The sequence below is a fragment of the Bacteroidota bacterium genome (genome assembly GCA_023957335.1).
Taxonomy (GTDB): Bacteria; Bacteroidota; Bacteroidia; order NS11-12g; family UBA955; genus JALOAG01.
The window spans coordinates 57,672-115,342 of sequence record JAMLHC010000004.1 but is presented as its reverse complement, the minus strand read 5'-3'; the positions used below and the strand labels follow the sequence as shown (position 1 = coordinate 115,342).

The following is a 57,671-nucleotide window of genomic DNA, read 5'->3' as shown; positions in this document are numbered from 1 at the left end:
TCCCTGTGGATATGGCTGCTATATATATTATTCTCATTTCTATATTTTTCTATTCTGTGTATTTATTGTTTTCTTGTTCAAAAAAGGCAATGGATTTGCTCAGAAATATTACTGATTGCTCATGTTTTGCAAGGCTGATAAATTGCTTAGGATTGGCTTTGTTAAATTGTGTCTTGTAGTCCAAAATTTGCTTGTGAATCTCAATTTCATTCTTCCATAAGCTGATGAAAGAATGTATTTTGCGTGAAATATAACCCGGAGACATAGTAAAATAGCGTTTGCGATCACCGCTTTTCGTAAAATAGGACACATCTCCTTGTGCAATCAAACTTTGCAAGTGGGTTGAAACAGTGCTTTTGCTTGCACCCAAATCACTCATAATCTCATCAAAAGTGGTACCCTGTTCTCCATTAATAATTAAGATAGATTTGATTCGCCCTGCCAGAGGTGGTGTTTGTCTGTCATGTTCAAAATAAACACCCAACAACTCGACAAGTCTTTTCTTCTCTTCTTGCAATTTTTTGTTGTCCAATTTAATATAGGGTTAAAACTGCTGCAAAACTACATTTGGTTTTGTTAATTCCGAACCAATCGGATGTTTGTATGGCGAGAATAAAGGTAAGAATATCCAAAGGTTTGATAGAGTATTGAGTTCGCCATTCTTGCATCTTGATTCTTATTGAATGATAAACATCGCTGAATGACAGTACATTAAGACACCCTCCATTCGTCACTCATAACGCCTATATTTGCACCTCTTTCCAAGACAAGCAAGTTGCATAAATGGCAATTATTTCCAGAAAAACGATTGATGAAGTGTTTGCAACCGCTCAGGTTGACGAAGTGATTTCGGATTTTATGACCTTAAAAAAGAAGGGAGCTAACTATGAAGGTTTATGTCCTTTTCACAACGAAAAAACACCTTCGTTTAAAGTCAATCCGGTCAAAGGACTCTACAAATGTTTCGGATGTGGGAAGGCTGGCGGTGCAATTCAGTTTGTGATGGAACATGAAGGGATGACTTACCCCGATGCTATTAGTTATTTAGCCAAGAAATACGGTATTCCTGTCATAGAAGACAAATCACAAAAGAGTGAAGAGTATGATGAAATCAGCCGAAGAAAAGAATCTTTGTATGCTGCCATTGAATTTGCGCAACAGTTTTTCAAAGACAACCTGCAAACAGAAGAAGGTAAAATTATAGGATTAAGCTACCTTAAAGAAAGAGGTTTTACCACTGAAACCATTGAAAAATTTGGACTTGGATATGCACCCAAAGGATTTAATACCTTTTGTAACTTGGCACTTAAAATGGGCTTCAAAGAAGATGTGTTAAAGGATGTGGGTTTGCTAAAAACCTCCGACAAAGGCGGTCATTATGACTTTTTCAGAGAACGTGTCATGTTTCCTTTTCATAATGTGGCGGGCAAAACCATTGCATTTGGTGGCAGGGTGCTGTCAAGTGAACAAAAACCCAAATACCTGAACAGTCCCGAATCTTTGGTTTACATCAAATCCAATATTCTCTATGGGATATTTCAGGCAAAAAATGCTATCAAACGAACAGATTCTTGCATATTGGTGGAAGGATATGCAGATGTGATTTCCATGAGTCAAGCCGGAATAGAAAACGTAGTTGCATCATCCGGAACTTCACTTACTCTCGAGCAAGCAAGGTTAATTGCAAGATTTACGCAAAATGTGATTATACTGTATGACGGTGATTCAGCCGGCATTAAGGCTTCATTGCGTGGAATCAATATTCTGCTTGAACAAGGGTTAAATGTACGAGTAGTAACACTGGACGAGGGAGAAGACCCGGATTCATTTGCACGCAAACATGATTTTGACACCATCAATGCGTATTTAAAAGACAACACCAAGGACTTTATCAAGTTCAAAGCACAACTGCTTTATCAGGATGCCGGAGAAGACCCCATTCGCAAAGCTGAAGCAAATGCTGAGATTATCAGGTCTATAGCCATAGTGCCCGACCCACTCAAACGTGCACAATTTGTACAAGAGTTTGCCAAAATTTCCGGCTTGCACGATGACATTATTCAAGCTGAGGTAATCAAAGCCCGCAATCAGGAAGTAGGCAAAGAACTCAAAGACATCAGTGAGGAACTAGCGATGTTGCAAAAGCAGGTGCCTCATATTCAGCAAGGCAAAATCCAATTAAGTACTGAGTTCAAAGAAGAGGGTGTTGCCCAAATGCTGATAAAATATGGTGCTTTGCCATACAAAGACACAAAAACGGTTGCAGAATTTATCATTGAACAATTAGAAAAAGACGAATTTCCCTTTCAGATTCCCAAGTACAAATCCATCTATGACTATGTGTTAGATTGTATCGAAACAGGAGAAGCATTTAATTTTGGCGAACTCATGCACAAATCAACTCCGGATTTGTCCGGCTTTATTGCGGACAGTATGCAAGACCGATATACGCTGAGTGTAAAATGGGCAGAAGAGGAAATATATGTGCCGAAAGAAGATGAAAAGTATAAGCTGGCAGCTTTTGAATCTGCGATGCACCTAAAAATCATGCGACTCAAAATTCTCTCACAACAATGTCTGGAAAGTATGAAGGAAACTGATGATGCAGACGACAAACGGCTGATTGTGCAACAAATCATTGAACTCAACAGGCTCAGAGATACCTTTGGCAGTATCTTGAAAATTGCGGTGTTATAGATGCTACACCGTCCTCGATTGTAAAAAACTTTCCCGTTTTTTTAAACTACCAAAACCGGACATTTGACACGATGCCTGACAGTGCTAATAGTTTCACCATAAATGAAATCAAAGAATGTATTATGACCGTGGCTTCCCATTATCAAAAGATCTAACTCTAACTCTTTTACTAATTCAGGAACAGCTTTTTTGGGAGAACCAAAGCCAATTTTCCATTCAGCTTTTATGTTTTGTTTTAGCAGTTGATTAGTGTATTCGGTTAATTGAGTTTCATCGTGTTGTACCTCTATATCACTGCTTGCTTTTCCCGAAATTTTTGCTCCTGTACTTTCAGTAATATGCAGTAAATAAAACACCGTATTTGCTGAACCATGTGTAATACCATGTTCTATTGCCTTAAGATCCGAAGTGCTGAAATCAACGCAGATGCCAATTTTCTGATACATTTTGTGATTCAGCTCGGGCAAGGTAATAGCAGCACCGTGTGGAATAAGTTTGGGCGTTTTTTCTTTTGTTTTTAAAAGAGGGTAAATCGAAATCTGTAGTAACAATGCCAATGCTGCAATTAAGAGCAAACCTACTGTTGCGAATGCAATATTGTTTGATTGTGTTTTCCATTCAATTAAAAAGTCAATGACTAATTTCAAGTTAAGGAGTACTATAAAAAGGGCACTTAACCAACCGGCAAACTTTTGCCATGTGGGTATAGCAAATAGTCCCATCTGTTTTCTTTTGCTTACAAAATGTATCAATGGAATAACAGCAAACCCTAATTGCAAACTCAGCACCACTTGAGAAAAGACAAGCATATCGCCAACTTCACCATCCCCCCAAATATAGATTACAATCATTGCCGGAACTACTGCGAGCAATCGGGTTATTAATCTGCGTGCCCATGCTGACATACGCAAGTTGAGGTATCCCTCCATAACAATTTGCCCCGCCAAAGTTCCTGTTACGGTTGAACTCTGACCTGCGGCAATTAGCGCCACAGCAAAAAGAATAGGAGCCAATTTTTCGCCCAAAACTGGTTCGAGCATGTAAAATGCATCTTGAATTTCAACAATTTCACGATAACCGTTCTTGTGAAATACCGAGGCTGCCAAAATCAATATACCTGCATTCACGAAAAATGCTGCATTGAGTGCAATAGAAGAGTCAATAAAGTTAAAACGCAAGGCTTGGCGTATGCCACTTTCGTCCTTTCTGTTCTTGCGCGTTTGTACCAGCGCAGAGTGGAGATAAAGGTTGTGTGGCATCACTGTTGCGCCTATGATTCCAATGGCAATATACAACGCACCGGTATCTTTCAGTTGAGGGATAAAGCCGGTAGCCACTTCGTGCCAAGCCGGTTGAGCAAACCAAATTTCAATAAAAAATGAAATACCGATGATGGCAACCAGCGCGAAAATAAAAGCTTCCAAATAGCGCATACCTTTACTTTGTAAGAATAAAATAATCACAGTATCCAATACCGCCAGGCAAACACCCCAAATCATGGGTATGCCAAACAACAAGTTTAAACCTATTGCCATTCCTAACACTTCTGCTAAGTCACAAGCCACAATGGCAATTTCTGCCAATCCGAATAGGGCAATATTAACATTGTGAGGGTAGGTTTCTCTGCTTACTTGTGCTAAATCTTTGCCCCGCACAACACCCAGTCGTGCAGCAAAACTTTGTAATAAAAGCGCAATCAAATTACTGAGCAAAAGCACCCATAAAAGTGAATAGCCGTATTTGCTCCCACCCGCAATATCAGTTGCCCAATTACCCGGGTCCATATAACCCACTGCGACCATAAATGCAGGACCAATAAATAAGAAGAGTCTGCGTCTCCATGTCTTTGCCTGTGTGGTGTCTATGCTGCCGTGTACCTCTTCTAAGGACTCTTTATCCATAAATCAGGCAAACCTAAGCATGTATTTTAAACAATACTATAAAAATACATTTTAAATTACCTAAATAGCTATGTCAAATATAGGGGTGCAATCGAACCACACTTTTAAAATCTTAGACTAAACTATTAAGCCTATTCTTTTTTATTCTGTAAACCCAATAGACTTGCTGACAGACACTGTTGTCAAAAAGACCTTAACAACGTATCTTTGCAGTCTCAAAATTAAAAAGAAAATATTATGTCATTAGTAGGAAAAAAAGCACCGGTTTTCAAAGCACCGGCAGTACTTAACGGAAACGAAATTGTAAAAGAATTTTCACTAAGTCAATACGAAGGAAAGAACTATGTTGTCTTTTTCTTCTATCCCAAAGATTTCACCTTTGTTTGTCCTACCGAGCTCCATGCTTTCCAAGCAAAATTAGATGAGTTCAAAAAACGTGGATGCGAAGTTGTTGCATGCAGCACAGACACCGAAGAAAGCCATTGGAGCTGGTTGCAAATGCCCAAAAATAAAGGCGGAATAGAAGGAGTTAAATATCCGGTTGTGGCAGACACTGCCAAAACAATCTCTACAAACTACGGAGTTCTTGCAGGAGATTATGAATATGACGACAACGGTAACTTAGTTGCCAAAGGTCCAATGGTTGCATATAGAGGTCTATTTTTGATTGATAAAAAAGGAATGATTCACCACGAAACCGTGAACAATATGCCTTTGGGAAGAAACGTAGATGAAACATTGAGAATGTTGGATTCTTTGATTCACTTTGAGCAATACGGAGAAGTTTGTCCCGCCAACTGGTCAGAAGGTAAAAGCGCCATGAAAGCTTCTTTTGACGGAGTGGCTGACTACCTTTCAAACAATTAAAATTAATAATTACATACATAAGTCGATGTATGAGATGCATCGACTTTTTTGTCTATATGAACTTCACCTTGCGACACATCCTGATTTTTCAGATTCTCTTTCTCATGAGTTGTGTGGCATTAGGTCAAAAACAAACCCATATTTGGTATTTTGGAAATGGTGCGGGGATAGATTTCAATACTGCCCCCCCCACTACACTTACCAACGGTGCAATGTTTACTTTGGAGGGTTGTTCAAGTATTGCAGATTCTAACGGCAATCTTGTATTCTATACTGACGGCATCAAAGCTTGGAATAAAAACCACAAGGTGATGAACAACAGCCTCGGATTAATGGGAGGCTATGATGTTACTCAGTCTGCGCTTATAGTCCCCATGCCTAAGAATCCCCGAAAGTATTTTTTGTTTACAGTAGAAGGAAGTGAGTACTCCAAAGGTTTTAGATACTCTGTGGTAAATATGGATTTGAATGGTGGTCTTGGTGATATTGAAACGGATAACAAAAATGTATTGGTGCAAACTCCTGTGAGCGAAAAAATAACCGCTACTCACCATGCCAATGGCAGAGATATTTGGGTAATTGTTCATGGTCAAGAGGATGCGTCTTTCTATGCATATTTGATTACTCCGGCAGGGATTGACCCAACTCCGGTTGTTTCAAACATCGGGACAAAATACAACCGATATGATAGATTTAAAGGGCAGTTGAAGGTGTCGCCCGAAGGCAAAAAGCTCGTTTGCTGCAATTCTTTGTCTAACTTTTCAGAACTTTTTGACTTTGACAATCAAAGCGGCAAGGTTTCTAATTTAATTAGGGTTCCTGTCTCTATAGCCTTTGGTTGTGAGTTCTCACCTGACGAAACCAAACTATATATTTCCCAATTCAATACTTTTAACATCAGCAGTTATGAACTCTTGCAGTTTGATATCACCGCTACTGACAGCTCAAGCATCGCAAATAGCAAAATGCAAATAGACTTACAATCACCGCGTGGATTCGGCTCGCTTCAATTAGGTGCGGACAAAAAAATCTATGTGGCAAGACATAATAGCTTGTATTTGGGAGTTATTCAATCACCCAATCAGCCGGGAGCACTTGCAAATTATGATGCATTTGGTATGAACCTGATGAGTAATGTAAGCTGGTACGGACTACCAAACTTTGTTACAGGATTTTTCAGAACCTTGTATGAAGTTACTTTTGAACAAAAAAATAATTGTCTTGCCGACAGTAATCTCTTTGAGTTTACCGGCACTGCCAACTATGACAGTCTTGTTTGGGATTTTGGCGATGGCACAAGCTCTCAGTGCATATACACAAATGAAATTAAACATCATTTTGAAACGGAAGGAACTTATGAAATTACCATTGCACGGTGGTCGGGCGGAAAACGATATGCTGCAAAACAATCTGTGGTGTTAAATAAAGCGAATGTAACTACGAATGTATATTCGGGATGTGAAGGATATAGCGTGCAAGTTGGTTCCAACACCTATGACAAAACCGGTGTTTACAAGGATTTGCTCAGTGAATGTGATACCATCATAAGCATTTTGACTATTTATCCCAAACCACAATTCTCATTTTCCTTGGTTCATGACAGTTGCGGAAAAAATACAGGTATTGCCTCCGTCATAAATACAGTTGGAAGCTTTCCTTTTACATACCAATGGAGTAACGGTTCAACGGATTCTATGATAACCGGACTCCAAAATGGTCAATACAATATTAAGGTTAGCGACAGTCACGGTTGCGAGAGTGATAACACAGCAACCATACAAGATTTGCGCGATCAATGTAGTTTTTATCTATACGTGCCGGACGCATTTTCGCCCAACGATGACGGGCTGAATGATACCTATAAAGTCAGTGCATTTTATTTGGAACCTTTCGATTTGCAAATCTTTAATCAATGGGGGGAATTAGTATTCCGAACCGACAAGCCCAATACACAATGGGATGGCACGTATGAAAATCGCAAGTGCAAGACCGGAGTTTATATGGTAATTATAAATTACGGAACTAAAGCCGAACCCGGTAAATCCTTCCAATACAAAACTACCTTGCAATTAATTAGGTAGGAAAATTTACATAATTCCAATAAGGCACCGGAACACATAATACGCAGAATTTCGTATTGTCAACATGTATGCGCTGACTAATCTTTGCCAACGTGTATTTATAATTAGTTGTAGTCTCAAAAAATCTCAATCGTCAGTTGTCAGATTTTTTAGCCTTTGGGATAATGCTCAAAGGCTTTTTTTATGAATTAAAATCAAGGCAAATTCTGGCATCTACTGCTATCAAGTGCTGTGCATTTCCCAGAAAAGGGTTGATATCCATTTCGCTGATTTCCGGAGCAATTTCAACCAAAGCAGAAATATTGAGCATGGTATCCAATATTAAATTCTCATTTATACCTTGTTTTCCTCTCACACCTTGAATGATAGGGTAAGATTTTAGATGTTTAAGCATCGCGTGTGCTTCTTCTCTGCTCAAAGGAGATAGACCGGAAGCAATGTCTTTGAGTACTTCTACAAAAATTCCTCCCAAACCAACCAAAATCTGATGACCAAATGCGGGTTCACGTTTGACACCCATATAGATTTCTATTCCGGTTAACTGCTGTTGCATCAAAACTCCGTCCGCACCCTCAATTTGCATGAGTTTATTAAAAGTGTAAATTGCTTCATCAATTCCGTTAATACCTAAAACTACCCCTCCGATGTCGGATTTATGAACAGGACCGGATACTTTCATTACCAATGGAAACCCTATCTCTTTGACTGACTTTTCTACGCCCTCTTTTGTATTTAGTGTAGATTGTTTAACCCTGCTGATTCCTGCAGCATCAAACAGTTCAAAAACCTTATCGGCAGGCATATAACCGTCTTTTGAGCTGTCGATGATAGCCCTGATTTTTGTATGGTCAATTTTGGGGAGAGCCGCATCAGGATAGGGGTCTGCAGTTCGGATAACTCTTGACAATACATAGCCGAAACTCGTTTCATCCAAAAAATTCACGTGCCCTTTTGCATGGAAATGACTGACTTCCTCCGAAGCCTGCATTACTGAGGGTAGAATAGGAAAGATGGGTTTTTTACACGTTTTAATTTTTTTGTGCAATACCTCATAGACATCATCTACACGCCACATTCCGGTGGTGCCAAACACCACTACAGCACCGTCAATTTCGTCAAATTCATTTTCAACATAATCAAGAATAGTCTCTAATTGTTCTGCAGTTCCGGTAGCCAAAAAGTCAATAGGATTGGAAACAGAAGAACCTGGGTGCAGTTTGCTCAAAAGCTCATCCGCTTTGGGTCCCGTGATGGGAGGAACCGACATTCCATTTCGGGTAAGCACGTCCGTAAGCATCACACCGGGTCCACCTGCATGTGTGATAATGGCTATACGGTTTCCCACTAATTTTGTAATGGTAAAAATAGCGGCCACATACACCAATTCAACCCTACTGTAACAACGTATTATACCTGCTTTCCTGAACAATGCATTGACCGCACTATTAGAACCTGCCAATGCTCCGGTGTGTGAAGAAACCGCACGAGAGCCGGCTTCGGTAGAACCTGCTTTGATGGCTGCAATCCTGCAGCCCTTTTGCGTCAATGAACGGGTGTGTTTCAAAAACCTCTCAGGGTCAGCAATCTGTTCCATATACAGAAGCTTAATTTTGGAACTTGTTTTTGGGTCAAAAGTATTGTCCCAATATTCGAGTACATCTTCAACTCCAATCTGTGCACTGTTACCTATGGAATAAATATTTCTGAACTTTAAACCCCTTGGGATGGCTATCTCCAAAATGTAAACCATGGTAGCACCTGATGCAGACACGCAATCACATCCCATAGGGTCGTATTCGGGAATAGGTCCTGCAAAAACCCCTTTATAATATCCGGTAATTACGCCAATACAGTTGGGTCCTATTAAGGAGGCTCCGGCTTTGCTTGCAATGGCAGCACACCTTTCTTCCAAGACCTTGCCTTCTGCTCCGGTTTCACTAAAACCTGCCGAAAACAGTATAAATGCCTTGCAGTTTTTGTGTTCAGCCAATACTTGCATGGTAGCTTCAACATATTGGGCGGCAACGGCAATAATTGCTAAGTCAACCTCCGGCATTTGTTCAACTGTTTCAAAACAAGTTACACCTTGAACTATTTGTTCTTTGGGGTTGACAGCATACAAATTACCTTGATAGCTGTGTTTGATGATATTTTGTAAAACCTTTCCCCCCGGTTTGGAAGTGTCATTGGATGCTCCCACAACCACTATACTCCCAGGGTCAAGCAGTTGATTTGTTATCATTTTTGTATGATATTAAACTTGGGTGCAAGTTAGGTAAGTTGTAACAATGAGACGGATTATTATTGTTAAATATTTAAAGGTCATAAGGGTAGAAAGCATCCTCAAAATGTTCTATTTCCCAGTTGTTCGGCAGTCGTGTAACAGCAACTATATCAAAACGCAGGCGATTGTCGGGTGCAAATTGTTCTAAATAAGCAATAGCCGCCTTTGTCAAAGCCTTTTGTTTGGCAGTATTTACAGCAGCTTCGGGAAATCCAAATTGATTGCTCATCCTTGTTTTTACCTCAACAAAAACCACATAATTACCGTGACTCATGATCAAATCCACCTCGTGATAGCTATGACGCCAGTTTTTGTGCAGCAAAACAAAACCCTTCTTTTGCAAAAATGCAAGAGCCTGCATTTCTCCCTCAAGTCCCGTCTGCTGATTGGGTGATTTCACATAGGCAAATTAATATTAAATCTCATATTAAATCCAATTTGCATGGTGCTTAAAATATTTAATCGTAGATTACCATGTTAAGCAGTGTTGTTATCAGGCTTGGGTAAAAACAGAAATACCGTTTTGACAGACTTCCAACTTTGGGACAATGGAAACAGTTGATTCTTGTAAACATAATGCTAAATCTTCATGGTTTCCTTTTTTGAGAAGACGTTGATAGTGATTGGCTCTTTGCAAAAAGGCAAGGGGATTGGGATGATGATTTTGGTAAACAGCAGCAGCTAAATCTACACTGTCATTAGCAGCGAAAAAATTATTTAGTTTGGCAATCAGACAGCCTGCCATGTATGTATCTTCTATGTTTTCGTGGTCTTTCCAACCGGCACAAAACAGCACGACATCGCGGTGTCCACGGTTTAGATAATCCGCCAGAGATTGCACATTCACCAAAGCACCGCAAAGGACTTCTGCCGCATTTTTATGAACGGCTATTTCCACACATTTTGTTCCATTGGTGCTGGTCAAAACCAAATTTTGCGGGATGGATTCTAGACGACTGATTTCGTGTGGAGAGTTGCCCAAATCAAATCCGGACACCTTGTCTCCGTTTCTTTCTCCTGCCACAAGCGAGTACTCATCTTTGAGACTTCGTGCCAGTTCCACATTCCCACATGTTTTGACAGACCGAAATCCTGTATTGAGTGCAATGGCAATGGTGGATGTTGCCCGCAATACATCAATAATAACAACTGCTTTGTTTTCAAATGAGAATTGAGATGAAATAACAGGAGTTAAAATAACTTCAAGATGCTTTGACATTGCTGCAATATTATTTTAAAAAACTGAAGCGTTGAGGATGGTTTTTAGTTTTTGTTTATTCAAGTATTGTTTCCCGCATTTCTTCAAATTAATTCATAAGAATTGCCATAGATGTCATTGACTTATCTAATTTTGTGCACCTATGCCAAAGATCTCTGAACGCGGTCAAGCCATGCCGCCATCACCCATTCGCAAATTGACACCTTATGCCAATGTCGCTAAGGCAAAAGGAATTAAAGTATATCATCTGAACATTGGTCAACCCGATATTGAAACACCACAAACAATCTTAGATGCAGTGAAGCATACAGATTTGAAGGTGCTTGCATACAGCCCCAGTGAAGGTTTCCAAAGCTATAGGGAAGCCTTGGCAAAGTACTATCAAAAAAATGCAATTAGTATTTCATCCGAAGAGATTATCATTACCACCGGAGGGTCAGAAGCTATTTCATTTGCCATGCTTTCTTGCCTGAATCCCGGAGATGAAATCATCATCCCTGAGCCTTTTTATGCTAATTACAACGGTTTTGCACAGGTGGCGGGAGTTAAAGTAGTTCCCATCAAATCCAATATTGAAGATGGTTTTGCACTACCTAAGATTGAAGAATTTGAACTTTCCATCACAGCCAAGACCAAGGCAATCATGATATGCAATCCCAATAACCCTACCGGTTATCTTTATAGTTTGAAAGAGTTGCAGACACTGCGCGACCTATGTCTGAAACATGATTTATTTCTGTTTAGTGATGAGGCATACAGAGAGTTTTGTTATGATGGAGCCAAACATATTTCGGTTATGAGTTTGGAAGGCTTGGAGAATCACGCCATCTTGTTGGATACAATTTCCAAAAGATATAGTGCTTGTGGAGCCAGAATCGGCTCTTTGGTTACACATAATAAAGAAGTGCTTCAAACCGCATTGAAATTTGCGCAAGCCCGACTTTCTCCGCCCACATTAGCGCAGATTTTAGGAGAAGCAGCATGCAGCCTGCCGGATGATTATTTTGATGAAGTATTGCACGAATATCAGAGCCGCAGAAACATACTTGTAAAACGGTTGCAAGCCATGCCAAACGTGGTTTGTCCAAACCCCAAAGGCGCATTTTATATCATTGCCAAACTTCCGGTCAAAAGCAGTGAAGATTTTTGTCAATGGCTACTTTCTTCGTTTAGTTACAAAGGTGTCACACTGATGATGGCTCCCGCAAGTGGCTTTTATTCCACATCGGGTTTGGGTCAGTCTGAGGTGAGAATGGCGTATGTGCTCAATGAAGAAAGTATCAACGCAGCCATGGATTGCCTGCAAGAAGCGTTGAAGGTTTATAAAGATTAAGAGGGTTAAGGGCGAATTACCGGGTTTTGAGCATAGAGAGTTTCTGCTAAAGATTTTGTGATTTAGCGAAGGCTTGGCATTTAACTTCTGCTTGTGTTCTAAGCACGTATTGGCAGAGCGCACTGTTTTGAGTCAAAGGTTAGTAATGATAAATTCAAAACCCTCTGATTTATCCCATTTCCCTTTGTTTACACTAACGATTTGACCATTTTGAATTGATAGACCATTGTTTGATAAAAAGTAGGGAGGGTCAGCAAAAACCATATCAAACTTATGTTCAAATTCCGGCAAAAGCTTCTTTGTATCTCTTTTTAGGAGATAGTTATTTTCTTTTTTTGATTTTATTTAATTCCTTGTCAAAATCAGAAAGATATTTTTTGTCTTGAATAATTATGAATTTTTCAAATTCTTGACTCGCCTTTGCGATTGCTTGTTCATTCGATATTTTGCCTGCATTATCCAATAATTCATATCGATTGATTTTTAGAAAACCATCTAAAACTTCAATCCATTCCGACATTTTCATTGGTATATTTCTTTCGGCTTGCAGTTCAGCAAAGTTTAAATATAATTCTACCAAACGATTTAGCTCTTTAATTTCTTTTTCTTCTAAATAATTTTTTGCAGTTCCTATATCTGATTTTAATACTTTACCATCAGGTGAGTTTTTCCAAGTTGTTAAACCCATATTTGGCTTTTGAGAATCCACTCTTTCATGAATAATTTCAGCTGCCGTATTTCCAGTAATTGCCCAATGAAGTTTGTTTTGAACTGTTTTGTAAAAATTTTGAGTTATTTCAGAATTTGCATCATAATCAATACTGCATTGAGCATAGATATCAGTGATTTTCTGATAAAATCGCCTCTCTGAAGCTCGAATTTCCCGAATTCTTTCGAGTAATTCCTCAAAATAATCTTTCCCAAAAACATGACCTCCTTGCTTTAATCGCTTTTCATCTAAAACAAATCCTTTAATAATAAATTCTTTGAGTGTTTTAGTAGCCCAAATACGAAACTGTGTTCCTCTTTGAGATTTAATTCTGTATCCAACTGAAATAATTACATCAAGATTATAATAGGAAACCTCATAATCTTTTCCATCATCTGCAGTTGTTCGGAATTTCCGAACAACTTGATTTTCGTCCAATTCCCCTTCTTTAAAAACATTGCTAATGTGTTCACTTACTGTTGATTTTGATCTATCAAATAAATCTTGCATTGCTTTTTGGGTAAGCCAAACAGATTCATTGTGAACAAAAACATCTACTCGTACTTCACCATCTAGAGAAGTGTATAGAATAAAATCGGAGTTATTTGGAATAAGCTCTGACATAGTTAATCTTCAATTTTTAAAAGTGCTTCTTCATTTGAATTGGCTTCAATTTGGATTATCCTTGAAAGCGTTTCTTTCACTTCAATTATAAATGTTTCCATATTTTACTTTTTTATAATTACCTCGACCAATAAATTCAATATGAGAGCATACCCAACTCAGTTATTGCCGGTATAATTAAAAGGGGTAATCTTTTTTAGACGTGTTTTGATATCTGCGCTAACATCAAGACCATCAATGAAAATATCCAATTTCTCACGGGTTAGCTTTTCATTATTGCGGGTCAGTTCTTTGAGTGTTTCATAAGGATTAGGATATCCAATAACCCTTAAAATATTTTGAATCGCTTCTGCTACCACCACCAGATTATCTTCCAAATCATTGTCAATGGTTTGGCGATGCAATTGCAGCTTATCTAAGCCTTTCAACAGAGATTTATATGCTATGATTCCATGAGCCAGAGGAACTCCCACGTTTCTTAGTACGGTTGAATCTGTCAAATCCCTTTGCAGACGGCTGATGGGAAGTTTGGCAGCCAAATGTTCCAATATTGCATTTGCCATACCCAGATTGCCTTCGGCATTCTCAAAATCAATGGGGTTAACCTTGTGAGGCATAGCGCTTGAGCCTATTTCGCCTGCTTTGATTTTTTGGGTAAAATAATGCATCGAGATATAGGTCCAGAAATCTCGGCTCAGGTCTATAAAAATGTTATTAATCCGTTTATTAGCATCAAAAAAAGCGGCAGCGTTGTCGTAGGGCTCGATTTGAGTGGTGTAGCGTGTACGACTCAGTCCGAGTGTGTTTTCGGTAAAATCTTTTGCAAATGAAATCCAATCCTTGTCGGGAAATGTTACAAAATGTGCATTCAAATTTCCTGTAGCACCACCAAACTTAGCGGAGAATGGGATTTGTTGACACAATGCTATTTGTCCTTTCACTCTTTCCACAAAAACTTTGATTTCTTTGCCCAGAAGTGTGGGAGAAGCAGGTTGTCCGTGGGTCTTGGCAAGCATGGGTATGTCAGACCACTCTTTTGCAAGTGCGTCCAGGTTGTGTATGACTGCATTCATTTCGGGCAAAACCACATTTTCCCAAGCTTCTTTGGTTGCCAATGGAATGGCGGTGTTGTTGATGTCTTGTGATGTTAATCCGAAATGAATCCATTCTTTGTGGGTTTCGAGTGCAGTTCCGGAAATCTTGTTTTTGATAAAATACTCAACCGCTTTTACATCGTGATTTGTAGTTTTCTCAATTTCTTTGACGGATAAGGCATCCGATTCGGAAAAATCTTCATAAATCTTTCGCAAAGTGGTTCTTTGTTCAAGAGTTATTTTGGAAGCAAAATGTTCGGGAATAAAATCAGAAAGTTTGATAAAATATTCAATTTCAACTCTAACGCGGTATTTTATCAGTGCAAACTCAGAAAAATAGGGGGCAATTTCATTACATTTATCCCAATATCTGCCGTCAATAGGGCTTATGGCATTGAGGGCATTAATATTCATGAATGCTTGTGTTTAAATGCCTCCATTACTTCTTCGCTAAGACCGGTATAAGAAAAACCTCCATCATGAAAGAGATTTTGCATGGTAACCATCCTGGTCAAATCGCTAAAGAGGCTTACGCAATAGCTTGCACAATCCTCTGCGGACGCATTACCCAGTGGGCTTATTTTGTCTGCATATTCATAAAAAGAGTCAAATCCGCTGACACCACTACCCGCTGTAGTCGGGGTGGGAGACTGAGAAATTGTGTTAACGCGTACGTGTTTTGTCTTTCCGAAACGGTATCCGAAACTTCTGGCAAAAGACTCAAGCAGAGCTTTGCTTTCTGCCATTTCGTTGTAATCGGGGAATACGCGTTGTGCTGCAATATAGGTCAGTGCTATAATGGAACCCCAATCGTTCATGGCATCTTTTTTCCAAAGAGTTTGCATCAATCTGTGAAAAGAAATTGCAGAAATATCGAAGGTTTTGTGCATGAATTCATAATCAAGGTCTGTATATGCTCTGCCTTTGCGAATGTTCAAAGACATACCAACAGAATGAAGAACAAAATCAATTTTTCCATATTTGGCAATAGCCGCATCTACCAAAGCTTCCATATCACTTTCGAGTGTAACATCGCAACCGACAACCTCTGCACCGGTTTTTTGTGCAAGTTCGTTGATAGTTCCCATTCTCAAAGCGATGGGTGCATTTGTCAGAATGAATTCTGCGCCTTCTTCATGGCATTTTTCTGCTACTTTCCACGCTATTGATTTGGGGTCAAGCGCGCCAAAAATGATGCCTTTTTTTCCTGATAATAATTTTGCTGACATAAAATTTCTATTGTTTTTCAGTGGGTAAAATTAGAATAATTATTTAATTTGCTTTGAGAGAGAGTCAATTTCTTCCTGAATCATTCCGCTTTGTTTGAGGTTCTCCATAATAAATTCGGCAGGTTTGCCCACAAATTTCAGGTTTTGAATGGCGGATTCGGTGCGTTCGTCTTTGGGGTATTTGCCAATAAATTTTTTGTAAAGCTCTATGGACAAATCTGCGTTGATATTTTCAAGCATAAAAGCAGCATTGAACAAACTGTTGGCAGCTTGTGCACTGTCGGGGTATTTGTCAAAATATTCTTTAAACAACATGGCAGATTGCTCAGGTTTAGTCATTTTGTAGTAGTCGGCAGTTTTGTAAAGAAATGCGGCTGACTTTGCATGTTGTGGGTAGCTCTCTGCAAAGTGAATATAGAGCGAATACAGAGAATCTTTGCTCCCGTTTTCACCCTCTTGTTCAGCAATTAATGCGAGTGATTTTTCTTCTTTTGACTGTGTACTGCAAGCGCTTAATAGTGCTATGGCTGTGATTGAGAAAATACTTGCAAAATGACGAAGTTTCATGGTTGCGAAAATAACAAAACTAAGATTCTTATTGTTGGACGATTTTTGGATTTTGGAAATTGATATCCCTATCTTTGCCCAAAACGAAAATATACATTATGGGTATTATACAAAACTATGCAAAAGAGTGGAACAAAGGCACCGACATCGCTTTGTTGTTATTCAGGTTTATTTTTGCTTGTCTGTTAATTCTTGAACACGGTCTGCCTAAGCTAAGCAAGGCTTTTTCGGGTGATGAAATCCAGTTTTTAGATCCCATCGGTATCGGGATGCATAGTTCGTTTTATCTTGCTTTGTTTGCCGAAACTGTGGTGGCTTTGTTTTTAATGTTAGGTTTGTTTACTCGTTTTGCAAGTTTCATTCTTATAATCAACTTTGCTGTGATTGTATATCTGAAGATGTTTGTGTCACAAAGTCCTATTGGAGATATTGAGCACATTATTTTTTACTTTGTAGCTTTTGTAGCTTTGTTTTTTTCGGGAGCGGGCAAATTTTCTTTGGACTATACATTGTTTAGTAAGAAAAAATAAAGTCAATTAGCATCATTATAAAACAAAAAACGCTGTTGCAAGCCTGCAACAGCGTTTTTTTATGAGGATTTACATTGTTTATTCTTTTACTTTGATTACCCGAACTTTCCACACTTCGGGACCCTCTTCGAGGTATTCCCAACGAAATGGTTCTTTGCTCTCGGCTTCCATTTGATAATAAAGGGGTTTTGGGTCGTGGTCGTTAATCAGAATGAATGCTTCGCCCGCTTTGATATCGGCAAAAGCTTTATAGAAAATCTCGTGTCTTTCTGTGGGTGTGTATGGACGTACATCAAATTCATTAACCACCATGAATCCGTCATCTCCCAATCCGCTTTTGACGGTTTTAGTAAGGTGGATGATAAACTCCCCGGGCTCTTTCTTTTTGAATACCCATCTAAATTGTCCTTCAAATTTCATGATGAATGTGCCGTAAATTTCTTCGGGATTTTCTGCTGCCACAATTTCCATTACATCACCTTCTTTCATCATCCCATATCGGTGAAAAATCACGTGTTTCCAGTCTTTCTTTTCAACCTTGCGCAGGTCCATCATGGTGGAGATTTCGGTAAACTCTCTGCCTATCGAATCCTCCAAGCGTGTAACCTTAACTTTCCATTCTCTTCCGCCTCGGTTCAGATAGTCCCAGCCTACAACATCTCCGTGAATAGAGCGAAATTCATAGAATAGGGGCAGTGGGTCGTGGTCGTTGATAAAGGTGAAACTATAACCTGTCGGCAAATTTTTAAAAACATCCAATAGCATGGTGTGTCTGTCAATTGGAATCAGTTCGCGTACATCGTACTCTTTTATTGGTTCTGAAGTATTACTCATGAATATAATTAATTATGTTAGACTTATAAAAAGGCTTTGTGCCTTATTTCGTGAGTGCGAAGTTAGGGTATTATTTTCATTAGGCTTTATTTACATAGAAGCTTTCATGCTTTTCATAGTTTTAGACAAATATTTTCCTGTATAGGATGCTTGGCAGCTAATCAATGCTTCGGGAGTGCCGGCAAAAATGAGTTTGCCTCCCAAGTCACCGCCCTCCGGACCCAAATCAATGACGTAATCAGCAGATTTGATTACATCCATATTGTGTTCTATTACAATGACAGAATGTCCTTTGTCTATCAGCGCATTGAGAGAGTCGAGCAGTTTGGCAATATCATGAAAATGTAAACCTGTTGTAGGTTCGTCAAAAATGAACATAATGGGGTCATGACTATGTCCTTTGCCCAAGAATGAAGCGAGTTTAACCCTTTGTGCTTCACCGCCACTCAGGGTGTTAGAAGATTGTCCGAGTTTAATATATCCCAAACCTACTTTTTGTAAGGGCAATAATCTTTCAGAAATGATTTTGTTGTCCTCAAAGAAAATCAGGGCTTCATCTACTGTCAAATCCAACACCTGCGCCACATTCTTGCCTTTGACTTCAACTTCGAGAACTTCATCCTTAAAGCGTGAACCATTGCAAAACTCGCATGGTAGGATGATATCCGCCATAAATTGCATTTCAATGGTTTGTACACCATCACCTTTGCAGTGTTCGCATCTGCCGCCTTCTACATTGAAAGAAAAGAAAGCAGGTTTATATCTTCTGGCTTTAGAAACACTTTGTTCTGAGAACAAATCTCTAATTGCATCCCAAGCTTTTACATAGGTAACGGGGTTGCTGCGTGAAGATCGCCCCAAGGGATTTTGGTCTATCAATTCGACATTTTTGATTAACTCTGTTTTGCCGGTCAGCTCAGAAAACTTGCCTGTTTTGATGCCGGCATAAAGACCCAGTTTCTTTTGTAATGCAGGATATAAAATCTTTTTTATCAATGTAGTTTTTCCGCTTCCGCTGACACCTGTTACTACAGTGAGGGTTTCCAACGGAAAAGCAACATCAATATCTTTGAGGTTATTTTCCCGAGCGCCTTTTATGGTAATCATGTTTACCGGTTTTCTTCTGTGAGAAGGAATAGGCGTAGTTATTTTTCCGGTGAGATAATCTGCTGTGAGCGAGTTTTTTGCATGAACCAAATCTTTGTAACCACCTGCAAATACAACCTCTCCGCCATGAACCCCCGCACGAGGACCAATGTCAATGATGTAATCTGCTGCTCTCATCATTTCTTCTTCATGTTCGACTACAATAACCGTGTTTCCTTTTTGTTGCAAATCTTTTAAAACTTCTATTAATTGCAATGTGTCACGCGGATGAAGTCCAATACTGGGTTCGTCCAAAACATAGATAGAGCCGGACAAAGAGCTGCCCAATGAGGTGGCAAGTCTTACTCTTTGTGACTCTCCACCGCTCAATGTGTTTGACATTCTGTGCAGGGTAAGATAACCTAATCCTGTTTTATACAAGAACTCAAGTCTATTTCTGATTTCTGTGATGACTCTTTCAACAGATTTATTCTGCACTCCCTCAAATTCTACATTTTTGAAAAATGAATATGCCTTTTCAACCGGAAGTAAAAGGATGTCCATTAGGGAGACTTGGATAGGCAAATCCTCAAACTTTTGCTTAGGTACAAGTTTTACGTATGTAGCCTCTTTTCGTAGTTTAGTTCCTTTGCATTCAGGACAGATTGTTCTACCCCTATACCGTGATAACATAACCCGATACTGAATTTTGTATGATTTTTCTTCCAGATGCGCAAAAAAATCCAAAATACCCTTGTTTTTTTTGTTGCCGTTCCACAGATAGTCTTTTTGTTCTTGTGTGAGGTCTTTGTAAGCTCTATGAATGGGAAAGTTGTCCAAAACAGCTTGCTTGATAAAATGCTCTTTCCAAGTACTCATCACTTCACCTTTCCAGGGTACAACACAATTGTCATACACAGATAATGACACGTCTGCAATGACCAAATCGGGGTCAATATCATTGATTTCGCCCAAACCTTCACACCTTTGGCAAGCGCCCGCAGGATTGTTAAAACTCATGTTATTCAAATCGGGCTCCATAAAGGTTAAACCATCTTTTTCTAAAATATCAGCAAAAGATTGAATTTTTGATGTTCCATCCTCATTCTCAATTAATAGTGAGCATTTGCCCGCCCCTTCCCAAAATGCATTTTCCACTGAATCAAAAAAACGAGTCCTCATTTCGTCATCGTCTTCTTGGTAGTTAAGTCTGTCGATAATGATATAATAACCGGCAAGGCTTTCGATATGTTTATCCTCTATTTTATCTAAGCGAACTATACCTTCTTTTTGATGATAAAGCCTGATCATTCCTCTTTGAACGACAGAAGCAATCTCTTTTTTTACATTAATATCAACTTTGTTCCATGATTTTGGTTTAGCCAAAATGGTAACAGATGTGTTGGGTTTAAGTTTTTCAACAAAATTCCATACATCTTCCGGTCTTTGTCTTTTTACTCTTTCACCGGAAACAGGGCTGTAAATATCGCCCAATCGGGTAAAAAGGAGTTTTAGATAATCATAAATTTCTGTTGCAGTGGCAACTGTGGAGCGCGGGTTACGAGTAATAATTTTTTGTTCAATGGCAATTGCCGGTGCAAGCCCGTCAATGGAATCTACCTCCGGTTTGGGCATTCTGCCCATAAATTGTCGTGCATAAGACGATAGACTTTCAACATATCTGCGTTGTCCTTCAGCAAAGATGGTGTCAAAAACCAAGGATGTTTTACCCGAACCGGATACGCCCGTAACCACGGTAAAAGAACCATGTGGAATTTCTGCCGAAATAGACTTTAAATTATGCTGCCTTGCACCTTTGATTATCAATGCATTATATTTTTCTATTTTTTTATTCATAAAAAATTTTCAACAAAAAATTTGGTGAAACCAAACCAATGATTTAATTTAGTCGGCTCAATTAATGTATAAGTCTATAAGAAGAACCTCTACAAAAGCCAAATTAATCAACTGCTTACACCAAATTTTCGCCCTGCAAAATAGGAGGTTTTATTATGAATAGACAACAAATTTCAGACAGAGATTTAATTCGCAATTTTATTGCCGGCAATGAAGCTTGTATGGAAATGCTCGTTAAGCGTTATAAATCGAAGCTTTACACTACAATCTATCTTGTTGTACAAGATACATATATTGCCGAGGACATCTTTCAAGAAACCTTTATTAAGGTTATCAGAACTTTCAAGTCCGGTAAGTATGAAGAGAATGACAAGTTTAAACAGTGGATTATGCGCATCGCTCGCAACCTCGCGATTGATTATTACCGCAAAGTTAAGAAAATGCCAAAAATCACGCGTGATGACGGCAGTGATGTTTTTGAAACACTTAATTTTTTTGAATCCAATATTGAAGATAGGATTGTTCAAAATGAGCGCGAAAGAGTAATCAGACGTTTTGTAAAAGAATTACCGGAAGAACAAAAGGAAGTGCTTATTCTCAGACACTATGGAGATTTAAGTTTTAAAGAGATTTCTGAGTTAACCGGTATTAGTATTAATACTGCTTTGGGAAGAATGCGTTATGCGCTTATTAATCTTCGAAAAATGATTAATACACACGCTCCTGACCTTAATAATTAAGGGTTAACATTACTCTTTATTTTATTTTAAATCTGTGCAATAAAACGTAAAACGTTTTCGTTCTGAAAATGTTTATGTATTAAAACTGACGCTATGGATTCAAAAATTACTCAAGAAGATTTAATAAGATTCGTTTATCAAGAGACCACACAAGAAGAGAATTTGCGTATTCTGCACACTCTTGAATCAGACAAAGAATTACGAGATGAACTTTCAGAATTGCTCAATACCATTGAATTGCTCAATGAGTTAAAATATGAGCCAAATGAGACAATCCTGAAAATTCTCAATGAAGAAGCAAACTCTTCTTCACTCGAAATGTCTTAACAAACAATCGTTGACGACAATCGTGTTTCTCGACTCATCCAAATGAGCTGAAAGAGTTTTTATTGGATTATTATTTTAAAGTCGCAGCTCATTTAATGTCTCTTGTATGTTAAACATTCTGTTAATAGATATTTAAAAAGTAGATAAAGGAGTCATTGGCAAAATTTGTACTCAAACAGAATTAGAAATAACTAAAAGAGGTGGCAGATGCCACCTCTTTTAGTTAAATTCATATATGAAAGACTGAGAGTTTACAATCTCATTTTAAATCTTCAGGAATTTGAGTGTATATTGTTTGCCCTCTATCTTTATGATAACATAATAGACGCCCGGTTTGAAGTCTTGGATGTTAACTTGATAAGAGAGGTCATTTCCGGTGATTTCAAATTGAGATATTGTCGCACCTTGGATGTTGTTAATAATGACGCTTTTACTTGAATTCAACAACGGATATTGTAATACTGCAAAATTGAGTGTTAAAATATCATAAGCAGGGTTAGGATATAGGTCTATTGCATTATCTTCCATTGTGGTATTGTCAATACTATTAGTTAGCGGTGTATTAGGTATGATTATACTATCTTTAATACGCCAGCAAGGATTTCCACCTTCAGTCGGAACTAAGCAATTACATTGGTTGCCAACATTACAAGCCGCCCATGCAGCACAGGTCTGCAAGTATTCATGAGAGCATTTGCCAAATAGCTCAATAGCTGCGGCAACCCAAGCTTCCCTATTCTCTTTGAAACCAAAACTGGGTGCCGTTTTTGCGGTTACAATTACATTATTAACTATTTGTGCGGCTTTGTCAATACCAATACCCTGAACAGTAATACCTAATTGATTGCCCCCCATTGCCAAAAGATAAAAGCAGTGATTCTGAACGGATGCATTATGATGTACTTCATTATTTAAATCATGTTCATACCAATACCCAAATTCCTGATAATAGTTTGGATAATTGGGTCGTTGCGGAGTATAAGTAAGTGGGTGTGGAGGATTTGCCTTTGGGTTTTGAAAATTTCTTGCACGCAAAGCAGTAGCATCTTCACCCACAGTCCAATTACGTACTGTGCCAAAAACATACCTTTCTGTCAAAAAACCAAATATATCACAATAGCTTTCATTAAGCGAACCTCCTTCTCCTTTATTACCCAAATTACAAGTGCTTTTAACAACACCATGAGCAAACTCATGACCAATGATATCAGGGGTTGCAGCGAGCCCTTTATCCATTCTTCCAACTATAATAAGATCGATGTCTGGAAAAGCTTCACTGTTGTATTCTGCGCTTGTACAATATTTAGAATCGGCATATACTCTAATAGGTTTATTTTTGTTATCAGTTCCCTTGCGCTTCCAGACAGTTCTCCAATAATCGGCAGAGACCGTAGCAGCCCAATGCGAAGCAGTAGCAGCCCATTGATAATTGTTCCATTGATCATTGTCTTTATATACTAATTGCTTAGTCTTCCAATACTTGGAATTTAATTCTCTTCGTGAGTCTCTTGTTTTAATACTGATATTATCATCTGCTTCAAGGTAATGGGTACTGATGGCGCCACCAATCCATTTTGTGTCAATGTATCGACTACCGTAGTAAATGTGATTAAAATAGCCTTCAAATTTTGTTTCTTGTTCTTTGATAATACTGCCGTCAGTTGCGTCCACATAAATATATTTTTGAACTGGCGGAGAGTCAATGGCATATATACAAAACTTCCATGCGAGTTTATAGTTTTCGGGACTGATGCTATCGCCTATATGCGCCCATAGTAGTGTTCCACTTGGGTAGTAGGTCGCACCCAACATATCAGAATCATTAGCAAGATAATATTCGACCGAATCATCTTGCCATGCATACAATCTCTCAGGTCCCATAAAATTGATGGCTTTTTGTAACGCAGAATCTTCTGAAATAACAATATTGACAGGTTTGTCTAAACCTTCAAGCAAAAATCCATTAGAGAGCCATACATAATTATTGACAGAATGTTCTACAAATTGAACATCTTCCACTAAGTAGCCTTTATTGTATTGGTAATATTTTGTATGTAATACAACGGTAAAAGAATCCTTCCAAGACTCTATTTCAACCATAGTATCATTATCGCCTAATCCCGTAGCCGACTTATAATCAGTAAACAATGTATATCTTTGGAGTGTGTCGCACAACCAATACAGAAAACCGTCCTTCATATCTGAGCTTCTGGCAGCAATCACCTGATTGTTTAAATCGTAAAGCCGAGGATTACCTTGCGATTGGAGTTTGCCTCCCATGAGAATGAGAGCAAATAGGGTAAATAGTAATTTTAAGTGTTTCATAATTGTTATTTATTTAGTTAATAGTTTTGCTCTTAATAAGTTATTGCTCTCTTGTTCTATTTTCATCTGACTATCAGCAGTTTTAAGTATTACTCTCCAAATATCTCAAGTAATATGAATGACATTTTGAGATATAGAAACTTACGCTGCAATGCTTCAGATCCATTAATCATGAAATCCTTTGCAAATACTTGAACAATTAAGCAAGAACAAAGTTGTTATATAAAAACAAACGATTGATAGTAAACAAATACACAACTGTTCATTTTCAATATGAATGAAATGTTCTGCCGGTCAGGCTAGAAAATCAATCTTTAAACTTATGTAAATTATTTATATGTAGTAAATTAGAATAACTTATATAGAAGTTCGTGTCCCTTAATCCATCTCAGAGCCACATTTTTCCATATTCAAAAGTGTATAAAAAATACTACAACCACTTTCTTCTTTTGAAGAAAATCAGCATTCCGAGTACAATCAGAATCATGATAAGCCATACGCCATAATAGCCATTATGCCAAGTAAGTTCAGGCATATTGTTGAAGTTCATGCCATATACTCCAACAATGAACGTGAGAGGAATGAAGATAGTAGAAATAATGGTCAGTAATTGCATGATTTTGTTCATTTTAATGCTTAATCCTGACAGATAAATATCACGTAGTCCGCTGTTGAGTTCTCGGTAGTTTTCCAGTAAGTCAATAATTCTGATGACATGGTCGTAAGCATCTGTCCAAAATCTCTGAGTCTCAACCAATATCAATTTTGAATTGCTTCTTTGAATCTGACTGATGGCTTCACGAAGCGGAAAAACGTTGCGTCTGAATGTCAATAGCTCTGTTTTCATTGTGTGGATTCTTTCCAGATTTTTATCATTTGCCTCATCAAAAAGAGAGTCTTCTAAGTCCACAATTCTATCGCCTAAGTTTTCAATGAATACAAAATAATGGTCAACAATAAGGTCTGCCAATGCATACAAAAGGAAGTCCGATTTATATGAACGCACTCCACTTCTGGTTTTTCTCAGTCTTTCATAAATAGGTTCGAAGATGTCGGTAGGCTTTTCCAGAAAAGATATGATGAAGTTGTCTCCCATCACAAGTGTTACTTGTTCCCCTTCTAAATTTAGTTCTGTGTTTTCGGAATTATAGAGTCTTAAAGTGAGCGAAATTCGATTTTCAAAATCATCAAACTTGGGTCTTTGGTCTGTATTGATTATATCTTCCAACAAAAGCGGATGAAGGTTAAAAACTTTTCCGATTTCCTTAAGAAGTTCTATATTGTTTAAACCGGTAACATTCAGCCAAAAGAATTTATCTTTTGATTTTTGAGGAAGTTCGGCTAAGGATTGAATGTGTTTTTCTTCAACAAAATCTTGATTGTAGAGGAAATAACCGAGTTTAGATTCGGTTTGTGCATCTTCGCTTTGACGAATTAAGGTTCCCGGAGGCAAGCCGGGTTTTCTTTTGCGGGTTTTCTTAATGGACTTATGTCTGATTACACGCTTGCGCATAAATGATTTTTAGACAAAGTCACAAAAACTAAATCCAATCCATTCCCAAAGCAAAGCATGTTACTGTGGAGGGCAATGCCATCCAAAAAACTTCGGGAAGGAACATCAAGAGTAAAACCAAAACTGAGAGTGATGCAAGAAATAATACCCAATAAATTCCTTTGCTTTTTGCTGTTTTTTCCGCTGACATAATGATACGTTTTATGAACTGCGAATTAAAAGGTTTTTTTTAATTGCATGCGGATATTTCTATTTTGATTTTATAAGTATTAAATATCGACTTGGTTTCACCGGTTCAGCACGTCTCTTAAGGCAATACCAATAAAATTGAGCGCAACCACCAGCATCATAATAGCAAAACCCGGAACAAGTGCCAAATAGGCTTTGCCCAAAAGGATGAATCCGTAATAATCATTAATCATAATTCCCCAACTCGGTGTGGGCGGTTTGACACCCAAACCCAAAAAACTCAAACCCGCTTCCAGTAAAATGGCTGAAGCAAAGTTGGCAGCGCATATCACAATCACAGAGCCGGCAACATTGGGTAATATGTGTCTGAATAGAATACTAAAATCCTTGACTCCCAATAATTTGGCTGCTTTTATATACTCTTTTTCTTTGATACTCATCACTTCTCCACGTACCACCCTTGTGAGCTCGACCCAACTGCTCAATCCAATGGCTACAAAAATTTGCCAGAAACCTTTGCCCAAAGCGAAACTAATAGCAAGCACTAATAATAATGTTGGTAGAGACCACAACACGCTTGCAAACCACATAATGACTTTATCAACCCATCTTCCATAATAGCCGGCCAATAAACCCAATGAAACACCCATCACGAGCGAAATCAAAACTGCAATCAGTCCCACTGAAAATGAAATACGTGCGCCTAATAAAAGACGGCTGAATACATCTCTGCCATAATTGTCTGAGCCGAGATAGAACGTAAAGGGTTGATGAAAAGACTTTGAATCAGTGTTTATCAAACCATCGGCAACCGGAAAAGAAGCAGCATCCGGTTTGTCAAACCATAAAAAAAATGAATCTGATTTTACTTCTCTGCGATTATAGACTTTGTAATTGGCAGATTGAGGGTTGCCGGATAGTAATTTTGAAAAAAATGATGTCTTCTGATCCTGTGTTTGAGAAGGTTTATAAAGCATGACTTTGCTCATAGGTGTAAGAAAAGCAGCATGCAGGTTGATTCTATTGGCAAGTGGAGAATTATCGGGTGTGATAATATAACCGAGCAGGGCGATGATTAAACAGAGTGATACCCATATAATACCAAATAACCCAAGTCGATGGGAGAGTAGCTGTCTGAAAATACTCTTGTTATTTTGTTCCTGACTTGACATACTATTGGGGTTTGGGATTAGCCTCGTATTTTGTGTGATATAAATCCAAAGCGGTCAAAATGGCAAGGAAACTCCACAATGGAACGCTAATTTTATCGTATTCGGAATAATTGTTAATCAGCCCGTGGATGTAGTATGTAAACAAGCCCATGGTAATTGCAATCGCCAAAATTCTAATCCAATCTTTTTGTGCTTTTTGGTAAAGTTTCATACCAATATACAGCGATGACAGGAATAACCCCAATACGAGAATGGCGCCTATGTATCCCATTTCTGACAAAGCCATAAAATATTCGCTATGTGCATTTCCGAGTGTGCCGGCATTGGTGCTGATAACTGTTAAATCTTCCGGTCGTTGATAAGGTGCATATTGAAAAGTGTAGGTATAGGGTCCAAAGCCAAAAATAGGTTTGTCTTTGACCATTGCGATTGCGCATTTCCAACGGTTAATTCTTTCGAGATTAGATGGGTCGGTAGAGATATTGGAAACCGATTTCATGTTATCTTCAATGTTCTCTGCGGAATCTTGTTTATTGCGCGACAATTCATCCAAAATAGAGTTCTGATTCCATAAAATAAAGCCAATAGAAATTACCACTCCAAACAGCATTTGTTTGAATGTCATTTTGTAATGCACTAATACTGCAAACCCAAGCATAGCAACAATACTCATCCAGGTCGCCCGTGTGTAAGAAAACAAAATTCCCATTAAGAAAATAATGCACAGAATGCCCAAAATTATCCTACCCCAAATAGAAATATTAAACTTCTTGCCAAACACAGAAAATGCAAACAAAATTGGAGTAAACATGGCTAAGAAAGCTGCATAACTGCCATGGTCGCTAAAAAACGGACGCATGATGGTGTAGGAATGTATTCTTACAAATCCTTCTCCTGCATGGCGTATCAAGGTATAACAAACCATGATGGTTCCTCCTGCTATCATGGCATATAGAAGTTGTTTTATCACTCGTTGACTGGTCAGATGAGGTGCCAAAAAGAGTAGAAAAATTGCAATGAACCACAATTTTGCAGTAAATGACTTGATGGAAACAAAAAGCATGGTACTTGTCAGGCTTGTGATAAAATACCAAGTAAGATAAAGGAGCGCTATGAGGATAATAGGGTGTTTGATTAATTTCAGATTCAGTTCTCCTTTGATCCAAAATCGGAAGAAGAGCAAACCAAAAAAAAGTATCATCATGGGTTCGGTAGGTAGTGCCAAACCCAGTCCGTCACCAATATCATTAAATTGAATAGACAAAGGGACCAATCCCGCTATTAATATGGTAAATGCAATAGGATAAGCAAAAGCCAACCAAATGACAATTAAAACGAGTGGAAAAACAGAAATCTCAGGAAAGCCGAATATAAACCCTACTACCGGAATCAGTCCCATCATCGAACCGATTGTTACAAGCCAAATAGGGTTGATATTTGATCGGAGTTTTTCCAATAGTGTTAGGAAACCTGAGTGTGAACCTTTTCTTTTTTATTGTTGCGTACCTTTTCAACAAATGCAAAAACAATAGTAGAGCCGGTCAAGGCAACCATCAAACTTATCACCACAATGAGCCAGCGTACGGGATAAGATTTTTTCTCAGCAGGAGTTGCGTCACTCACTCTGAACTGGTTGGTCATGGTTTCATCTACATCTACTTTGGCACGGTCTAACTTAGCTTTGATATCACTGAGTTTTTCCTCCTCTAATTTGATTTTTTCTACAATAGAAAGATACATCCCTCCGAATTCAACCAATTTAGATTGTCTGTCCAAAAGGTCATCGACCACTTTTTGTCCGGTTTTCATCTTACTATCTCCTTTTAAAGCTCCACCACCCGCTATAATTAAAGCTTCTTGGATAGATTTGGATTGTTCTTCATAGTTTACCACCCCTTGATGACCAAGCTCCTGCATCTGTTTGTGCAGTCCGTCAATCATGGTTTGTTTTTCCTGATACGCTTTTTCAATGATATGCAAAGCCGGAACTGCACGCTCAAGATTAATTTGAGAGCGAATGGTGTCATATAGGTTTGCCATTACTGTAGCTATGTTGGCAGCCATTTGAGGGTTTTCATCAAGTACATCAATACGAATGGACAAATAGCGAGTTCTGCTCACTTTGATATTCGCATCCAATTCTTTCTCAAGTTTGGTATAAGGGTATTTGTCTTTGGATGGGTCAATCTTATAATGTTTCATCAAATCAAAATGTGAAACCAGCTTGTCGCGCAATTTACTGGATTGCAAAATCTGCAAAGCTTTTTCGGCTTCTTCTTCGGCTCCAAACTCGAGGGCATCTTGTGCTCTTTCACCTCTCTCAGGTAATAATGATTTTGAAATTGAGTTTGTTGTCGCAGGATAAAAAACAACGGTTGACTCAAATTTTGGTGTGATAAAAGCAGGGCTTGAAAAAATAGCTGCCATGACAATTGTGATAATCGAAATGATAATCAGGGGTTTTTTCCAACGCCAAATGAAATCAATGATTTCGCTTAATGTAAGTATATTATTTTCTTTATTACTCATATTCAAGGTTTGAAAAGCAGAACGCGAAAATAGTTTTTATATTTAGCCTCTTCTTAAAATTTTTAGTTGTGTAAAATTGAATAGTTTAAATACCAAAACAAGCACAGCAGTAGTAAATAGAGTTCCAATACTGAACCACATTAAAGTGGCGTGCAGCACATTGTCTAACACCCAACCGACCAACCAAATCAACACACCTACCAATAATAATTTTCCGATTAACTTAAGATTGGCAGCATCCGGTTTTGGAAAAAATTTCTTGGCAAGTATCAATGAAAAAATCATTACTGAAGTCTGGGTAATAAATACTGCCTTGGCAGCACCTAATGCACCTTGTTCAGGCACCAATACAAAGCAAGCAACTGTTAGAATCAGTAGTGCAGTTGAGGTTGCATAAATTAAATTTTTGATATAGTTGCCGGCAGTAAGCAAAGAGCCTAACACCAAAGAAATAGACATAGGAAGGTAAGATATCATCAACCACGTAAATACAGAAGAAGAACGCAAAGTTTCATTGATACTATCCGTTGAATAAAGCACATCCATGATTTCAACACCCTTCTGCAGTGCAAGCACCACCAACCACATTCCCGGTATCAATACAAATTTTAAGACTAATTTTAAGATAGAACTGAAATCTTCTTTACGGGCTAATTGTCGGGAGAATATGGGCAGTAACATTCCTGTAAACAACATAGCATACATTCCGGCTGCATCCAAAAAGCGATAGCTATGAGCATAGATACCGGCTTCATAATTAGCGTTGTGAGGATACAGATGGCTTATAAAAATTACATCTAAACGGGTATAAAAGTTCATAATGAGTGTCAATATAGCAAAAGGCAGGTTAGCTAAAAACAAGGATTTGAATTTAGAAAAATCCGGTAATGCAATGGTAACAATAGCCTTCTTTTGGATGCAGACTCCTATCACAAACAATAAGCCAATGGAAAGTGCGGCTGTTTGAAACAACACAAACTCTTTCAGACCGAAGTATTGTTGTAAACTACCGGAAAACAAGAATATTCCGCAACCTATACCGGCTAATGTTCTATCTAAAACAGAAACAACGGCTTCAATTCGGAATAAATGTAATCCTGCCAGTGGAGTTCTAAAAAATAGAATCCAAGAGTTTAAGACTTGATTCAACCCGATTGCAAGCAACCAAAATGTGCCCAATCCATTGAGCAACCCTGCTTGCCACACAAAAACCATATATATAAAACTCAACAATAACTTTATCCATAACAAACCCGGTGTGCCTGTTTGCAAAAACCCTCTGTTCTCAGCAATCTTTCGGGTCTGGTAATTATGCATGCCAATATCCAGCAACACAATAAACAAAAAAGTAAAGTTGAAGTGTATCAAGTATTTACCATACACCTCCAACCCCAAATGGTTTTGAACCTCTCTGTCAATTAGGAATATCCACAAGGGCTTGACCAACCAATTTAGGCTCTGAAAAAATATGGAATCTCTTAGAAAATGTCTATGCGCTGACATTGCAGACAAAAGTCCGATTTATTGCTTGAATAACAAATTTTTTGAGCATTAAATTCTTAAGAGCCTTTTGTCCAATGCTTTTTCAAGACTTATAATACGGATAATGTCTGCACCAAGCTTTCCGGCAAAGTTTGGAGTGATTGTAACCTTAAGGTTTTATAATTTAGCTTTGCAATCCTATGACAAATCACACCAAACTCAGTGTAAACATCAATAAAATTGCGCTTATCCGCAACAGTAGAGGAACTAACAACCCTCATCTGATAACTGTTGCACAAGATTGTGAACGATTCGGAGCACAAGGAATAACGGTGCACCCTCGCCCCGATCAACGACATGTGAGATATGATGACTTGGAACCGCTTTCTAAAATTGTTACAACTGAGTTTAATATTGAAGGAAATCCAACAAAAGAGTTTACCCGAAAGGTGTTAGAAATAAGACCTGCACAGGTTACTCTCGTACCGGATGCAGAAAACCAGTTGACCAGCGATCACGGTTGGGACACCGTAAAAGACAAAAGCAGATTAAGGGATTTGATTGCTCCATACAAAGAAGCGGGAATCAGGGTGTCTATCTTTCTGAATGCAGAACCTAAACTGATAGAAGCTGCTCAACAAACAGGAACAGATAGAATTGAACTATACACCGGTCCTTATGCTTGGGGATATCATCAAAACAGGGAGAAAGCCATTTTGCCCTATATTGAAGTTGCAAAAGCTGCGCAACAAGTTGGGCTTGGACTCAATGCAGGACATGACCTCGATTTAAAAAATCTACATTATTTCTATTCCAATATTCCGGGATTGCTTGAAGTGAGTATAGGTCATGCACTTATTTGTGATGCTCTTTATCTTGGTTTGGAAAATACAATCAAATTATATCTGAACCGATTAAATCCGACTTTTGAATTGAAATGAGGACAAGCAAGGCAAGAATATTGATTTTGCTTGGGTTGTTATTGTTGTCCACCCAAACTTTTGCATGGGGATTCTATGCACATAAGAAAATCAATGAACTTGCAGTCTTCGCGCTCCCTCCTGAAATCTTTGGACTCTATAAGCTGAACCTCTCATTTTTGTCTGACCATGCACCCGACCCTGATAGCAGACGCTATGCCGTACCGGAAGAAGGCGCACGTCACTTTTTAGATGCAGACCGATATGAAGGTGCTTTGCCGTTTGATACTATCCCTCGTCAGTGGGAAGAAGCAGTAATGAAGTACAGCGAAGACACACTCCAAAAACATGGTATTGTTCCGTGGCATTTGGAGTTGATGATAAAGCGCCTTACCTATGCTTTTAAAGAAAAAGACCTATATAAAATCTTTCGCTATTCAGCAGACATTGGACATTATGTAGGCGATTTGAATGTTCCGCTACATACAACAGCTAATTACAATGGGCAATTTACTAATCAGCATGGGATTCATGCACTTTGGGAAAGTCGTTTGCCAGAGTTGTTTGCATCGGGTTATGATTTTATGATAGGAAAGGCAGCTTATGTTGAAAATATTAATACGCACATTTGGCAACACTTAGAATATAGCCATTCTTTGGTGGATAGCGTGTTGAATGTTGAAAGGAGAATATCAACGCAATTTAGCGAAGAGAAGAAATATAGTTTTGAACAAAGAGGCTCAAGCACTGTGAAGGTTTACTCACAGGAGTTTAGCAAAGCATATCACAAAGAGTTAGGTGCCATGGTGGAAGACCAGATGAGACGGGCTGTAAAAATGCTTGCAGACCTTTGGTTTACTGCATGGGTTAATGCAGGCCAACCGGACTTTAAAGGTACTCAGCAGCAAATACAATGGAGTGAACAAGACAAAAAAGAAATGCAGGAGATTGATAAAAAAGTTAGGGAAGGTATAATTTTAGGTCGCCCGGAACCAAACGAGTAATGAGTATTTTTCAATTTATCTTTGCGCCATGCTTAAGATTGCTAAAAGGCTGATTGCACTTGTGATTGTGATGATACTAGGAGTGTTGGTATTTATTTGGTATCGCTCTTCTCAACCGCCTGCTCTGCTGGGACTTATTCCAAAAGACATTCAAAAAGCAGGATTTATTGATGTGCGCAATGTGTTAAAAAAGGCATATTCCGCTGGAGCAACTGATTTGCACGAGTTACCTTATCCTGCGGTATTAATGGACTTATTTTCTTTTGTAGAAAACCCCAAAGAACCGGGTATAAACTTATTTAGCGAGTTGGTGTGGTTTCAACACAATGAAGGATATAGTTGTTTGTTTGTCCGCCTTGCCAATGTAGATAAATGGAGTGATTTTCTTACACAACATAGAGACAAAATTCATTGTCAAGCAATAGAGCAAACTGACGATATCAGCTACACACGCTTGCAAAACTATAATGCAGTGTTGGCGTGGCGTGGCAAACACTTAGCCTTGTTGTTTGATGACACAAGCGCAGAACAGCTCTCATATTCACAAGCTGAACAAGTGTTGAAACCCAATGCATATAATTCCATACTTGACCGTGTGTATGAAAAAACTGCTCCCGATCTTGTCTATTATGATTTGAAAAAAAATCAATCACTTGCTTTGAAATTATTACCGGGCAAGGTGCGATATGAGTGGAATGAATACTTACAAGCTCAAAAAACTTTCAAACCTTTTTCAAATGCTAAGTTGAATGAAAACAAGGAGTCTGATACTTCGGTGATTGTGCTAAGTGCCCATTTTCTAAAACAACCTGCAAATGCGGCTCTATTACCCTCAATAAACCTACCTGACAAGTTGAATAGCTTGGGTTTTTATTATCCAACACATTCAGCAAGTGCTCGCACACAAATAGTTCCTTATACCAACAGCCCTGAAATATTATCCGAGTTTAATATTGATGAAAAAGGCTTTCTCTTTCTGTTTGATTTAAAAGAGTTGAATATTCAAGCAAAACAAATTGTACCTGCAATCAGAAAGGTCTCAGAGTTCCAAAGATTTGTAATGATTGCCAATCAAACCAATCAAACCAAACAAGTGATAGGAACGTGTTATTTTTCTGCCAAAGACAAACTGCCTTTCAGAGAAGTAACTAAATTTATTCTGGAAAGTAGTTTGTTAAAAAACTAAAAAAAGAGGTATTAAATCTTAATTCCCAAAGTAAGTCCCGCTCTTAGGTTGATGGACTTTCTGAAGGGTAACATAAATGTATGTACTTCATTCGCATTTTTGATATTGGTAGGTGTGAATCCGCCTCCAAAAAAGAAATCCATACTAAAAATATCATAAAATCTGGTTCTGTAACCTAACACTGTGCCCATGCTAACAGCATCCGATATATGGTTAATAGGTGTAGTAGTATAAACACCGGTCATATTATTATATGTTTCTTGCTCTCCTTTTAGTGTGATATGCTTGTAAACTCCATATATGCCTAAGAAGAAATTGTCAGGAGCTGAAAAATCACGACTGTAAAAACGATACTGTAACTCTGATCTAAATCCTTCCATACTGTTGTAAAAAAATGATTCACTCCCAAAAGTATTGTATGAATTGGCACTATTACTCATAAAATAACCGGCAGAAATTCTTAACGTATTGTTTGGTTTGGTCAAAATCTCAGTTCCAAGCTCAAAACCACTCAAAACAAAGGAAAGTGGATAAAAGACTAATTCTTGCTTAACGGGTTTTAATTCGTTTGAAGTAACGGTTTTTGAAAATACACTTTTAGTGAGAGGACTTATCTCGTAAGCATGTGCATTGTGTGCAATAAATAAACTTGTTACAAGAGCGGTGATTACAAATCTAATTTTCATAATATAATTATTTTAGTGGTTTTGATTCGGGATATTAATGTGCGAATATCAATCAAAATCTCATAACTTGGTAAAAATTAATTTGAATAACAAAAATACCTAATCTTTGGGTTGAAAGGTATAGAGTTTTGATAGTTGTGACTACTGTGATTGAATGTAGCCGTAAGCGTTAAACAATTTAACGTGAATTGACAATCGGAACTTAACAATTGAAGACGCTTATTATTGGCATATCTGCACAATAAATTTGTGTTTATAATTCTCTCCCTTTCTTTAGCTCATGTTATCAATCCTTTATAGAAAAGGAATCTTAACTACCTGAGCCTTGATAAGTTTACCTCTAATATCCACAAAAATCTCACTGCCTACAGCAGAATAAGCCTTCTTGACATAACCCAAACCAATGGCTTTGCCCAGAGAAGGAGATTGAGTTCCTGACGTAACCCTGCCGATTTCTTCATTGTTGGCATTTTTTATCAAATAGTCATGACGCGGAATACCTTTGTCAATCATTTCAAAGCCTACTAATTTTTCATTTATACCTTCGGTTTTGAGTTTCTCGTGATAGGCTTTATGCACAAAGTCTTTGTTGAATTTGGTAATCCATCCCAAACCAGCCTCAATAGGCGAAGTTGTGTCATTAATATCATTTCCATACAAGCAAAAGCCTTTTTCTAAACGTAAGGTGTCTCTGGCTCCCAAGCCGCAAGGCAGGATTCCAAATTCTTTTCCGGCTTCAAACACAGCATCCCATAGTATTTTGACATCTTGATTTTGAACATAAAGCTCAAAGCCACCTGCTCCGGTATATCCTGTGCAACTGATTAATACATTGTCAATTCCGGCAACTTTTCCATATACAAAACTGTAATAAGGAATTTCAGCCAAATTCACATCAGTTAATTTCTGAACCACTGTTGCAGCGTTTGGACCTTGAATGGCAAGTAAACTTGTCTGTTCAGAAATGTCCAGCATTTCTGCTCCAAATTTGTTGTGGTTTTTTATCCAGTTCCAATCCTTTTCCATGTTGGATGCATTGACAACCAGTAAATACACTTTTGGGTTGATGCGATAAATCAACAAATCATCTACGATTCCACCTTGTTCATTGGGCAGACAACTATATTGTATTTTGCCATCTTCCAACTTTGACACATCGTTGGATGTAACCCATTGGAGCAGGTCAATAGCTTTGTCTCCGCTGATTACAAACTCACCCATGTGGCTGACGTCAAACACTCCCACACTGTTTCTGACTGCGTTGTGCTCCTGAATAAGGTTGCTGTATTGTAAAGGCATTGAATAACCCGCAAAAGGCACCATTTTAGCACCCAATGCAATGTGCACTTCGTTGAGTGCAACTGACTTTAATGCATTTGTTTCTGACATTTTGTTTGATATGGTTTAGTAAATATTATTTAGCGTAGTTCACAGCACGTCTTTCTCTGATAACCGTGATTTTTATTTGGCCGGGGTAAATCATTTCTTTCATGATTTTCTGGCTTATTTCGAATGAAAGTTCATCTGCTTGCTGGTCAGAAACTTTTTCACTTTCTACCATTACTCTTAACTCCCTGCCGGCTTGAATAGCAAATGCTTTTTCAACACCATCAAAACTGATAGCGAGATTTTCGAGGTCTTTGAGTCTCTTGATATAAGATTCTGTGTCTTCTCTGCGTGCGCCAGGTCTGGAACCTGAAATAGCATCGCAAGCTTGAATGACGGGAGCAATCATGCAGGTCATTTCAATCTCATCGTGGTGAGCACCAATGGCGTTGCATACATCAGGATGCTCTCCGAATTTTTCGGCTAATTTCATACCCAACAAAGCGTGCGGTGTTTCGGCATCGTCTTCCGGAACTTTGCCTATGTCGTGTAAAAGACCTGCTCGTTTGGCAAGTTTAACATTCAATCCCATTTCGGCAGCCATTGTTGCACAAAGGTTTGCTACCTCACGTGAGTGTTTCAAAAGATTTTGACCATAAGAAGAGCGATATCTCATTCTTCCCACCATACGTACTAGTTCAGGATGTAAACCGCTGATTCCAAGATCTACAACCGTTCTTTGTCCAATTTCAATTACCTCCTGTTCAATGTCTTTGCGAGTTTTTTCTACAACCTCTTCTATTCTTGCAGGGTGCATCCTTCCGTCTGCTACTAATCTGTGCAAAGCCAGACGTGCAATCTCTCTGCGGATAGGGTCAAATCCGGACAATATAACCGCTTCCGGGGTGTCGTCCACAATGATTTCAATTCCTGTTGCAGCCTCAAGTGCACGGATATTTCTACCTTCTCTGCCTATAATTCTACCTTTTACTTCGTCATTTTCGAGGTTAAAGACTGTGATGGTATTTTCGATGGCTTGTTCGGCAGCGGTTCGCTGAATCGTTTGCAGCACAATCCGCTTGGCTTCTTTGCTCGCATTGAGTTTAGCTTCTTCTACAATGATACGACTTTGTGCAATAGCGTCTGTGTGTGCTTCTGCTTTTACCGCTTCAAGCATTTGGGCTTTTGCATCGTTAATGCTAAGTCCCGCAATAGTCTCCAGCTGTTTTAGTTGGGTCTTTCTTAGCTTCTCAATTTCTTGATTTTTAACCTTAACAGCTTCAATCTGCTCTTCGAGTTCGGCTTTGGTGCGATTTACTTCTTCTTCTTTGCGATTGTTGTTACCGATTTTGGAGTCTAATGATTGTTCTTTCTGTTTCAAACGGTTTTCATTTTGAGCGATTTCCTGATTTCTCTTGGATACTTCTCTGTCGTGTTCTGATTTGAGTTGTAGAAATTTTTCTTTGGCTTCTAAAATTCTTTGTTGTTTGATTGATTCTCCTTTGTTTTTGGCTTCTTCCAGAATCTTGTCAGATTCTTTTTGGGTGGCTTTTTTTAACACATTTTGCGCTACAAAATAGCCACCGACCAAACCGACAACTATTCCTACCACGATTAATAATACTTCCATTTCTTTTTCTTTTTATATTTTATAAATGAGAAAAGAAGTCTTAAAACTAAATGCTTTTAGGATAAATTCAAAGTGCTTTTTCTAACAGAGAAATTTCAGAGGAAAGTTGGTTTAACAATTGTTCAACTTCTTGGTCTGTCTTATTTTCTCCTTGGACTGCATACATTTGTTTCAGATATAAAGTGGCATATTCCAAAGCCACAACCGAAATTGAATCTTGATTGTCTCGGACAGAAATAGTATTGATAACGTTATTTACTTTTTCTGATATCTCTTTAGCAGCTTTGCGCACAATCGCTTCGTCTTTGCTGTCAACGGTTAGAGGATACGTGCGGTCAGCTATCTGAACTTTTATTTTGATATTTCCTAAGTGATTCGCCATTTGGCTTTTAAACTTATTTTCTATGTCTGCAAAAGTAATTAAAAAATGCTATGCTTAGTTACAAGAAAAATGGAAGTTATTGAGTCGATAAACAGCCGGTCAATCGCTGTTGTAGAAACATTAAAAAGAATTTGTGGTGATATTTATTTGATTTGAATTACATGTATTCTTGAAAATGTGTTTAACCTGATGAAAAAACAGGACTTTTTTTTCTGAATTATTTTATTACTTTTGCGAAACCAAAAACGAGGGATAAAATTATGTATTGGACATTAGAATTGGTTTCATATTTAGATGATGCGCCATGGCCTGCTACCAAGGATGAGTTGATTGACTACACAATTCGTTCAGGAGCTCCTTTAGAAGTTGTTGAGAACCTGCAAGAACTTGAGGATGATGGCGAACCGTATGAAAGTATTGAAGAAATATGGAGTGATTACCCCACTCAAGATGATTATTTCTTTAATGAAGATGAACTGTAATCAGTTTACAGTTAAGTCATTTATGCAGCAAAGCATTGCGCGACATCGCGCCACTATTGAACTTTGATTTTAATTAAGACCAAATCAGATAGATAAAAATCGCTGGGTTTCAGAAGTTATATTTTCTATCATGGTTTCAACCCATAAACCTTCAGTGTGGTTTTCTTCTGCAATCAGTTCGGAATCACTTGATTTTTCAGCTTTCAGCACTATATCCAAATTATTGAATTGACTGAATTTGCAAGGTTTAGAATTTGCAGAAATATTGACAACCCATTCCATTGAATTGTCTTGTAATTTTGTTAAGAATGATTCAGATTCGAGAAGTTCTGCCAAAAGTAAACTGCCATCTTTCTTCATATCTTCTTTTCTCAAACCACCATGCAAACACAGGGTTTTGAGTAAAGCATGATTTTTAGAAAATCCGTTTTCGTAAATCTTATTTGGCAATACGAATGCTTTGTCAACCAGGTAGTTAATTCTGATTTTTGATTCAATATTGAGTGTGTCAAACTTTGCTTGCTTTCTAAAGAAGGCAATCAAATTTTTGGTATTACCTTCTACGAGTTTGAGGGCTGTTTCAATAAAGATTTCTCGGGTAATTTCTTCAAAACCGGTAACAGGTGTGCGTTTTCCTGAATATGTTCTTTCTTTATGAGTTTTTGTATGATTATATGCTTCCCAAACTAATAGCGGAAAGTTGAACAGATTTTTCTCATTGCCCGGAAGACTGTATTCTGCAAATAAACAACCGTGTTTTTTCAAGCCTGACTTGCTTTCTGTCAGTTGTCGAAACACCAGAAATGACAGCCATAGTTTGTTTGCAATGTCTTGTTGTTCTTCTATTTTATTTTCAATATCCTTGATAAAAGTAGCGTCTTGCTCTTCAAGAAAGCAATCCAAATTGTTTTCTTGTGTAAGGGTAAATAGATTGAGTGTGGAGACTGTATCGCTTTTTTTGCCAAGATTCAAAAAGTCCACAAAGCTTGATTTCCGATTCTGATTGATAAATGTATTTAGATTGCTCAATAATGTTTCAAAAGACTGGCTTTCTCTGCTCACCGGCAGGGTTTCTTCTTGAGTAGTGCTAAAAGTATATTTCTGAAGACTTTCTCTTAGTCCCGGATTGTGCAATGCTATCAGAGATAGGATTTTCTTGCCACGCCTGAGTTCAACCCATTTTGTTTTCTCTTTTTCGCTCAGAGGTAGGTTTTCATACAATAGCTTTAGATAAGCAAATTGTTTGTTGAGTTCATTATGTATTTGTGATACTTGTGCCAAGTCTGACATAAAAAATTTCAGCTAGCGAAAGTAGTATGGATATGCGTCAATAGTTTCCACCCATACAGTGTAGTTGTGATGATTGTTATGTTTATAGTAATTAAGCGATAATCTAAAAATATATTACTCCCTCAAAAACAATAAGTTACAATTATTTTCAATGTATGATAAACCATACAGTCAGAGTTTTTGTATTGTAAAACTTGGCTTACAGAAAGGAGTAAATCAAGTTTTTCAGCTCTTCAATATTCTCTTTTTCGGTAGCAGAAATCAATACTATAGGTGTATTCTCCTTGGCAATCCAAGTTTTCTTAAGCATTTCCAAATCCATCGGTGGATCAAAATTCTTATCTCGATGAGTTTCATACTCTTGCAGAAATTTATCGACTTTGTTAAACACCAAGATTACGGGCTTATTTCCCATCCCAATTTCATGCAAAGTGTTTTTTACAATCTGAATATGCTCTGTCAATTGAGGGCTTGAAAAATCTGCGACATGAATCAGCACATCTGCTTCCATTGCTTCTGCCAGTGTAGATTTGAAGCTTTCTATAAGCAGGGTAGGGAGTTTGCGAATAAATCCAACTGTGTCAGATAACAAAAAAGTTGTACCCGGTTGGGTTTCATCGGGATTAGGCAGATATACTTTGCGAACAGTTGCATCTAATGTGGCAAAGAGTTTGTCCTCTGCCAAGAGTTTTTCACCTGACAATAGGTTCATAACAGTAGATTTGCCTGCATTGGTATAACCCACCAGCGCAAACCTCTTGAGATTAATCCGGTTTTTCCTTTGTGTGATTCCTTGCTTTTCAATTTCCTTAAGTTTAGCAGTGAGTCTGGTGATATTGTCCCTGATTACCCTTCGGTCAGTTTCAATCTCTTTTTCTCCGGGACCTCTCATCCCCACACCGCCTTTCTGTTTCTGCAAGTGAGTCCACATCCTTGTCAATCGCGGAAGAAGGTACTTGCACTGAGCCAACTCAACTTGCAGTTTGGATTGAGAGGTTTTGGCATTTCGCGCAAAAATATCAAGGATGAGTGCACTGCGGTCGATGATTTTGACATCTTGCAGCTCATCACCCAAGTTGCGAATCTGCGAAGGTGTTAATTCTTCATCAAAAACAATCATATCCGGTTCATGGATTTCTTTAAGAGTTCTGAGTTCTTCCAGTTTACCTTTGCCTAAAAAAGTTCTTGGGTCGGGATACTCGAGTCTTTGTTGAATTCTGCCTATTGTTTTGGCTCCGGCAGTGATTACCAATGATTCAAGTTCGTCCAAATAGTTGTCGCTATATTGTATTTTGTCTCCCAATCTGCTAGGGATTTTGTATGAAACCCCTACCAGTATTGCGGTCTCTTGCCTTATTGCAGTGGAAAATGTTTTAGTATTCAATGCTTAGAATGATGGGTGCAAAAGTCAGAAAAATATGCTTGATTTTCAGTTGAAATCATATTGCAAAATAATGTTCATGGTCAAAAAGCATTTGTGTGGAGCAGAACCAATGTGCAGGCTTCATCGGTTTGGATTCCGTTTGATGCCAATTTCTTTTCAAATTCAGGATTTTCAGTACCCGGATTAAAAATAATTCGCTCCGGCTTTAAATTAAGAATTTTATCGTAATAAGGTTCCTGGTTTTTGGGTGACAGATAAAGTGTTACAGTGTGTATAGACTCATGTTCGGGGAAATTGCGTTGGATTTGCACACCATTAATTTCTCCTTCTTGATTGCCGACAGCTACAATAGGTACATTGTGTTGTTGCAACAAGCGAACAGCCTTGTTAGAGTAGCGGTCTTCTTTTGTGCTGGCTCCCAACACCAAAGTTTTCTTTTCTTTCATGACACAAAGGTATGAAATTAATGGTGTGCATCATTATGGCAAACTCGGTGAGAATCGTTTAAATTGATTTTTAGTTTTATCTATTGTCACATAGCTGATTATGAATAGTTTAATTTTTAGCAATATGAATATCCATGCTTGTACCCATATTATATAGCTATCTCTGTTTATTAAGATGGTGTGTTTTGTTAGAGCCCTAAAATAACCTCTTGGGGAAAACTATAACATGCCATTTTTATTGAAAGTTATATTGGACAGATATGAATCTTTATATATGAAAAAACTCTAAGAGTACTCAAAGTGATAATACATAAAAAAAGGGAAAAGAAAACTTTAGGTAATAGATATATAGATAGACACAATTCATAGGTAACAAATCTAATTTAAAAATTAAACTTTGGATAAATAGGTTGTTATTTATATTTGCAGATTGTGTTCAAGCAAAATAGAGATATTAAATGAAGACTTTTATTTCAGACTTAATTCCCAAACTCCAAAGATATTCTCAAAAACTGGATAATCTCACTCTACTAACCGATCAACACTGGGTTGTTATAGATGATATTAGCAATAATAAAAATGTTTATATTTTTCGGACAAACAATGATTTGTTGATTTCTCAAAATGGTAAGGTAGAAAAAGTAAAATGGGAATATCTAGGCAACAATTCTTTACTTATTTCCAGCCGTGGTTGGTGTTGTCACCAAGCACTCCAAAAAAAGTTCCTCAAAGAACTTGTCCTTTATTTTTGGGTTGTGAAAAGCTATTTTAAGGCGTTTTACGAAACTTTCTTTTTCAGAAAGTGGGATTCATATTCTAAAATAAATCTAATTTTAAGTTCCTGAAATTGGATTTATTTGCATAGTATTGCGAAAGGATTAATGAGAAAATTGAGTTATTAGACAGACTGACGTTATCTCTGTTTATTAAGCTTAACGTATTGGAAAATGCTTTTGCCTTTGCAATAAGCATGGTGTTGTTTTGTTGAAATCCTCAAAATAAACCTTTTGGGAAAACATGTCATGCCCTTTTTATTGAAATTTATATTGGACAGGTGTAAGTGCTAATCAAAAACAAGATTTTTCTTCTTTTGCCAAAATATAAATAAAAATAATAATTTGTTTATTCGCAAAACAGTTTTCACATAGATTTGCAGCCGAAAATTATTGCACCATAGTAATAAATCAAAAGTATGAAAAGAAAAATCACGTTCACTACAGTAATTTGTGTTTTGTTTGCATTAACAAGCATAATTTCTGCTTGCAAAAAGGACAAAAAAGATGATAACAACAAACACAACAACACCGGCACAAAACCTTCTTGTGATACAACTGAGATTTTCAGGGATATCAATGAACCTACCACATGGAAAAGCGGCAAAGTATATGTGATAAGGAGTTGGATTGATGTGAATGCGCCTTTGACAATAGAAGAAGGAGCTATCATCAAATTTCAGAACTCAAAGTGCGGGATGGAAATATTAGCAAAAGTTACTGCAGAGGGATTAGAAAGTAAACCGATTATTTTCACCTCGTTCAAAGATGATGAGTATTGTGGAGATAATAACGGGGATTACAATGCTTCCAAACCGGAGAAAGGCGATTGGGGCGGTATCACAATGCGCGCAGAACAGCATGGCTCTTCATTTAAATTTTGCAAATTCTTGTATGGCGGAGGTAATGGAAACGGAGTGGTGAATGTATATTCCGGTTTAGGCAATGCGAACGATTTTACCTTTGACCATTGTACGTTTGCTCATAATGCTTTCAAAAACTCGTCTGCAAAAACGGATGCTGCATTTAATGGCAGTAATATGAAAAATGCTGATGTCAGTGTCTTGTTGTCCAATGTTTTTTATGATAACACTATCCCCATATATATTGCTGCTGAATACACTTTAGACCCAAGTAATTTGTTTCACAATCCGGATAATATAAGCCAGACAAATAAATATAATGGCATCTTTCTAAATCTTATGCCCAACGGTTTGAATGGTAAAGTAGTTGGATTTAGTGCAAAAGACGCACCTTATGTAATGGACGGGGTACTTCAGATAACAGGCAATGAAGTGATGGTAGTTGGACATAATATTAATTTCAAATTCACCAACAACAGTAGCATAATTGCTGAAAATAATAATCAGTTTGCGGCAGACCCTTCTTCTTCTTTTACTTCATATAAAGACGATACCCGTGGCGGAGACACCAATAGTGACGGTAGTACAAGCAATCCGGCTAAAAATGATTGGGAAGGAATTCAAGTAGGAGGTAATTGGTATTCTACCAATGTGTTTTATAGCAGGTACTAAGACAAATCTTATTTTCTGCTCATTTTAAAAAAACCTCACTCAAATCCTCACATTTGTTTCATGTGCCGATTGATTGTGTTCGGTGCTGATATCATTGAAAAATACAGAAATACTTTTGGTGTATTTGTTATTTGAGATAAGTTTGTTGCTTGTTTATTAAGGAGCGAAAGACATGAAGAAAAAAATCCTGGGATTTTTAAAAAGAGTGCCATTCTTGAATTTTATCAGAAGAGTTGCGTATGCCATGAAATTTCCGTGCAAACAATTCAAACAGGTTATTAAATGGGGGTTTACATCCAAAGAAGATACAAATTATACTTATAATCTGACATCCGACAACCTCATGTATATGGCTCATTTTATTGCCGGAATTACAGGAAAATCACACTCAGAAATTGTAGGTTATTTTAGTGAAGTTAATAATAATACAGAGCTTGTCAAGCACATTCAAATAGAAACTGCTCAATCACCTTTGGCAAGGTTTGCAGATAAAGAAGTTCGTTTTGGCAGAAGATTAGGATGGTATGCTTTTGTTCGAATTTTGAAACCGAAAGTTGTTATTGAAACAGGCATTGACAAGGGTTTAGGCTCTGTTTTGCTTTGTTCTGCATTACTCAAGAATAAAGAAGAAGGATTTTCCGGCAGGTATTATGGAACCGATATCAATCCTCAGGCAGGTTATTTGTTAAGCGGCAAATACAAAGAAGTGGGTGAAATTCTCTATGGAGATTCCATTCAAAGTCTGAAAAATTTTGAACAATCTATTGATTTATTTATCAATGACAGTAACCACTCTGCGGAGTACGAATACGAGGAATATAAGACCATTGCTCCTCTTATCAATGATCAAACCCTATTGTTAAGCGACAATGCTGAATGTTCCAATAAATTGGCTTTATTTTCACAGGAAACCGGCAGAAAGTTTTTATTCTTCAAGGAAGAACCTCTTGAACATTGGTATCCGGGGAGTGGAATTGGGGCATCCTATAAATAGTAAAACAAGCTGTGATATAATCTGAGTTTTAACTCACTGTTTATCAAAAAGTATGGGCAGTTTAAGTTTGGACTTACAATATATATCCATTAATATTTCCTGCCTTTCCAATCTATTTGAGTGGGGAGTACATAGAATACTGCCATAATAGGAATCGCAAAATAAAGATACAAATCATACAAGAATAGACGCATAAATGATGGAGGTTTTTTTCCTATCAAATTGCACGTTGAAATGAGTTGCAGACTTTGCAAAATGAATTTGGCAAACCAAATAGCGACCCAAATCTTGGGCGCAAAAATCAATATCCAAATCATAGCCATATAGTAAACCGCCAGCACTAACATCAGGGATTTCCATAACAAAGGCAATTCCATACCTCCTCTCATCCAGCGTTTGCGCTGATGCAGCCAATCATAAAAAGTGGGAATAGGGTCGCACACCAACAAGGTTTGTGGGTTAATAGGGTTCCTTATTTTGTATCCTATACCGTGAATTATCTTAAAGAGTTTATAGTCTTCTGTTATTGAAAATGGCAGGTTTTCATAACCACCGGAGCGTTTGTATGCTTCTGAGGTAATCGCCATATTATTGCCAACGGCAGTAACATTGGTGCCTATGTTGGAAAAACTGTTGTTCAGACTCATAAAATACATCCAGTCAAGTGCAAGCAGGTTGGGGAAAAAGCCCCCGTTTGCGCTTATGGTCATCCCTGATACAATGGCAGTCTTGTCATCGAATGCAGTCAGTAACCCTTTCATCCACGCAGGATTCATCTCGATATCTGCATCTGTAATGAAGAAATATTTACCCTTTGCCCGGTTTGCCAGAAATGCCAATACCCTTGCTTTTCCTTTTGTCTGTGCATATTCACTTCCGTCAAGATGGAATACATGGATGTGTGAAAATTCGGCTGCAAAAGAGTTTGCGATTTCTCCTGTCTTGTCCTCAGAACAATCATTTCCAATTAATATTTCCAGTTTCTCTTTGGGATAATCAAGTTGTGTGAGAGTTAACAAACAACGGGCAAGATTTTTTTCTTCATTACGTACTGCCAGCAATAGGCTAATAAAGGGTAAATCGTCTTCTGTTTGCTTGTCTTGTTTAATTGCAGGTGTCTTAATAAGTGCATAATAACCCACTATCTGTACTGCAATATGCACAATAGCAATTGCAATAAAAAACCATGTAATCAACTGAATGAGCATAAATGAGGCGGGGCAAAAATAGTATTCTAATGTAATATAAATGGGTAACATCATTATTGTGTGCAAGGGTGTAATGAATAAATTGGAAAAATAGCACAAGATAATGAACTTACAAGTTGAATTGTTGCACTGTGTTTTGTCAGTCGCTTATTTTTCTTTTTAAGAATCTTGCTGTAATACTCATTCAGGTCATTATAGGGTTTCCCACCATCGCTTAATGGAAAAACCTCATGTTGTACAAAGTGAAGTGCCTTCCCAATCAACTTGCTGGCTATATGAAAGCTTTCATTCTAATATAAATGGGTAAATATAGCTGAGGACTGCCCTATCTTTTATGTTGAAATACCGCCCTAAGAATAGCATAAATAAGTAACAAAATTATTGCAGTACAAACTTGTTCGTACTTGAGTTGATATATTGTTTTCAAACTTTGTTTAATTGAAGATACCTATTCTCTGCATCAATCAACTCTTCTAACTTCAATACTCTTTAGCCAATACACATGTCGCGGTCCTGTTTTAATATCATTTTTACAAATCAAAATCATGTCACCTTGTACCTTTATGGGCATTCCATTTTCTTCAAATAATACATAGACATTTTCTCCTGTGGGGTTGTTGAACAGCTCAGCCCATGAAAACGTGGCTTTATAATTATCTGTAGCACGGGCAACAATGTAAAAATTGCGGTCTTTATGATTGTGTTGTTTTATTTTTGCTTTATCTAATATATCTTTAAGGAGAACCCCTTTGCAGTTTTTATTCTCTTTCATGTTTGACCCGTTCTGACAAACGACATTAAAATTTTCAATTGTAACAACATTCATTTTTTTAAGGGAATCTACGGTTAGTATTAACTCATTTTCTACTTCTCCCATGACTGTCACTCGATTACTGATGTATTTTGCACTATCTGCAGCAGGAATTGGAGCCATGCATGCGTCTGAGTTATTTTGTTCTTTTGAAATATTGAGTGTGTCGTTGTTAGTTGATTTAATTGAATTTGCTGTGTTTTCAGATTTAAAATTATGACAACTTCCTAAGAATAGAATTGTTGCAATAGCCGTGATTGTTAATGTGATTTTTTTCATATATGTTTAATTGAAATTATAGAATCTAAGTGTAACAAAAAAGTTTCTACCTTCTTCGGGGTACCCTTCGGAAATCATATAGTTTTTGTCAAAGATATTATTGACGCCTGCCTCAATGCTAAGAAATTTATATATCTGTCCTGATACGACCGAATTGAAAATGATAAACTCCGGTGCTTTTGTACCATAGCTTGTACTATATCGTACTGAATTATATTCTGAACTTGCCATTAAGCTGATTTGCTTTATTGGTATGTAATGGATATAGGAAAAAATTTTGGTATAAGGTACATCGGTGAACAGTATGGACGGATTTGTCAGATTGTGTCTTTCTATATATGTATAATTTGTACTAAGTACAAGATTCTTTGAAATGTCATATTTTGCGCATAGTTCAACACCCATAAATTCTGCTTTGCCGGTGTTCTGCATTTGTGACTTACCCGGCTGAACATTACTTACACTGAGTATAGCATCTGTGATATGGCTATAGAAAAAGGAGGATTGTAATACAAGTTTCTTAGAGAAGGAACCTGTATAAGTAAGTTCATAATTATTAGAAGTTTCCGGCTTTAAATCAGGATTAGGTATAGCAGTACCCATTTTGTATGAATACCTATCTTTTATTGTAGCAAAACGAGTTTTTTGGGATGCGGTAGCACTGACTTTATGGTTAACTTTGAAATAATAGAAAACACCTAATTGAGCATTGAATGCTGCACTTATATCTGCTTTAGCAAAATCAAAAATCGTTTCTGTTTGACTATTATAACCTTGTGCCTTTATATTCTTACGCACATTATAGCTTGCACCCGGGATAAGCACAATCTTATTGTTAATTGTATAAACATCTTCAACTGACAGGTAGATTGTATTGTCTTCAAAGCGCCTAACCGGCTCATTTAGATTGTTCTCTCTGTGTATGTCTTCTTTGAATTGTGCTGTAAACTTGATATCGTTTTTGGGAATAATGGTTGTTCCATACTCTATACTTCCTCCGTACGATAAATCATTATATCTACTTTGAAAAGCATAAGGTTTTGTTTGCGTGGTATAGGTTGAATCATCATAGCTGTTTATTGTATTTTTAAACTTATCATAATAAATTCTGCTCTTAAAATAGTTCTTTTCGTTGAGCTTAGTATTTGATAAAAAGTAATAAGTTTCTTTATTCCATTCAGGCCATTGCCAATATCGAGGTTTTGAATAAAGTGGATTTTGTTGGTCATCCCCGGCATAAACCGGAGTGCCTTTTTCGCCCTGTTGGTTTATATAGCCTAATACATATTCTTGTTTTTTATTAGGAGTCCATCCAACTTTGAAAGTTATCTTTTTATCGGTTCTATATGAATTATCCCTATCTCCACCATCTTCATGTGCATGTGGTTTATAAGCCCCTGACATCCTATATGAGTTTCTGTGCAAATATGAATAGCCTCCTTGTAAGTAGAATTTTCCAAGATTAGAACCTATGTTGATATTTCCCCTATAACCATCAGTGTTTATTATTCCCATTGACCCATTGTATTCAAATTTTTTTATGGGCTTTATTGATATTAAATTGATTGCACCTCCCAATGCATTAGGTCCATAGAGCATGGAGGAAAATCCTTTAGATACATCAATAGCAGATAAATCGAAGGTTGTAAACCTTGCTAAATCTACATAACCATCATAAGGCACATAAACAGGAATGCCATCCATATAAACGGGTACAGCACGTAAATCAAAGCCTCTGATTGAAACCATAGATTCATTTCTTTGACCGGAACCCGTGAGCGCAACCCCAGACAGCATATTTAATGAACGTGAGACTTCAATACGATTTTGATTTTCCATTTCTTTCTTGGTAATACGTCCCGTTATGTCGTCTTTATGATTTGCTGAAACAGAAACTTCACCAAGTTGAAATATTAGACTGTCAGTTTTACTGCTGTTGAACTTTCCCGAGGTTTGAGAATAGGCTATGATTGGTATCATACTTGACACTATGAGTAGTACTTGCTTTTTCATATGAAAATTTTTAGTTTAGACTTTTTTCACTATGCTTTAAATTGAATAGTGAGAGATAAAAAAAAACTTGAATATCTCTCCTTCTAAATCATGTTGTGCATTATACAAGTTGTTTAAGATCATAGTCTTAGTTCATTTGTTTTTGAATTGACAACATCTTTAATCTCTCTCTCTACCCTATAAAATTCGTTTATCACTCTTTCTCCTTCTTTGGTTAGCCTTGAATTACTACCCTTATTTCCCCCTAATATTTTCTCGACTAAAGGAAGATTTGAACGTTTATTCATATCGTTAACTAATTGCCATGCTTGTCTGTATGACATTTTGATTGCTTTGGCTGCATTAGTTATTGATCCCGTTTCCTTAATCTTTTCAAGAAGAATAACACGCCCGATTCCCAAAAAAGGTCCATTATCTTCATCAATCCAAATGCGAACCCGAATAGTATATTTGTTTCTTGTTTCCAACACTATGCTTTTTAAAACATAATGCAAATGTGTCAGGGGTATAAATCCCAAAGCATGATAAATATCACCCAAAAAAATGATATATCTCATGTGGAAGCATGACAAATGTCATTCTTGTGTGCAAGAGGAACATTGCATTGAAATACTCACATTTGTCAAGACTAATAGATAGTTAATAAGGCATTTAAAAACATATTGGAGAGCAATAGTGTGGTTTTAAAATTCTGGCTAACGGTTTGCAAATTGGCGATGGAGCCGATTTTAGCACAAAAGTTGAATAGAATTTCTACTGTTCAACCTTGCACAAAAGCTCAATAGAAGCACTTCACCGGCCACGTTTGCCAAACCGCTGTTACAGGTAGTGGTTCATTTCAGTCGAGTTGGTTTGTTGTCAAGTTTGCACTGTCTTTGGGCTGTCCCGTGCGGTTGCTTGGTAGTTCTTTTACATTTTTTGTTTGGCTATGTGCGATTGGAAAAATGCAAATGTGCTACCAAAAGCGTTGGATTAAGTTAAACCATATTCAGCTTTTTCTTCTAAAAAGAATCTTAATTGTTCATCTTGTTTTAGCAACTTTTCGGAATAAACGGCTTTGCCGTTTACAGATGTTCCGTTAATTCTGTTTTGAGCAATTTCAAAATATTCAGGGCTTATTTCAAAACCGATAAAGTTTCTTTTCAATCTTTTTGCTACAACTCCTGTCGTTCCGCTTCCTGTGAATGGGTCAAGAATGGTGTCTCCTTGTTTACTTCCAAGCAAAATAATTCTTTCCAAAAGCGTTTCGGGTTTTTCTGTCGGGTGCGATGTTTTGTGTCTTTCAGCATTTATTTCCCAAAGATTTCGCATTTGTTTTCCGCCATTTATCATTTTTGCAGTGTCGTAATCAAAGAAGTATTTTTTTGTTTTACTTGCAATCCAAATTAATTCTGTTGATGGTGCAAGACGATTTTTGGATAATAAAGGCGCTGCATTTCTTTTAAACCAAATTACTTCATTGATAATCCATAAGTTTAATTTTTTCAAAATAACTCCGATTGATGGGTGGTTGTGCAAAGTTCCTGAAATCCAAATTGTTCCATCATCTGCTAAAACTCTAACACATTCTTTTACCCAAGTTTCGTTGAACTCGTGAATGTCATCAATAATATCCCAATCTCCTTTGTCGCAAGTTACCATTTTTCCGCTTTGTACGGTTTGAAAATTCATATTGAAATAGGCAACATTAGTAAAAATGATAGTGCTTGTTTGTAGTCTAATTCAGGATATTCTAATCCTAACAAACGGATGTTTTTGTAATACGCATTATGCTGATTATAATACATTTTTTCACTTTGTATAAACCACGCTTTATGCCCTAATTTCTGAGCCAAAAACCATTTTTCAAGTAGTCTTGCAGTTCTTCCGTTTCCGTCATTCCAAGGATGGATTTTCACAAAAATCAGATGAATAAATGAAGCAAAATAAAATACTTCTTCAATACTTAAATCTTCTTTGAGTAAAACAGAAATATCGTTGTAAAATTTTTTCATTTCACTTTCTACTTCGTAAGGTGAAGCTGCAACGTACTCAATTTTTCCGTCTGATGTAGTAACATACATATTTTGATTTCGGAATTTTCCTTGCCAATTTGTCGCTACTATATGTTTACTTAATAACTTATGTGCTTCTGCAATGTTTTTTTGATTGAGTTCATTGCTTTTAGCAAAAGTATAAGCATTGTATAAATCATCAATTTTTTGGGTGTAATCGGGTATAAATTCAATACCAAATTTTTTATGTTTAATATAACTGTCCAATTCTATTTTTTCGCCTTCAATTTTACTACTATATACTGACGAAACCGATACATAAAAACTAAATGTGTCAGTTGAAATTTCTGCGTCTTCCAACGCTTCAAAAGTTATTTTCAAAGTTTTTGGTACTTGCTTAAAATAAGTATCAAGCAAATCTGTTGGAATTATTTGTAACTTCTTTTTCATTTCTAATTATTTTTCAAACCAAGTTGGGCTAAATTCGGCTTCTGTTGTGAATTTATCAAGTTTATCAATAATATCATTTGCATTTACGGCAAATCCCATTTTTTCAAGAGAATAAATGACACTTACCAATTTGTTGTATGATTTTTCTCCCGATTTTGAAAGTCCTGCATATTCTAAATAAGGTTTTTTAGCCCCAAGTTTTTGTAAAACTTCGTAAAGTGCATTACTATCTTCCAACATAATTTTTTGCTTTTTCGGTTATTGAATAAAGTCCTCTTCCTGTTCTTTTGAAAAGTTGCATATTGTCTCGTCCTAAAAAAAGTTTACAGTTTGTGTTGCTAAATCCTGATACAAGTTTACAATAATATTTACATCCTGTCATGGGTTTACAAAATTAGTTTTTTGATAGGATTTCCAAAGTCTATTAAACTTTCGTGTATGGGTTTTAAAAACATGGTTTGGGGTTTGATTTTCTAAACTCAAATGAGGTCTTTTTTGGTTGTAAAGTTGAATAGTTTGAGCCAAAATAGCTTTAGCTTGAGCCATGTTTTTAGGGTTGTATTGGTAAAGGTATTCTTCTTTTAAAATTCCATTTACTCTTTCAGCGTAGGCATTGTCTGTCGGGTTCGCCTGACTCGGTCATGCTTATTTTGATGTTGTTTTCTAGGAGCTTGGCTACATATTCGGCAGAGCAGTATTGAGAGCCTCTGTCTGAGTGATGGATGATGTGGGCGGTTTGATGGGGTTTGTAGGAGATAGCCATATTTAAGGCTTCCAGACTTGATTGAGCTTTTAGGTTATTATCCAGGCTGTATCCGATGATTTTACGTGAACGCACATCGGTTATCAAACTAATGTAAAAGGTGTGGTTGCCGGATTTCCAATAAGTGATGTCACTAACCCAAAGGTGGTTTATGGTGTCTGCCTCATAGTTTTTACAAGGTTGGGCCACTTGCGCATCCAGTGTTTAGAAAAGGTTGTTTGTACCTGTCTTTTTCGTTTTTTAACAAGCATTTTTGTGATGCCCCAGAAGGTCAAACAGAGCATCTCTGCCTAATGTAATTTGATGTTCATGGAGGAAAGGGTACAGCAAAACCATGAGTTTTCTGGTACCCAATCGTGGATGTTCTTCCCGAATCATTTTGACTTGTTGTAGAATCATTTCGTTGTGGAAACTTTTATGTTCTTTTTTTCTAAAATGCTGATAGAACGATTGCCTGGAACACCAAATAACCGACAATAATCGCTTAGGCTATGTTGCGAATAGGTCATTTTCATCTCAAGGATTACTTAGGTGTCTGACTTTTTAAGATAGGGATATTCATTTCATTTTCAGCCTTTTCTATCACTCTGGCATACATTTCTGCACGCAGTTTTTCTTGTGTTAGTTTGGCTTCCAGGGTCTCTGATTTTTTTCTGAAGCGCTTTGTTTTCAAGCTCCAATTTGCCCTGCCTTTTCTTTTTTAAATGATGTTCTTTCACGAAGCCAAGGTAAGGCGTTTTGCAAAAGGATCTACATTCCAAATTTTCGCATCCAACGGGTAATGGCACTGTCTGCTTTAATACCGTACTTTTTTTGAATTGATTCTTTGGAAGCGTTACCATCCAAATACTCTGCAATAACTTTTCTTTTGAATTCGTCATCGTGAAAAGTAAGCGTTCTTTTTTGCTTTTTAAACAACTGATTTTCTGTTTTTTTGTCTGTCATAGTTTACTTTTTTAAAGGTTAAAATGTGTAAACTTATTTCAGGACAAGACACTTTTGCAAAACTTGGCTTGTGTGTTGGCTTGAACGGTTTTGCAAATGTGCCACCAATAGCGTGGGCTTATTCTTCTTTTTTGTCTCCGTTTTTTACCAAGTCTTCTGCTAACATTTTCGCTTGTGTGATTACCGTGTCAACCGCTTTTTCTTGTAAGTCTGGCGGATAACCGTGTAGTCTTAGTATTCTTCTAATGTTTCGTCTTAATGCCGATTGTACGCTTTCTTTAATTGTCCAATCTATGGTCGTGCTGTTGCGGACGGTTTTTAATAGTTCTTGGGCAATGTGTTTTAGAATGTCGTCACCCAATACAGCTACTGCACTGTTGTTTACTTCCAAAGCGGTGTAAAAGGCGTATTCTCTGTAATCCAATCCCAATTTGTCGCCACGTTGGTCGGCTTCTTTCATTTGTTGGGCAAAAGGAATAAGCACTTTTTCTAAAAACTCTACTGTGTCAATCATTCCGTTGTGGTAGCGTTTGATAGCATCTTCCAACATTTCTGAAAATTTCTTGCTCTCCACTAAGTTGATTTTTGTCCGCTTCTTGATTTCGTCTTTGAGTAGTTTTTTCAACAACTCAACGGCTAAATTCTTTTGTGGCAAGTCTTTCAGTTCTTGCAAAAAGCGTTCGTCAAGGATTTCAATGTTGGGTTTTTTCAGACCTGCGGCATCAAAAATGTCAATTACATTGTCGGCTGTGATGGCGTCTGAAATGATTTGCTTGATGGCGGTTTCCATTTCTTCATCCGTTTTACCGCCTTCGTTTCGGTCGGATATTTTTACCAACCTTGATTTGATGGCTTGAAACAACGCCACATCATCACGAATGGCCATTGCCCGCTCGTGGGGAACAGAAATCGCAAAGGCTTTCAATAAGTTTTTGGTGTTTTCGGTAAAACTCTGCTCTCCGTTTTCCTGACTGAAAATGTAATCCACGATAACGGGAATGAATTTCAATTTTTCTTCGGGTGTAAGCGTGAAGAATTTACGCCAATCAAAATGCCTTAATTGATAGTCTATTGCTTCGTGCAGTTCCAACATTTTGGCAACTGCCAATTCCTGGTCAAGTGTGGGTTTGCCTTCGCCACCGCTTGCAGTGTAGTCAGCTAAGGCTGTTTTCAGTTCCTGTGCAATGCCCAAATAGTCCACCACCAAACCGCCTTCTTTGCCTTCGGTAAATACTCGGTTTACCCGTGCTATGGCTTGCATTAGGTTGTGACCACGCATTGGCTTGTCCACATAAAGCGTATGCAAACAAGGGGCATCAAATCCTGTAAGCCACATATCCCGAACAATGACCAATTTCAAAGGGTCGTTCGGATTTTTCAAACGGTCGCCAATAGCTTTTCTTCTCGGTTTGTTGCGAATGTGGGCTTGCATATTCAAGGCATCACTGCTGCTGCCTGTCATTATTACTTTTATCGTGCCTTTGTCGTCATCATCTGAATGCCACAACGGACGGATTTTGATAATGGCTTCATAGAGTTCCACACAAATTCTGCGGCTCATACACACTATCATTGCTTTGCCGTCCAACACGGCATTGCGTTGCTCGAAGTGATACACCAAATCTTCGGCTATTTTCTGCAAACGGTTGGGGTTGCCAACAATGGCTTCCAAGCGTGTCCATTTTGCCCGCATTTGCTGGCGGTTGCTCAGTTCTTCGCCTTCGGTGAGTTCTTCAAACTGTTCGTCAAGGCTTACTTTTTCGTCTTCGTTAAAATGGACTTTTGCCAAACGGCTTTCATAGAAAATCGGAACGGTGGCTTTGTCATTTACGGCTTGCTGAATGTCGTAAATGTCCACATAGTTGCCGAATACGGCTTGGGTGTTTTTGTCGGTGGTTTCAATGGGTGTACCTGTGAAACCTATAAAAGTGGCATTGGGCAAAGCATCACGCAAATGTTTGGCAAAGCCATCAATAAAATCGTATTGGCTTCTGTGGGCTTCATCTGCTATGACTACAATATTTTTCCGTTCGCTGAGTGCCTGTATGTCTGCACCGATATATTCTACACTTGGCTCGTTTACTACATTTTCATTTTCGGGCTGCACAATGTCGGAAGGCATTGGCATAAACTTCTGAATGGTGGTAAACACAATACCACCTGATGCCACTTTGAGTAATTGGCGTAATTCTCTGCGGCTTTCGGCTTTTTGGGGTTCTTGCCTTAAAAGTTGTTGGCAATTGGTAAAAGTTTCGTGCAGTTGCTCGTCTAAGTCGTTTCTATCGGTCAGAATTACCAAGGTTGGATTTTCCATTCTCGGCTCAATGATGAGCTTCCCTGAAAAGAAAACCATACTCAAACTTTTGCCGCTTCCTTGTGTGTGCCAAATTACACCGCCACGCCTGTCGCCATTGCTTCCGCTGGCGGTTACGGTGCTTTCTACGGCTTTATTTACAGCATAATATTGATGATAGGCAGCAACCTTTTTGAGTGTTTTACTGTCGCTTTTTTCAAATACGATAAACTGGCGGATTAAATCCAACAGCGTTTGTTTGTTCAACATTCCGTGAAACATCACTTCCATTTGGGGTTGCAAATGGTCGGCTGTGGTCTGTCCGTCTTTAGTTTTCCAAGTCATAAACCTGCCATAATCGCTGGTAATGGTGCCGCAACGTGCATCCCAACCATCACTGATTACCATTAAACTATTGTAAGTGAACAGCGAAGGAATGGCTTGTTTGTAGGTTTGCAGTTGATTGAATGCCGATTTCAGGTTGGCGTTTTCATCCACGGCATTTTTGAGTTCTATCACCACCAAGGGCAGGCCGTTCACAAACAGGATAATATCGGGGCGTTTGTTTTGGTTGCCTTCAATTACCGTAAACTGGTTGACGGCTAAAAATTCGTTGTTCTCAGGGTTCTCAAAATCAACGATATAAATTTTCTCACCACGAATGCCGCTTTCGGTTCTCATTTCTACATCTACGCCATCTGTCAGGTAGCGGTGAAATGTTTCGTTGTTGATTAAGGCATTGGGGCTTTCGGTACGCAATACTTTTTTCAGGGCATCTTCTTTGGCATCTTGCGAAATGTTGGGATTGAGTTTGTCTATGGCATCACGCAAACGAGTAACCAACACCACTTCGTTGTATTGCCTTTCGGGGTGCTCGCCATCAGGGGAAATGACTGTTCCCAACTGATAGGTATAGCCCAAACCTTGCAGGTAGCTAAGGGCAATTTCTTCTATTTCGTTTTCGGTGATGCTGTTTCTCATACTACTTCTAATTGTCCGCTCATTAACTTGGGTAGAAGCGTTTCACGGGTTTGAGCTAATGAATGAATCTGATTTGTGTTATTAATCCTTTTGGCATTGATTTTTCCTAATTGTTCAACTACACCAATTACTGTTTGCTCGTCTGGAATCAAAATTTTCAAACCCTTTAATGCTGAAATTGTCAATGCTTGTTGAGTGCTTCCAATTGTAACAGATTTTATTTGTTCTTGAGCATCTTTAGTCTTTAACCATTGATATATAAACTCACCGCTAACTTGTGTTTTATAGTTTTTAATCCAAGTAACGTTTCCGTCTTTGAAGTAAAAAGGTGAGTCATTATCCACTAACCAAATTGAACCAATTGTTCCAACTGAAGTAATTAATATCTCCCCAACCTGTGGTACTCCAAACTTTTCTTTTATTTCTTCATATCTCTCATTTGATATAAAAAGTTCTGTGCTAATACTCTCACCATTGGAAAGCTGGGTGACTTCTTTGCCACGATAAAAAGGAACGCCTGACAAAGTGTATTCTTCTCTAAAAATTCGTTTGCTTGAAGAAACATCTGCTAAATCGGCTAATTCTTTTACATTCCAACCGTCAGGTATTTCATCATTTTCCGTTGTACACCACTCTTTGAAAATGGCTTGTGCCATAGCTTCCAAAGTTTGGTTCATTTGCAGGTTGAGTTCTATTTTGTCGTCAAG

Annotated in this window: 55 protein-coding genes and 1 pseudogene (2 of these 56 cut by a window edge); 14 read left to right on the top strand and 42 right to left on the bottom strand. The window is 37.7% G+C overall.

Annotated features, from left to right (window positions below; genetic code table 11):
• On the bottom strand, positions 1 to 37 hold the start of the coding sequence (locus M9892_08740) for an efflux RND transporter periplasmic adaptor subunit (GenBank protein ID MCO5254434.1). 1,082 nt of this gene lie to the left of the window's left edge; 37 of the gene's 1,119 nt are visible here — the first part of the coding sequence; the start codon lies at positions 35 to 37; the stop codon falls past the left edge of the window.
• Positions 38 to 49: 12 nt separating this feature from the next.
• Positions 50 to 532, bottom strand: coding sequence for an ArsR family transcriptional regulator (locus tag M9892_08735; GenBank protein ID MCO5254433.1), 483 nt, complete (start codon positions 530 to 532; stop codon positions 50 to 52).
• Positions 533 to 783: 251 nt separating this feature from the next.
• Between M9892_08735 and dnaG the strand changes: the two genes are divergently transcribed.
• Positions 784 to 2,697, top strand: a complete 1,914-nt coding sequence (gene dnaG / locus M9892_08730) for a DNA primase (protein ID MCO5254432.1) — start codon at positions 784 to 786, stop codon at positions 2,695 to 2,697.
• 41 nt (positions 2,698 to 2,738) lie between these two features.
• Here the strand turns inward: dnaG and M9892_08725 are convergent, their stop codons facing one another.
• Complete coding sequence (locus M9892_08725) at positions 2,739 to 4,598, bottom strand: Nramp family divalent metal transporter (GenBank protein MCO5254431.1); 1,860 nt, start codon at positions 4,596 to 4,598, stop codon at positions 2,739 to 2,741.
• 234 nt (positions 4,599 to 4,832) lie between these two features.
• On the opposite strand from M9892_08725, the gene M9892_08720 reads away from it, so the two are divergent.
• Positions 4,833 to 5,465, top strand: a complete 633-nt coding sequence (locus tag M9892_08720; GenBank protein ID MCO5254430.1) for a peroxiredoxin — start codon at positions 4,833 to 4,835, stop codon at positions 5,463 to 5,465.
• A 56-nt stretch (positions 5,466 to 5,521) separates the two neighbouring features.
• A complete protein-coding gene (locus M9892_08715; GenBank protein MCO5254429.1) occupies positions 5,522 to 7,546 on the top strand; it encodes a gliding motility-associated C-terminal domain-containing protein in 2,025 nt (674 codons plus the stop codon).
• Between the two features lie 181 nt (positions 7,547 to 7,727).
• Here M9892_08715 and M9892_08710 read toward each other — a convergent pair whose 3' ends face one another.
• From M9892_08710 to M9892_08700, 3 genes are all read right to left on the bottom strand, one after another.
• Complete coding sequence (locus M9892_08710) at positions 7,728 to 9,788, bottom strand: acetate--CoA ligase family protein (GenBank protein ID MCO5254428.1); 2,061 nt, start codon at positions 9,786 to 9,788, stop codon at positions 7,728 to 7,730.
• Positions 9,789 to 9,861: 73 nt separating this feature from the next.
• Positions 9,862 to 10,230: a YraN family protein gene (locus M9892_08705; protein ID MCO5254427.1), complete on the bottom strand. Its 369-nt coding sequence runs from the start codon at positions 10,228 to 10,230 to the stop codon at positions 9,862 to 9,864.
• Positions 10,231 to 10,323: 93 nt separating this feature from the next.
• Positions 10,324 to 11,049 (bottom strand): 2-phosphosulfolactate phosphatase, encoded by a 726-nt coding sequence (locus tag M9892_08700; GenBank protein ID MCO5254426.1) that lies wholly within the window; start codon positions 11,047 to 11,049, stop codon positions 10,324 to 10,326.
• Between the two features lie 142 nt (positions 11,050 to 11,191).
• On the opposite strand from M9892_08700, the gene M9892_08695 reads away from it, so the two are divergent.
• Complete coding sequence (locus M9892_08695; protein MCO5254425.1) at positions 11,192 to 12,382, top strand: pyridoxal phosphate-dependent aminotransferase; 1,191 nt, start codon at positions 11,192 to 11,194, stop codon at positions 12,380 to 12,382.
• Positions 12,383 to 12,529: 147 nt separating this feature from the next.
• Here M9892_08695 and M9892_08690 read toward each other — a convergent pair.
• From M9892_08690 to M9892_08665, 6 genes and pseudogenes are all read right to left on the bottom strand, one after another.
• Positions 12,530 to 12,727 (bottom strand): annotated as a pseudogene (locus tag M9892_08690) (site-specific DNA-methyltransferase).
• Complete coding sequence (locus tag M9892_08685) at positions 12,705 to 13,715, bottom strand: virulence RhuM family protein (GenBank protein ID MCO5254424.1); 1,011 nt, start codon at positions 13,713 to 13,715, stop codon at positions 12,705 to 12,707. The pseudogene M9892_08690 and the gene M9892_08685 overlap by 23 nt, the downstream one beginning before the upstream one ends.
• 2 nt (positions 13,716 to 13,717) lie before the next feature.
• Complete coding sequence (locus M9892_08680; protein MCO5254423.1) at positions 13,718 to 13,816, bottom strand: hypothetical protein; 99 nt, start codon at positions 13,814 to 13,816, stop codon at positions 13,718 to 13,720.
• A gap of 57 nt (positions 13,817 to 13,873) precedes the next feature.
• On the bottom strand, positions 13,874 to 15,223 hold the full coding sequence (purB, locus tag M9892_08675; GenBank protein ID MCO5254422.1) for an adenylosuccinate lyase: 1,350 nt from the start codon (positions 15,221 to 15,223) through the stop codon (positions 13,874 to 13,876).
• Positions 15,220 to 16,038, bottom strand: a complete 819-nt coding sequence (locus tag M9892_08670) for an SDR family oxidoreductase (protein ID MCO5254421.1) — start codon at positions 16,036 to 16,038, stop codon at positions 15,220 to 15,222. The genes purB and M9892_08670 overlap by 4 nt, the downstream gene beginning before the upstream one ends.
• Before the next feature lie 39 nt (positions 16,039 to 16,077).
• Positions 16,078 to 16,605, bottom strand: coding sequence for a tetratricopeptide repeat protein (locus M9892_08665; protein ID MCO5254420.1), 528 nt, complete (start codon positions 16,603 to 16,605; stop codon positions 16,078 to 16,080).
• A 98-nt stretch (positions 16,606 to 16,703) separates the two neighbouring features.
• On the opposite strand from M9892_08665, the gene M9892_08660 reads away from it, so the two are divergent.
• Positions 16,704 to 17,135 (top strand): DoxX family protein, encoded by a 432-nt coding sequence (locus M9892_08660; protein MCO5254419.1) that lies wholly within the window; start codon positions 16,704 to 16,706, stop codon positions 17,133 to 17,135.
• A 78-nt stretch (positions 17,136 to 17,213) separates the two neighbouring features.
• On the opposite strand, the gene M9892_08655 is transcribed toward M9892_08660, so the two are convergent.
• Positions 17,214 to 17,969 (bottom strand): DUF2249 domain-containing protein, encoded by a 756-nt coding sequence (locus M9892_08655; protein ID MCO5254418.1) that lies wholly within the window; start codon positions 17,967 to 17,969, stop codon positions 17,214 to 17,216.
• Between the two features lie 90 nt (positions 17,970 to 18,059).
• The gene (gene uvrA, locus M9892_08650) at positions 18,060 to 20,912 is read right to left on the bottom strand and encodes an excinuclease ABC subunit UvrA (GenBank protein ID MCO5254417.1); all 2,853 of its coding nucleotides are present in this window, start codon (positions 20,910 to 20,912) and stop codon (positions 18,060 to 18,062) included.
• A gap of 155 nt (positions 20,913 to 21,067) precedes the next feature.
• Here uvrA and M9892_08645 point away from each other — a divergent pair, with 155 nt between their 5' ends.
• Positions 21,068 to 21,652: a sigma-70 family RNA polymerase sigma factor gene (locus M9892_08645; GenBank protein MCO5254416.1), complete on the top strand. Its 585-nt coding sequence runs from the start codon at positions 21,068 to 21,070 to the stop codon at positions 21,650 to 21,652.
• A gap of 93 nt (positions 21,653 to 21,745) precedes the next feature.
• Positions 21,746 to 21,979 (top strand): hypothetical protein, encoded by a 234-nt coding sequence (locus tag M9892_08640; GenBank protein MCO5254415.1) that lies wholly within the window; start codon positions 21,746 to 21,748, stop codon positions 21,977 to 21,979.
• 264 nt (positions 21,980 to 22,243) lie between these two features.
• Here M9892_08640 and M9892_08635 read toward each other — a convergent pair whose 3' ends face one another.
• The 7 genes from M9892_08635 to M9892_08605 all read right to left on the bottom strand — a co-directional run bounded on the left by M9892_08635 (position 22,244) and on the right by M9892_08605 (position 31,210).
• Positions 22,244 to 24,304 carry a M4 family metallopeptidase gene (locus M9892_08635; GenBank protein ID MCO5254414.1) on the bottom strand — a complete coding sequence of 687 codons (2,061 nt, stop codon included), beginning with the start codon at positions 24,302 to 24,304 and terminating at the stop codon, positions 22,244 to 22,246.
• A gap of 430 nt (positions 24,305 to 24,734) precedes the next feature.
• Positions 24,735 to 25,817, bottom strand: a complete 1,083-nt coding sequence (gene corA / locus M9892_08630; GenBank protein ID MCO5254413.1) for a magnesium/cobalt transporter CorA — start codon at positions 25,815 to 25,817, stop codon at positions 24,735 to 24,737.
• A gap of 28 nt (positions 25,818 to 25,845) precedes the next feature.
• Positions 25,846 to 26,007: a hypothetical protein gene (locus M9892_08625; protein MCO5254412.1), complete on the bottom strand. Its 162-nt coding sequence runs from the start codon at positions 26,005 to 26,007 to the stop codon at positions 25,846 to 25,848.
• A gap of 97 nt (positions 26,008 to 26,104) precedes the next feature.
• Positions 26,105 to 27,178: an ABC transporter permease gene (locus tag M9892_08620; GenBank protein MCO5254411.1), complete on the bottom strand. Its 1,074-nt coding sequence runs from the start codon at positions 27,176 to 27,178 to the stop codon at positions 26,105 to 26,107.
• 1 nt (position 27,179) lies between these two features.
• Positions 27,180 to 28,634, bottom strand: a complete 1,455-nt coding sequence (locus M9892_08615; protein MCO5254410.1) for an O-antigen ligase family protein — start codon at positions 28,632 to 28,634, stop codon at positions 27,180 to 27,182.
• A 5-nt stretch (positions 28,635 to 28,639) separates the two neighbouring features.
• Positions 28,640 to 29,707: a Wzz/FepE/Etk N-terminal domain-containing protein gene (locus M9892_08610; GenBank protein MCO5254409.1), complete on the bottom strand. Its 1,068-nt coding sequence runs from the start codon at positions 29,705 to 29,707 to the stop codon at positions 28,640 to 28,642.
• A 42-nt stretch (positions 29,708 to 29,749) separates the two neighbouring features.
• A complete protein-coding gene (locus M9892_08605) occupies positions 29,750 to 31,210 on the bottom strand; it encodes an oligosaccharide flippase family protein (GenBank protein MCO5254408.1) in 1,461 nt (486 codons plus the stop codon).
• A gap of 179 nt (positions 31,211 to 31,389) precedes the next feature.
• Between M9892_08605 and M9892_08600 the strand changes: the two genes are divergently transcribed.
• Genes M9892_08600 through M9892_08590 form a run of 3 tightly spaced genes read left to right on the top strand, consistent with a single transcriptional unit; the run spans position 31,390 to position 34,299 of the window.
• Complete coding sequence (locus tag M9892_08600; GenBank protein MCO5254407.1) at positions 31,390 to 32,130, top strand: pyridoxine 5'-phosphate synthase; 741 nt, start codon at positions 31,390 to 31,392, stop codon at positions 32,128 to 32,130.
• Positions 32,127 to 33,113 carry a zinc dependent phospholipase C family protein gene (locus M9892_08595; protein ID MCO5254406.1) on the top strand — a complete coding sequence of 329 codons (987 nt, stop codon included), beginning with the start codon at positions 32,127 to 32,129 and terminating at the stop codon, positions 33,111 to 33,113. Before M9892_08600 ends, M9892_08595 begins: the two co-directional genes overlap by 4 nt.
• Before the next feature lie 28 nt (positions 33,114 to 33,141).
• Positions 33,142 to 34,299 carry a DUF4836 family protein gene (locus tag M9892_08590; GenBank protein MCO5254405.1) on the top strand — a complete coding sequence of 386 codons (1,158 nt, stop codon included), beginning with the start codon at positions 33,142 to 33,144 and terminating at the stop codon, positions 34,297 to 34,299.
• An 11-nt stretch (positions 34,300 to 34,310) separates the two neighbouring features.
• Here M9892_08590 and M9892_08585 read toward each other — a convergent pair whose 3' ends face one another.
• The 4 genes from M9892_08585 to M9892_08570 form a co-directional block, all read right to left on the bottom strand.
• On the bottom strand, positions 34,311 to 34,985 hold the full coding sequence (locus M9892_08585) for a hypothetical protein (protein ID MCO5254404.1): 675 nt from the start codon (positions 34,983 to 34,985) through the stop codon (positions 34,311 to 34,313).
• Between the two features lie 294 nt (positions 34,986 to 35,279).
• Positions 35,280 to 36,374 (bottom strand): glycine cleavage system aminomethyltransferase GcvT, encoded by a 1,095-nt coding sequence (gene gcvT / locus M9892_08580; GenBank protein MCO5254403.1) that lies wholly within the window; start codon positions 36,372 to 36,374, stop codon positions 35,280 to 35,282.
• 25 nt (positions 36,375 to 36,399) lie between these two features.
• The gene (rny, locus tag M9892_08575; protein MCO5254402.1) at positions 36,400 to 37,941 is read right to left on the bottom strand and encodes a ribonuclease Y; all 1,542 of its coding nucleotides are present in this window, start codon (positions 37,939 to 37,941) and stop codon (positions 36,400 to 36,402) included.
• A gap of 67 nt (positions 37,942 to 38,008) precedes the next feature.
• Positions 38,009 to 38,323, bottom strand: coding sequence for a cell division protein ZapA (locus M9892_08570; protein MCO5254401.1), 315 nt, complete (start codon positions 38,321 to 38,323; stop codon positions 38,009 to 38,011).
• Between the two features lie 260 nt (positions 38,324 to 38,583).
• Between M9892_08570 and M9892_08565 the strand changes: the two genes are divergently transcribed.
• Complete coding sequence (locus M9892_08565) at positions 38,584 to 38,805, top strand: DUF2795 domain-containing protein (GenBank protein MCO5254400.1); 222 nt, start codon at positions 38,584 to 38,586, stop codon at positions 38,803 to 38,805.
• Positions 38,806 to 38,889: 84 nt separating this feature from the next.
• Here the strand turns inward: M9892_08565 and M9892_08560 are convergent, their stop codons facing one another.
• The 3 genes from M9892_08560 to M9892_08550 all read right to left on the bottom strand — a co-directional run bounded on the left by M9892_08560 (position 38,890) and on the right by M9892_08550 (position 41,925).
• The gene (locus tag M9892_08560; protein ID MCO5254399.1) at positions 38,890 to 40,086 is read right to left on the bottom strand and encodes a hypothetical protein; all 1,197 of its coding nucleotides are present in this window, start codon (positions 40,084 to 40,086) and stop codon (positions 38,890 to 38,892) included.
• 208 nt (positions 40,087 to 40,294) lie between these two features.
• On the bottom strand, positions 40,295 to 41,479 hold the full coding sequence (gene hflX / locus M9892_08555) for a GTPase HflX (GenBank protein MCO5254398.1): 1,185 nt from the start codon (positions 41,477 to 41,479) through the stop codon (positions 40,295 to 40,297).
• An 80-nt stretch (positions 41,480 to 41,559) separates the two neighbouring features.
• On the bottom strand, positions 41,560 to 41,925 hold the full coding sequence (locus M9892_08550) for a CoA-binding protein (protein ID MCO5254397.1): 366 nt from the start codon (positions 41,923 to 41,925) through the stop codon (positions 41,560 to 41,562).
• A 458-nt stretch (positions 41,926 to 42,383) separates the two neighbouring features.
• On the opposite strand from M9892_08550, the gene M9892_08545 reads away from it, so the two are divergent.
• The 3 genes from M9892_08545 to M9892_08535 all read left to right on the top strand — a co-directional run bounded on the left by M9892_08545 (position 42,384) and on the right by M9892_08535 (position 45,227).
• Entirely contained in the window at positions 42,384 to 42,770 is a 387-nt protein-coding gene (locus M9892_08545) for a hypothetical protein (protein MCO5254396.1), read from the top strand.
• A 347-nt stretch (positions 42,771 to 43,117) separates the two neighbouring features.
• Positions 43,118 to 44,233, top strand: coding sequence for a hypothetical protein (locus tag M9892_08540; GenBank protein MCO5254395.1), 1,116 nt, complete (start codon positions 43,118 to 43,120; stop codon positions 44,231 to 44,233).
• 172 nt (positions 44,234 to 44,405) lie between these two features.
• Positions 44,406 to 45,227, top strand: a complete 822-nt coding sequence (locus tag M9892_08535) for a class I SAM-dependent methyltransferase (GenBank protein MCO5254394.1) — start codon at positions 44,406 to 44,408, stop codon at positions 45,225 to 45,227.
• Positions 45,228 to 45,316: 89 nt separating this feature from the next.
• Here the strand turns inward: M9892_08535 and M9892_08530 are convergent, their stop codons facing one another.
• The 14 genes from M9892_08530 to M9892_08465 all read right to left on the bottom strand — a co-directional run.
• On the bottom strand, positions 45,317 to 46,435 hold the full coding sequence (locus M9892_08530) for a glycosyltransferase (GenBank protein MCO5254393.1): 1,119 nt from the start codon (positions 46,433 to 46,435) through the stop codon (positions 45,317 to 45,319).
• 460 nt (positions 46,436 to 46,895) lie between these two features.
• Positions 46,896 to 47,525 carry a molybdopterin-dependent oxidoreductase gene (locus M9892_08525; protein ID MCO5254392.1) on the bottom strand — a complete coding sequence of 210 codons (630 nt, stop codon included), beginning with the start codon at positions 47,523 to 47,525 and terminating at the stop codon, positions 46,896 to 46,898.
• 6 nt (positions 47,526 to 47,531) lie between these two features.
• Entirely contained in the window at positions 47,532 to 49,538 is a 2,007-nt protein-coding gene (locus tag M9892_08520) for a TonB-dependent receptor (GenBank protein MCO5254391.1), read from the bottom strand.
• Between the two features lie 119 nt (positions 49,539 to 49,657).
• Positions 49,658 to 50,095, bottom strand: a complete 438-nt coding sequence (locus tag M9892_08515; GenBank protein ID MCO5254390.1) for a LysR family transcriptional regulator — start codon at positions 50,093 to 50,095, stop codon at positions 49,658 to 49,660.
• Positions 50,096 to 50,510: 415 nt separating this feature from the next.
• A complete protein-coding gene (locus M9892_08510; protein ID MCO5254389.1) occupies positions 50,511 to 51,209 on the bottom strand; it encodes a site-specific DNA-methyltransferase in 699 nt (232 codons plus the stop codon).
• Positions 51,206 to 51,982 carry a Fic family protein gene (locus M9892_08505; GenBank protein MCO5254388.1) on the bottom strand — a complete coding sequence of 259 codons (777 nt, stop codon included), beginning with the start codon at positions 51,980 to 51,982 and terminating at the stop codon, positions 51,206 to 51,208. Before M9892_08505 ends, M9892_08510 begins: the two co-directional genes overlap by 4 nt.
• Before the next feature lie 6 nt (positions 51,983 to 51,988).
• Entirely contained in the window at positions 51,989 to 52,222 is a 234-nt protein-coding gene (locus tag M9892_08500; GenBank protein ID MCO5254387.1) for a hypothetical protein, read from the bottom strand.
• Between the two features lie 138 nt (positions 52,223 to 52,360).
• Positions 52,361 to 52,570 (bottom strand): integrase core domain-containing protein, encoded by a 210-nt coding sequence (locus M9892_08495; protein MCO5254386.1) that lies wholly within the window; start codon positions 52,568 to 52,570, stop codon positions 52,361 to 52,363.
• A gap of 13 nt (positions 52,571 to 52,583) precedes the next feature.
• Positions 52,584 to 52,934: a DDE-type integrase/transposase/recombinase gene (locus M9892_08490; GenBank protein MCO5254385.1), complete on the bottom strand. Its 351-nt coding sequence runs from the start codon at positions 52,932 to 52,934 to the stop codon at positions 52,584 to 52,586.
• Between the two features lie 51 nt (positions 52,935 to 52,985).
• On the bottom strand, positions 52,986 to 53,144 hold the full coding sequence (locus tag M9892_08485) for a hypothetical protein (protein ID MCO5254384.1): 159 nt from the start codon (positions 53,142 to 53,144) through the stop codon (positions 52,986 to 52,988).
• Between the two features lie 124 nt (positions 53,145 to 53,268).
• Positions 53,269 to 53,418: a hypothetical protein gene (locus M9892_08480; GenBank protein ID MCO5254383.1), complete on the bottom strand. Its 150-nt coding sequence runs from the start codon at positions 53,416 to 53,418 to the stop codon at positions 53,269 to 53,271.
• 77 nt (positions 53,419 to 53,495) lie between these two features.
• A complete protein-coding gene (locus M9892_08475) occupies positions 53,496 to 53,690 on the bottom strand; it encodes a transposase (protein ID MCO5254382.1) in 195 nt (64 codons plus the stop codon).
• A 118-nt stretch (positions 53,691 to 53,808) separates the two neighbouring features.
• Positions 53,809 to 56,964, bottom strand: a complete 3,156-nt coding sequence (locus M9892_08470) for a type I restriction endonuclease subunit R (GenBank protein ID MCO5254381.1) — start codon at positions 56,962 to 56,964, stop codon at positions 53,809 to 53,811.
• Positions 56,961 to 57,671, bottom strand: the 3' portion of a protein-coding gene (locus M9892_08465) for a restriction endonuclease subunit S (GenBank protein MCO5254380.1). It continues 480 nt past the right edge of the window; only the last 711 of its 1,191 coding nucleotides appear in the window; its start codon lies off the right edge, out of view; it ends in the stop codon at positions 56,961 to 56,963. The genes M9892_08470 and M9892_08465 overlap by 4 nt, the downstream gene beginning before the upstream one ends.

What these genes read in the sequence shown, in the direction of transcription:
- dnaG (MCO5254432.1), top strand. Translation starts at nt 784, where the DNA reads ATGGCAATTATTTCCAGAAAAACGATTGATGAAGTGTTTGCAACCGCT.
- M9892_08725 (MCO5254431.1), bottom strand. Translation starts at nt 4,598, where the DNA reads ATGGATAAAGAGTCCTTAGAAGAGGTACACGGCAGCATAGACACCACA.
- M9892_08715 (MCO5254429.1), top strand. Translation starts at nt 5,522, where the DNA reads ATGAACTTCACCTTGCGACACATCCTGATTTTTCAGATTCTCTTTCTC.
- M9892_08710 (MCO5254428.1), bottom strand. Translation starts at nt 9,788, where the DNA reads ATGATAACAAATCAACTGCTTGACCCTGGGAGTATAGTGGTTGTGGGA.
- M9892_08700 (MCO5254426.1), bottom strand. Translation starts at nt 11,049, where the DNA reads ATGTCAAAGCATCTTGAAGTTATTTTAACTCCTGTTATTTCATCTCAA.
- M9892_08695 (MCO5254425.1), top strand. Translation starts at nt 11,192, where the DNA reads ATGCCAAAGATCTCTGAACGCGGTCAAGCCATGCCGCCATCACCCATT.
- M9892_08685 (MCO5254424.1), bottom strand. Translation starts at nt 13,715, where the DNA reads ATGTCAGAGCTTATTCCAAATAACTCCGATTTTATTCTATACACTTCT.
- M9892_08680 (MCO5254423.1), bottom strand. Translation starts at nt 13,816, where the DNA reads ATGGAAACATTTATAATTGAAGTGAAAGAAACGCTTTCAAGGATAATC.
- purB (MCO5254422.1), bottom strand. Translation starts at nt 15,223, where the DNA reads ATGAATATTAATGCCCTCAATGCCATAAGCCCTATTGACGGCAGATAT.
- M9892_08670 (MCO5254421.1), bottom strand. Translation starts at nt 16,038, where the DNA reads ATGTCAGCAAAATTATTATCAGGAAAAAAAGGCATCATTTTTGGCGCG.
- M9892_08665 (MCO5254420.1), bottom strand. Translation starts at nt 16,605, where the DNA reads ATGAAACTTCGTCATTTTGCAAGTATTTTCTCAATCACAGCCATAGCA.
- M9892_08660 (MCO5254419.1), top strand. Translation starts at nt 16,704, where the DNA reads ATGGGTATTATACAAAACTATGCAAAAGAGTGGAACAAAGGCACCGAC.
- M9892_08655 (MCO5254418.1), bottom strand. Translation starts at nt 17,969, where the DNA reads ATGAGTAATACTTCAGAACCAATAAAAGAGTACGATGTACGCGAACTG.
- uvrA (MCO5254417.1), bottom strand. Translation starts at nt 20,912, where the DNA reads ATGAATAAAAAAATAGAAAAATATAATGCATTGATAATCAAAGGTGCA.
- M9892_08645 (MCO5254416.1), top strand. Translation starts at nt 21,068, where the DNA reads ATGAATAGACAACAAATTTCAGACAGAGATTTAATTCGCAATTTTATT.
- M9892_08640 (MCO5254415.1), top strand. Translation starts at nt 21,746, where the DNA reads ATGGATTCAAAAATTACTCAAGAAGATTTAATAAGATTCGTTTATCAA.
- M9892_08635 (MCO5254414.1), bottom strand. Translation starts at nt 24,304, where the DNA reads ATGAAACACTTAAAATTACTATTTACCCTATTTGCTCTCATTCTCATG.
- corA (MCO5254413.1), bottom strand. Translation starts at nt 25,817, where the DNA reads ATGCGCAAGCGTGTAATCAGACATAAGTCCATTAAGAAAACCCGCAAA.
- M9892_08625 (MCO5254412.1), bottom strand. Translation starts at nt 26,007, where the DNA reads ATGTCAGCGGAAAAAACAGCAAAAAGCAAAGGAATTTATTGGGTATTA.
- M9892_08620 (MCO5254411.1), bottom strand. Translation starts at nt 27,178, where the DNA reads ATGTCAAGTCAGGAACAAAATAACAAGAGTATTTTCAGACAGCTACTC.
- M9892_08610 (MCO5254409.1), bottom strand. Translation starts at nt 29,707, where the DNA reads ATGAGTAATAAAGAAAATAATATACTTACATTAAGCGAAATCATTGAT.
- M9892_08605 (MCO5254408.1), bottom strand. Translation starts at nt 31,210, where the DNA reads ATGTCAGCGCATAGACATTTTCTAAGAGATTCCATATTTTTTCAGAGC.
- M9892_08600 (MCO5254407.1), top strand. Translation starts at nt 31,390, where the DNA reads ATGACAAATCACACCAAACTCAGTGTAAACATCAATAAAATTGCGCTT.
- M9892_08595 (MCO5254406.1), top strand. Translation starts at nt 32,127, where the DNA reads ATGAGGACAAGCAAGGCAAGAATATTGATTTTGCTTGGGTTGTTATTG.
- M9892_08590 (MCO5254405.1), top strand. Translation starts at nt 33,142, where the DNA reads ATGCTTAAGATTGCTAAAAGGCTGATTGCACTTGTGATTGTGATGATA.
- M9892_08585 (MCO5254404.1), bottom strand. Translation starts at nt 34,985, where the DNA reads ATGAAAATTAGATTTGTAATCACCGCTCTTGTAACAAGTTTATTTATT.
- gcvT (MCO5254403.1), bottom strand. Translation starts at nt 36,374, where the DNA reads ATGTCAGAAACAAATGCATTAAAGTCAGTTGCACTCAACGAAGTGCAC.
- rny (MCO5254402.1), bottom strand. Translation starts at nt 37,941, where the DNA reads ATGGAAGTATTATTAATCGTGGTAGGAATAGTTGTCGGTTTGGTCGGT.
- M9892_08570 (MCO5254401.1), bottom strand. Translation starts at nt 38,323, where the DNA reads ATGGCGAATCACTTAGGAAATATCAAAATAAAAGTTCAGATAGCTGAC.
- M9892_08565 (MCO5254400.1), top strand. Translation starts at nt 38,584, where the DNA reads ATGTATTGGACATTAGAATTGGTTTCATATTTAGATGATGCGCCATGG.
- M9892_08550 (MCO5254397.1), bottom strand. Translation starts at nt 41,925, where the DNA reads ATGAAAGAAAAGAAAACTTTGGTGTTGGGAGCCAGCACAAAAGAAGAC.
- M9892_08545 (MCO5254396.1), top strand. Translation starts at nt 42,384, where the DNA reads ATGAAGACTTTTATTTCAGACTTAATTCCCAAACTCCAAAGATATTCT.
- M9892_08540 (MCO5254395.1), top strand. Translation starts at nt 43,118, where the DNA reads ATGAAAAGAAAAATCACGTTCACTACAGTAATTTGTGTTTTGTTTGCA.
- M9892_08535 (MCO5254394.1), top strand. Translation starts at nt 44,406, where the DNA reads ATGAAGAAAAAAATCCTGGGATTTTTAAAAAGAGTGCCATTCTTGAAT.
- M9892_08530 (MCO5254393.1), bottom strand. Translation starts at nt 46,435, where the DNA reads ATGCTCATTCAGTTGATTACATGGTTTTTTATTGCAATTGCTATTGTG.
- M9892_08525 (MCO5254392.1), bottom strand. Translation starts at nt 47,525, where the DNA reads ATGAAAAAAATCACATTAACAATCACGGCTATTGCAACAATTCTATTC.
- M9892_08520 (MCO5254391.1), bottom strand. Translation starts at nt 49,538, where the DNA reads ATGAAAAAGCAAGTACTACTCATAGTGTCAAGTATGATACCAATCATA.
- M9892_08515 (MCO5254390.1), bottom strand. Translation starts at nt 50,095, where the DNA reads ATGAGATATATCATTTTTTTGGGTGATATTTATCATGCTTTGGGATTT.
- M9892_08510 (MCO5254389.1), bottom strand. Translation starts at nt 51,209, where the DNA reads ATGAATTTTCAAACCGTACAAAGCGGAAAAATGGTAACTTGCGACAAA.
- M9892_08505 (MCO5254388.1), bottom strand. Translation starts at nt 51,982, where the DNA reads ATGAAAAAGAAGTTACAAATAATTCCAACAGATTTGCTTGATACTTAT.
- M9892_08500 (MCO5254387.1), bottom strand. Translation starts at nt 52,222, where the DNA reads ATGTTGGAAGATAGTAATGCACTTTACGAAGTTTTACAAAAACTTGGG.
- M9892_08485 (MCO5254384.1), bottom strand. Translation starts at nt 53,144, where the DNA reads ATGATTCTACAACAAGTCAAAATGATTCGGGAAGAACATCCACGATTG.
- M9892_08475 (MCO5254382.1), bottom strand. Translation starts at nt 53,690, where the DNA reads ATGACAGACAAAAAAACAGAAAATCAGTTGTTTAAAAAGCAAAAAAGA.
- M9892_08470 (MCO5254381.1), bottom strand. Translation starts at nt 56,964, where the DNA reads ATGAGAAACAGCATCACCGAAAACGAAATAGAAGAAATTGCCCTTAGC.